Source organism: Nitrobacter vulgaris, from assembly GCF_002028545.1.
Taxonomy (GTDB): Bacteria; Pseudomonadota; Alphaproteobacteria; order Rhizobiales; family Xanthobacteraceae; genus Nitrobacter; species Nitrobacter vulgaris.
Genome location: NZ_MWPQ01000044.1, coordinates 111,600 through 161,601, shown reverse-complemented (window position 1 = coordinate 161,601; position 50,002 = coordinate 111,600). Strand labels below are relative to the sequence as shown.

Genomic DNA, 50,002 nt, shown 5'->3' with positions numbered 1-50,002 from the left:
GCTGGGCGAGGATTAATCGGAATGCTGGGCGACAATTAATCGGAACAGGTGGGCGGCATCATCCTGGAATAGGTGGGCGGCTTGCTCCGGAATCAGCAGGTAGTCACCATGACGGGATGCACTTCTTCGCAATCGATGGCCATACCGATGACGGGCTGCTTGTTATCAACCACGAATACGTCGAACCGCGGTTAATGCACATCTCCGCCTCCGGTCTCAAGCTCTGCGCCGAAGATGCTTATCTCATCGATGGCGGCCGACCGGCTGACGACGTGCTCAAGGAAATGAATGCGCATGGCGTCAGTGTCGTTCGAATCCGCCGCGAGGCCGGTGGCCGATGGGTGGCCGTCGCCGACCCTCGCAATCGGCGAGTCACCGCGCTGACGCCGATGGAGCTGGCTGGACCCGTGCGCGGGAGCGACTTCGTCAAAACGAAATACAGCCCAGACGGCACCTGCGTACGCGGTACGCTGGGCAATTGTGCGTCGAGCGCGACACCATGGAACACCTATCTTGCCGCAGAGGAGAACTGGGCGCTGTATTTTCGCAACGACGACAGCAAGGAAGGCAAGCCGGATCAGCCGCGGGAGCACAGCCAGTATCGGGTGCCGCGCGGCAAGACGCGCTATCATTGGGAACTGGCCGACAACGGCGACGATGCTTTCGTTCGCTTCGATGCCTCGCGTAAAACGCAAAGTCCGGCCGAGGACTATCGCAACGAGCCAAACGCCTTCGGCTGGATGGTGGAGATCGATCCGTCGCGACCCGGTGCGGTACCGGTCAAGCGCACCGCGCTGGGGCGCTTCGCACATGAGGGTGTTGTCTTCGCGCCGGCGACCGAAGGCAAGCCGCTGGTCTGCTATTCTGGCGACGATGCCATGTTCCAGTTCATTTACAAATTCGTCAGCGCGCAGCCCTATGACAACGCCAGCGCCGGTGGCCATCTGCTCGATGACGGAACGCTATATGTCGCGCGGTTCAATGATGACGGGAGCGGCGACTGGCTGGCGCTTGCGGCTGGTCAGAACGGCCTGACGTCTGAAAACGGATTCGGCAGTCAGGCCGAGGTGCTGGTCAACACCCGCGCCGCGGCGAAACATGTCGGCGCCACCCGTATGGACCGGCCGGAATCGGGTGCGATTGAGCCAACGACCGGCGCGGTCTACTTCAGTCTCACGAGCAATGTTAAGCGCAAGCCGGATGAGGTCGACAAGGCAAATCCACGCGCTGAGAATTATTTCGGGCATATCGTGCGTTGGACCGAAGAAGGCGCTGACCACGCAGCGACAAGCTTCCGCTGGGATCTGTTTGTCATCGGTGGCGACCAGGCTTCTGGCCGCGACCTGACCGGGCGTCCGCTGGACGATAACAACCTGTTCGCTTGTCCTGATGGGCTGTGGTTCGACGCCAACGGCCGATTGTGGATCCAGACCGACATCGGCGACTGCGCACTGAACAAGGGCCGCTTTGAGCCGTTCGGAAACAACGCAATGCTATGCGCAGATCCAATGACAGGAGAGATTCGTCGATTTCTGACAGGACCGCTGGGGCAGGAGATCACTGGCGTGACGACGACGCCGGACGGCCGCACCATGTTCGTCAACGTCCAGCACCCAGGTGCGCATACGAGCGCCGATGAGTTTGCGCAAGGACGTCTTGGTAGCCACTGGCCAGCCGGCGGTTCAGCGGTGCCGCGGTCGGCGACGCTTGTGATTACCCGCGAGGATGGTGGTATCGTCTGAGCTTGATCGGTCTGCTCATACCACTGCGTGGCGATGCCCGAATGATGACGAGATGGGGAAGATCCATCACGAGGACGCCTTTTCCACCCTGGATTATCGATAGAGGTTAATCCGGCCTCTGCAGATTTGGCATGGAGTTCGGTTCCAGTTCCTTCAGAGTTTGCTCAACTAAACGGTTAATGTGCGGGACGTCAGTGTGATCGCTGATCACACCCAAGCCGTTATCGCCGTTGCCGTAAGCCAGAGTGATGATACCGACACGCCGTTTTTCGACATTCAGTGTGAGCGTGTCCATATCGGTGCTGAACATCGCCTTGGTGATTTCGGCGAAGTTCCGTGATCGGTCGACAACCCTTTGCGTCCCCGTGACCGAAATTAGAAAGCCATCGTTGATCGCATTCTCAACGAGCGCTTTTGCAATCCGCTCGTGGCATAATTTCTTTTGCATGGGAGCTTCCCGCGGCATCGATAGCGATCGTAGTAACCAGCCAAGTCAAGGAGATGACGTTTCTGCATCGTCGGGAAATCCGCTCGCGGCCTTGTAATCAGCGAAGCATAGGCTCGCTTTCGTCGGCCAGAGCACCAGCTTCGGGGATGGCCAAGTAGTCAGCACCGCGGCTCTAGACGGCGTCATGACGCGGTTGTCTTCGAGGTTTACCAACCTGGCGAACCTTATCACCCGCAGACGCACGCGCGGCCGAACAAATCTGGCGCTTAAGAGTTGTATCCGATTGATCAGGGACTTGCCGATGACTCGTTACTATTTCGATGTGCGCGATGGAGATGACCTTATGCCGGATGATGAAGGGCTTGAGCTCGCTTCGTCCCATTCTGCACAGGAAGAAGCCGCGCTGTCGTTAGCTGACCTTGCAAAGGATGCCATCCGTAGCCGCCGTATCGACGGTCAGGGCGGCCTTTTAGCAGTTGAGGTTCGTGACGATAAAGGTCCTGTCTTGCAAGCACGCTTTACAGTTCATGTGAAATCATAGCCCGACCGGCCATGTTTTCGATCAACCGATTCGAAGGCAGGGTTACTGTCGGAGGGCAGCGATGCGCCCACTACGCCTGAACGAGAGGTGGGCCGACTTACAACGAAGCCACCGGACCGGAGTATGACAGACCGGCGGCTTCCGGATTTAGCCAAGCGACCGGTTCGTTCGCTGCAGAGAAGTCATGCCGTCTTCCGCAAGCGCTTCCCCGCCGCAATCACCTCCGCAAGTACGTCGTTTGCAGTAGCCTCCTCGTGGCCGATGAGGCAGCCAATCGCGAAAGCCTTTTGAGCCGCGGGGCTGGATCGCGCGAAGTCGTGTGCTTGCTGCTGATGCATCCGCATGTCGTTAAGCTCGCCGAGCCCACTCAGTAGCTTTTTCAGGGCGCGATCGAGCTTACGTCCGGATTTTCGGCCACCGATACGGAGAGCTTTAAAGAATTCGCGACCATACCGTACCTTCTTCGCTGCAATCCGCAGTTTGTGACGTCTACGCCCATCAAGCTGCTTAAACTTGCGTAACCGCTTGTTGATCTTGCGGATACGGCGCGCCAGCTCGTTCTGCGCGAACGTCCGCGCCGGGCATCCACCTAAAGCCCGCGCTAGAGCATCACTGTCGTTGTGATACCCGCTATCGAGCAGCCTTAACGCGACGTCCAGCAAAAGGCGACGGAAACGTTCGCTGTCAACGGCCGCTCTCGCGGTTGCGAAACCAGCGTTGCGGGTTCTTTCGAGCTCATTCTGCAGTATTTCGAGCTCGCGCCGATCCCTGTGCTCAGCGCGATACGAGACCAGGGCTTTCCTGACGAAAACATCATAGTCGCGCGCCTGACCGAGCTGCCCAGTGAGCCATTTCAGCTCTCGTTTTAGTTTGGTGACCTTGCCATCGTGCAATATCTTCTTGAACAGCGATAGCGACGCGCGCAGCCGTCTCAAGCCGACCCGCATTTGGTGAATGCCTTCGGGATCGCCGTGCCGCACAGCGCCATAGTTCCCCGCGATCTGGCGCAGACAGGCGAAGCTCACCGCGACAAAAGCTTCGGTGACCTTGGCCTTTTTCGCAATCACGACAGGCTCGGAAAAGACAGGGGCATCCAGCGTGCCCTCGAGCAACGCATAGCCTCGCTCTGCCTTGGAACCCACGGACAGCGTGATGGGAACGCTGCGCGCTAGCTTTTCTGCAAGTCGTGCCGCGTCACGCCGATCACCATATTTCAATTCGATCTCGATTTCCGCCAGGTCGAGCTTCGCATCCATGGTGGCCACGCGACCTTGATCGAAGGCAAGTTCAATATCGCTGTTGCCAAAATGCAAGGGAATGACCACGCGCTCCACCTGCGTCTCGAAGACGGGACTCAGCCGCTCTGTAAGCTCGGCAGTCAGTAGGGGCGCGAGTGCAGTGCCGCGAGCGAACTCCAGATTTGGCTGATCGCGGTCAATCGCTGTTTCCCACTCGTCGCGCGTTATAAGCGCACTGGAATTGGCTTTGATGGTTTGAAGTCGATGTCCGTCAACCTTGCGTACCCGCAAGCTGACGCCGTGTTCGCGCAAAACGAAATCGTCGGTGTCGAAATAGACCGATGTGAGTGCTTGCTTGCGGCCGCTTTCGCTGGCCTGCTTTTTTAGCCAAGGCAGCATCATTGCCCGGTGCAGACCGTTTTTCGACGTGGCGAGCTTGAGTTCGATCTCCGTGCCCACGGGTTGTTTATCCTCTGACAAATCCAAACTCAACGTTCTGATGGCGAGGCGTTTTAATGCTAGTTATGTGGGGTGGCTGTCTCCGTCGGTCGGTAGATCTGTCCGCTTTTCAGGCCCTCGACACTGACCAAATGAGCCATTTCCTTACGAAGAGAGATAGGGTAACGGCGCAGCAACGGTTTCGTCTGGATTATTGAACTCTGGCATACGATCGACAAGCGTGGCCCGCGCAGCCAGAACCCAAGCACAGAAGGAGAATATCAGATGCCGACCCTCTACACGATGCCTGGCACTTGTTCGCTTTCTCCGAACATCGCCGTCGCGTGGCTCGATGCCCCGGTCGCAATCCACAACATTCCCTATGGCGACCAGAAAAAGGAATATTATCTCGCTATCAATCCTCGGGGGCAGGTGCCGGCGCTACGCTTCGAAGACGGGGACGTGCTGACCGAGGTGACGGCGATCCTCGCCTGGCTCGGCGCCACCTATGGTAAGGAGGGCTATGCGCCCAGTAGCCGGCTCGGCCGCAAGGAAGCCGAAGCGCTGGCCTACATGAGTTCGGAAGTCCATGCGACTTATGGAGGCCATTTCAACACTCCAAAGTTTGCGGAGAGCGCGGCGGCGCAGGATGAGGTTAAGCGCAAGACCTATGAGAAACTCGCCGATCAATACGGGCGGTTAAATGGCATTCTGAGCGAGAATGGCGGCGAATGGTATCTCGGCCAGCGTTCCTTCGCCGACACCTTCCTCTATGTGCTGACGCGCTGGATAGAGAAGACGCCGCTGTCAATCGGCAACTATCCGGCGCTGAAAGCGTACCGCGCGCATATGGAAGCGGACGAGGGGGTGAAGCAAGCGCTCGCGCGGCAAGCCATGGAGCCGATCGGATGAGCGAGGAAAAAACGGGCTGACATTGTGAGACATTCGGGCGTGCCCCACAAAGCTGCTAGTGCCGTCGAACCGACGATCTGGCGAACGACCTCGCCTGGCTTACTGAGGTCTCCAAAAGGCCGGCTGCACTGTTCGCGGCTCCTTTGCTGGCGAGCTTCCGAACCGATCGGGATGGTGCGGCCTCGGGAAGCGGAGTTAACAGCAGATCAATGGCCTCCAGCAGCATAAATTTGATAAAAGGTGACGATAATCTCGACCGCAATCAACACGACGATAATAAGTTCAAGGTGCAGCGATCGGCGTGTATCGATGATGTCAGCGAGAGTGTTGGCCGTTTCGGCCACTACGGCGAGCTTCCGATTGAGCGCATCAACGCGCTCTTTTAGTTCGTATTCGTCTTCGAGCCGTGCATAAAGCCGCTCCAGATCTGGACGGTCCCACAAAACATCCGGCTTTTCCGCTACCGCAACGCGGCCTGATACACGGTGCTGTACCAGCAGAGCATTTCCGAGCAGTTTCAGCATCCCTTTTCGGTTACGCCGAGTACGTCCGCGATCTGCCAACTCTTTTGCAAAAGGCTCGATGATCTCGAACACTTTTGCCACTTCGCGTTCGTCATGGGCAAGCACAACGCTCTTCGCAAGGGCATCGGCAACGACTAAAAGCCTGTCGGGCGACATGTCCCGCAACTGAAGCGGACCTCCCGCCTGAACCTGATCCTCGGTTTCACTAGTGATCGTGACAATCGCTGCTTCTTCCTCAAAACGCGCGAGCTGGCCACCGATCCGGGGCTTCAACGCTTCCAAAAAGTTGACTTCTTCTTCGGGTGAAAGGCCGATCAGCACCGCGACGCCGTAGCGAAACAAAACAGCGACACGAGCCTCACCAATCCGGATCGCGAGGGGAAGAGCCGAAAGCACTTCGCCTTCGAACCCCACCGTGTTGATCCGGTCTCCAATATACAGGGCATGCGCGGTGACCCGCGTACCCATTTCCGCAGAGAAATCCGCTGGTGTGCTCACCACGTATCGTCTCCGCGCGTCATGCTTTTTCTTTCACCTTATGAAGGGCGATAGCATATCATCAGAAGTGACAGCGATTGTGACGATCATAAAACACAGGGGCGCCATGAGACAAACCGATGTCGCTTGCACGAAGTGCGGAGCCGGGTTCCGGCGACTAGAGTTGGTGTCGTTGCCCAATCAAGGCGGCGAATTCCGATGCCCGCTCTGTGGTGAGGTTTTGGAAGCCTTCAATGGAGACGAAGCGTTCGTCACCCATCGCCTCACGGTTCCGCCTCAAAAGAAAAGGCCCGGCGCAGCCGCTGCACCGGGCAAGTCGGGAGCGGCTGGCCCAAAGGGGTCGGAGGACCTAGCGTCCAAGAAGTGATCTACTGATGATTCGTGACAGCCAGATTTCATGCAGGCATAGATCTTTGCTTATCTCGGAACCGTCTCTGCGGCCTTGGATGACCGGTCAAGGTCGCAGGCTCGTCTAAGTTGCAGACCATTAGCGAAAGCTCCGCAAAGCTAATGGCCGTGATGTTCGATAGAATGTCGCATTGGAAGATGGACCGTCCATTGTCGATGCGTCATACGCTTGAAACATCGTTGGGCGAACGTCGTGGAATTGAGAATCACAAAACTCGAGACCTCGATGCGAATTCTGGTGGCGACCGATGCCTGGCATCCGCAGGTTAACGGCGTAGTCCGCACATTAACGTCGCTGGCCCGCAGCGCGTCGGCGCTTGGAGCTGACATCAAATTTTTGACCCCGGAAGGCTTTCCGTCAGTGCCTCTTCCAACCTATCCGGGGTTGAGAGTAGCCTTACCAAGCCGCGGCGAAATTGCCCGTAGGATAGAAGCGGCGTCACCGGATGCCATTCACATCGCGACCGAGGGACCGGTCGGTTGGATGGTGCGAGATTATTGTTGTCGTCGGAAGCTGGCCTTCACAACCTCATATACAACGCGCTTCCCGGAATACATCGCCGCACGCTCGATCATCCCGTTGTCGATGAGCTATGCGGTACTCCGGCATTTTCATGCGGCTGCGGCCATGACGATGGTTGCCACTTCCTCGCTCAGGCAGCAATTGACCGCGAGAGGCTTCAAAAAGCTCGGAACCTGGACGCGAGGGGTCGATACCGAGCTATTCACGCCCGATGGTGCGTCCGAGCTCGATTTGCCGAGACCTATTTTTATGAGCGTAGGTCGTGTAGCGGTCGAAAAGAACCTTGACGCGTTTCTTTCGCTGAACTTACCGGGATCCAAGGTAGTGGTCGGCGACGGGCCACAGAAGCCGGAGCTGGAAATCCGGTTTCCGAAAGTCAAGTTCCTGGGCGAGAAGACTGGTCGTGAACTCAGCGCGCACTTGGCCGCGGCTGACGTCTTTGTTTTTCCAAGCCTGACGGACACATTCGGCATTGTGCAACTCGAGGCGCTGGCATGTGGCACGCCTGTTGCTGCATTTCCGGTTACCGGTCCGCTCGATGTGATTGCCGATTTTCCGGTTGGTGCATTGGATATGAACTTAAGAAGCGCCTGCATCCGCGCACTCAGGATTTCACGCGAGGCTTGTAGGGATTTTGCCTTGCAACGCTCCTGGGAAAATAGCGCAAGGCAGTTCATCGGCAATCTTAGTGCATTGCAGCCGAGCCGTTCATTGCGACCTCGCGGCCGCCTGATGGCGCCCAGTGCTGCGCAGGGCTAACCAGGCGAGAAAGAGGAAATCGAAATTATCATGGCAGAAATCTTTAAGCTGGATGACGTCGAGAAGTTGGACTTCGACCGTGCGACGGTTGAGCAGGCTTACGATCGTTGGGCTCCGGTTTACGACTTCGTGTTTGGCGGCGTGTTCAGCAAGGGTCGCAAGGCGGCTATTCAGGCAACCAACAGGGTCGGCGGGCGCGTGCTTGAGGTTGGCGTCGGCACGGGAATCTCGCTGCCGCAATATGCATCCCACCTTCGCATCTTCGGTACCGACATTTCGGAAGCGATGTTGCAAAAGGCGAAACGCAGGGTCAATGATCTCGGTCTAAAGAACGTCGAAGAACTCGCGGTCATGGATGCGGAGAAGCTCGAATTTCCGGACAATTCATTCGACGTGGTGATGGCGCAATATGTTGTGACGGCGGTACCGAACCCGGAAGCAGCCCTTGATGAGTTCGCTCGCGTGCTACGGCCGGGCGGCGAACTGATAATCCTGACTCGGATCAGCGCCGATGCCGGGGTGCGCCGCTTCATCGAGCGTCGATTGCAGCCCGTGGTACGTCCTCTCGGCTTTCGGACAGCCGAATTCACCTGGTCGCGCTATGCGCAATGGTTGGCAGGTGCAGCCGAAATGGAATTGGTGGAGAACCGGCCGATACCGCCGCTCGGCCACTTCTCGCTGCTCCGTATTCGAAAAACCACGACGACAGTCACGCCTGATTAGACGATAGAGGTCCGCGCGAGCGCATCCTCGCGACGCGTCTTGTGACATTTGCATAATGTCATCTTGCGTACATCGAATCCTTGTAAACCGAATAAACCGTATTCTGGACAGAGAATGAATATGAGCTTTCGAGAGCAGTTGCGCACTCAACGGTGGGATGACCATCGCTTTTACCATCACAGCCGCATCAACCAGAGCCTGCACTTTGTCAGCGCCTTCAGCTTTCTCGTTGCATATGCATTGCTATTCGTCGATCCGGTTGCCGCCGCATTGGTCGGCTGGCTGTTCTCTATGACCACAAGGCAGGCGGGTCATTTCTTCTTCGAGCCGAAAGGTTATGACCACGTCAATCAGACGACTCACGACCACAAGGAGGATATCAAGGTCGGATATAATTTGAATCGGAAGATCGTTCTGATGGCCATCTGGGCGCTTTCGCCGCTGGTTCTCTTCTTCGACCCGACACTGTTTGGTGTCTTTACGCCATGGGCCTCGCCGGCTGATTTCATGCGGCAAGTCGCCAAGATATGGCTCGCAATTGGAATTGGCGGCGTGCTGTTTCGAACCGTTCATTTGTTCTTCATTCGCGATGTCGAGACCGGTCTTGTGTGGATGACCAAGATCCTGACTGACCCGTTTAACGATCTCAAACTATACTACAAAGCACCGCTGTATTTGATGAAGGGCGAGTTGATCGATCCAGGCCTTGGACAAGTACAAGTGCGTAAAGCGCGCTCGAACTGAAAATGATCCGCACGACGACGGTCGCTGGCTTACCGCGGCCGTCGTCGCGTGATCATCTCCCTCAGGATTTGCCGGCGTACGCTCTTGTTGGTGAGCGAAGGACTGTGCCACCACCAGCCATCCCGCTTCATGTTTTCGGCCGCCGTCACGAAGCGATCGGCGACTACGGAAAAGTCAGCGTCGTTGTAATTCAGGCTGAAGATCAGACGACCGGTACCAACCCAACTCAAGGCGAGCCCTTCGGCCCGCAGATAATATTGAAACATCCAGTTGTAGCGGGACGGCTCAGTATAGTGCACCGTCCAGATCGACGACAGGTTGCTAACCCGCACCGCAAGGTTTCGCGCGCTCAGCAGGTCATTCAGCTGCTTGGCGCGTCCGTTCCAGGTCTCATCGAGGCCGTCATAAATCGACAGGAAGTTCGGATCGGCGAGTCGACTCAGGAACTCGTTCATCGCCGTCATGACGTAGGGATGCGAATTGAAAGTACCGCGGGCGAAGCAGACGTCGGCGGGACGATCGTCGCGGAAGCGTCGCATCAGATCCTTACGACCGCAGACCGCACCTACGGGAAGACCGCCGGCGAGGCTCTTGCCATAGGTCACCATGTCGGCGCGGACGCCGAAATATTCCTGCGCGCCCCCGGCGGCAAGACGGAAGCCAACGAAGATTTCGTCGAAGATCAGTACGATGCTCCGCTCGGTGCAGACCTCGCGCAGCCGCTTCAGCCATTCTCCGTAGGCGGCGCGGTCGAGTTGGCTTTTGCGAGAGCTGTCGACCAGGGCGGAATCAGCCGGTGCATTGCCGTTGGGATGAAGTGCCTGCAAGGGGTTCACGAGAACGCAGGCGATATCGCGCCGCGTCCTCAGGACATGGAGCGTCCGCTCCGACATGTCGGCAAGAGTATAGGTTTCGTGCGGAGAAATTGGATTGCCCACGCCAGGCTGAACGTCGCCCCACCACCCATGATAAGCTCCGGCGAAGCGAACCAGATGCGATCGGCGCGTATGATAGCGGGCGAGCCGCACCGCCTGCATCACGGCTTCGGTGCCGGACATGTGAAACGAGACTTCGTCAAGACCGGAAATCTCGCAGAGCCGGCGCACATTGTCCGTAATCACGGGATGGTAGGGGCCGAGCACCGGCCCCAACGCATGGGCGCGCTTTTCCGCGGCGGCGATGCAATCCTTGTAGAAATCGTTGCCGAAGATATTGACGCCGTAGGAGCCGGCAAGGTCGTAGAAGACATTGCCATCGACGTCGGTGACAGTGACGCCGCACGAGGACTGCATGAAGGCGCTGGTCGAAAGATGCTCCCGCACCATCCGGCTGTACTGAAAGGGCACCCGATAGGTCTCGGTGAATCGCAGGTCGGAGATTCGGCTCGACGCGTCTGCGGTCAGTTGTCGACCCTTGGCGTAGCGTTCTTCATAAAGGCGGGCGAGCCGAAAGAAGGCTTCCCGCCTTTGTTTGACGACTTCGCGCGGCGCGCCGTCGGAACCGAAGAAGTCATTGTTATCGAACTCGTAGAACGGCAGCAGCCGGGCAACGGTCCTGGACAACTTGGAATGACCGGTCAGCGAGCGGTGTTTGGCCCGCGAAAGCGCCAACCGGGCGTTCAGTTTGGGAAAGGCAACTGCTGCGCCGGCAACCGCGGCGGCAGACAAGGCCAGAATCGGAAGAGGCAAATCCATGCCGCCAGCGCTATCCAACGCCTCTGACAGGTTCATGACAATGAGAAAACTGATCTCGGGCCTGACCCAGCAGAAGGATTTGAATTTCCTGCTGACCAACCGGATTCCGCGGGCAACCCTAACCTGGTTCATCGGATGGTTTAGCAAGATCGAACAGCCCCTGATCCGGGATCTCTCGATGGCTTGCTGGCGTCTGTTTTCCGACCTCGACCTTAGCGAAGCGCGTAAAACTAGCTTCAATAGCCTGCATGATTGTTTTACGCGGGAGTTGCGTCCGGGCTTGCGCCCGCCGGATGCCGACCCCGCGACTGTGGTCAGCCCGTGCGATGCCATCATCGGGGCGTTTGGAAATATCGTCGACACGCAGCTTTTTCAGATCAAGGGCGCGCCATATTCGCTACTGGACCTGCTCGGCGATCCGGCGCTGGTCGATGCGCACCGAAATGGCCGCTTCATCACTCTGCGGCTGACGTCAAGCATGTATCATCGCTTTCATGCGCCGCATGACTGCCGGATCGATCGCGTGAGCTTCATTCATGGCGACGTATGGAACGTGAACCCGATTGCACTGAAACGGGTCGAGCGGCTGTTCTGCAAGAATGAACGGGCGGTGCTTCAGATGCGGCTGACAACCGGGGAGGCGCTGACCCTGGTGCCGGTGGCAGCGATTCTGGTCGCGAGCATTCGGCTGCATTTCATCGATGCCACCCTCAACGCTCAAACCAGAGGGCCGATGGGTTTTTCCTGCGATGCAAGCGTGCGAAAGGGCGAGGAGCTCGGCTGGTTCGAGCACGGATCAACGATCATTGTGCTGGCGCCAGAGGACTTCGAGTTCTGCGGCAACGTGGTGGAATCGGCGCGGATAAAGGCCGGTCAGCCCCTCATGCGAAAGGTTAGGGCAGGTGATCCTTGCCTGCGCGCTGAGCCGCAGGCGTAAGCCATGTCCTCACCGCTTCGCTGATCCCTCGGGAAGCGTCAGTACGGCGTACTGGGTATAATCGCGGAAAAGGCGATCAAAGCGCAAATGGGCTCCGGTATGTTGCGCCATCGCAGTGAGCATTTTCTGCAGTTCGTTGCGCGGCGTCACATCGAACAGCGAAAGCCATCTCAGTAGCAGCGCGCGGGCTAGCGTCGGCATCTGTTCCTGGCTGCCGAAATCGACAATGTGTAAACGGCCGCCGGGCTTTAGGCGGCTCACAGCTCTCTCAAGCACTCGACGCCAGTTTGGTATCATCGACAGGCTGTAGCAGATAAGCACGTGGTCGAACCGCTCGGTACCCAACAAGGGATGCGGCTCCAACGCGGTTGCATCGCCGTGCGCGACTCGAATTCGATCTTCCAGACCGTGTCGCGAAATACTCGAGATTGCCGATGTCAGCATCTCCGTTGAAACATCGATTCCGAAAAATCTTGCCTGAGGGTACATGCCTGCGGCTAAAACTAGATTCCTGCCGGTCCCGCATCCGATCTCCAGAACGGCCGCGCCTGCCTCAGGCCGCAGATCGGCGATCAGCTGGTCACGTCCAAGAAAGTAGTACCGCCGCGTTGCATCGTAAAAGTGCCTTTGCCTCCGATACATTCGGTTCATGCGGCGTGTTGCTTCGACAGGCCACGAGGCATCTGCGACCATATCGGGGGAATGTGCGAACATCCGTGCGCCCTCTCTCTGGTTAGCAGCTGACTCATGGAATATGTGCGCGACAGGGATATGACGAGGCGCCCGCGCAGATCCACGAGGGACAGCGTCTCGCGCTGATCTGGGTACCGGGATAAATTCCGGAAAGACTCACGATCATTTTGTGAAGGAAAAAGGTGAGTGGGCGATCCTGCCACTCGCATCTCATTATTGAGCTTGGTGTTCTTGGCGGAGATATCGGCATGCAGGTCCGCTCGCATAGACCGACATGATTGCCGAGCTCGAATTTCAAGTGGTGCCGCTATCACCTACGTATACATAACGCATTGAAAATAAACAGGTTATCGTCTTTAGTCGGGTTGACATCTGTTCCGCGACATACCACTGTTTTCGACGGACGGAGGCTGCCGGATCATCCTTGGGGTATCGCTGAGGGCAGACCTGCGTTCCGAATGACGGCTTCGATCAGATGGTCGTCGCAAACGAAAGGAAGCCCCAATGGCCACCACTGCGGAACTTGAGCAGCTGCTCACGCAGCGCTCGCTGACCGACGCGCAACTTCTAACGGCTGCGGATGCATCGGCGGATTTTCGGATTTTGCCTGACGCGACGGTTCTCAAGATCGGCGGACAGAGCGTGATCGATCGCGGTCGCGCGGCGGTCTATCCGCTCGTGGACGAGATCGTCGCCGCCCGCAAGAAACACAAGTTGCTGATCGGTACGGGTGCAGGAACCCGGGCCCGGCATCTTTACTCGATCGCGGCAGGGCTCGGCTTGCCGGCGGGTGTGCTCACGCAACTCGGGGCCTCGGTTGCCGATCAGAACGCTGTGATGCTGGGACAGCTGCTCGCGAAGCACGGGATCTCGGCGGTCGATGGCGCAGGGCTTTCGGCTGTGCCGCTTTACCTTGCAGAGGTGAACGGCGTCGTCTTCAGCGGCATGCCGCCTTATGGCCTGTGGACGCGTCCCGCCGCCGAGGGCGTCATTCCTCCCTACCGAACCGACGCTGGATGCTTCCTCCTCGCTGAACAGTTCGGGTGCAAGGCGATGATCTTCGTGAAGGACGAAGACGGCCTCTACACTGCAAACCCGAAAACCTCGAAAGGCGCCACCTTGATTTCAAAGATCTCGGTCGCCGAAATGAAGGCCAAGGGGCTGCAGGACTCGATCCTCGAATTCCGCATGCTCGATCTGCTCGCCTCGGCACGCCACGTTCGTCAGGTGCAGGTTGTGAATGGCCTTGTCCCCGGCAACCTGACCCGCGCGCTTGCTGGCGAGCACGTCGGCACCATCATCACCGCGAGCTGAAAGAGACACGTCATGGCCAACACAACTGACACCATCAAGCACGTCGCCTCGCCGCTCGCGCGCCAGACCCTGCTCGACGGCGAACTTACCACTCCCGTCGCCGGCAAGCGGCCGATCCGGCTGCTGCCGTGGCTGCAAGTGGTGAAGATCGGAGGCCGCTCCATCATGGATCGCGGCCGCGATGCGATCCTTCCGATCGTGGACGAGATCCGAAAACTTTTGCCCGAACACCGTCTACTGATCCTGACCGGTGCCGGAATCCGCGCGCGCCATGTCTACGGCGTTGGCCTCGATCTCGGCCTTCCGGTCGGGTCGCTGGCCCCGCTTGCCGCGAGCGAAGCCGGCCAGAACGGCCACATTCTCGCCTCGCTCCTCGCTCCGGAAGGCGTCTCCTATATCGAGCACCCGACCATCGCGAGCCAGTTGGCGATTCACCTCACCGCGGCCCGCGCCGTTGTCGGAAGCGCCTTTCCTCCGTATCACCATCACGAGTTTCCAGGCTCTCGTATTCCGCAGCACCGGGCGGATACCGGCGCGTTTCTGTTAGCCGACGCGCTGGGCGCAGCCGGCCTCACGATTGTGGAGGATGTAGACGGTGTGTCTACTGCGGACCCCAACGGCTCCGAGGGAAAGACGGCGAAATTGCTTCGCGAGATGAGCGTCGCCGATCTTGCAAAGTTCAAAGGCACGTTGCCGGTCGATACGGCTTTGGCCGAGGTCATGGCGACTGCGCGTCATATCGAGCGCGTGCAGGTTGTAAATGGCCTTGTTCCGGGACGGCTCACCGCCGCCTTGCGTGGCGAGCACGTTGGCACGATCATTCATACTGGCGCGCATCAGGTCTGAGCTTCGTTCCAGATTATCGATCTGGTATCGGAAAAACGGGTCGGAGCAAGTGCTCCGGCCCGTTTTGCATTTGCAAATTCGGCTTCGTTCCCGGCGCAATATCCGTTATATATTGTCGAATATATAACGGCGGGGCGGGGCGTGATGGCGATTGAAGCGCTGGTCACCTTGAAGGGCGAGAACGTTCCAGCCGTCGGGCGGGAACGGTTGAGGTTACTCGAGGCGGTTGCGCGCGAGGGCAGCATTTCAGCTGGGGCACGGGCGGTCGGCATCACCTACAAAGCCGCATGGGACGGCCTCGATGCGATGGCCAACCTTTTTGGCAAGCCGTTGCTCGTCGGGCGCGCTGGCGGTCGCGCCGGCGGCGGAGCGACGCTGACGGCGACCGGCTACTCTGTCATCGAGGCGTTCAGAAGAATGGAAGCGGAGATGGCCCGCGTCTTGCGAACGATCGAACCTGAGCTCGCCGAGGCCGGCGTTTCTCCATTGGATCTTGTCTCGGGATTTCTTATGAAGACCAGCGCACGCAACGCGATCCGCGGCAGCATCATCAACATCGTGTCCGATACGCTGAGTGCCGAAGTCGAAATTTCGGTCTCGCCCCAAACGACGATCCATTCGCTTGTCACGCACGCCAGCATGGAAGAGTTGGGACTATGCGCGGGCCGACCGGTGACCCTGCTGATCAAGGCACCATTCGTTGCTATTGCTACAGGTAAAACAGCGCCGAAGACCTCCGCTCGCAATTGCATCAATGGGATCGTCAGCCGATGCGAGGCATCCACCGTGAGCGCCGAGATCGTCCTCGACATCGGTGCAGGCAAGACGCTTGCGGCCAGCGTCACTGCGCAAAGTGCCAAATCGCTTCGGCTCTCTCCAGGAAAACCCGCATTCGCCCTTTTCGATGCCGCGCACGTTATCATTGCCATCAACTGACAAGAGTCGTTTTGCATTTGGGCTGATCGCGAACAGTCCGTCGGCTTCTGGATCAAAAATATATCGAGGTGTGCGCCGCTAAGGGAAAAAGCGAGTCGACAAAGTCGGGAAGTTTGACATCGCTGCTTCGTCTTGCTGCCGTTGCAGAAATGCAACGACACTGACCTTTTGTCCTGAATTCGACTGCTTATTCCATAATATTAGAAGTAATCCAAAATATATGAGATTGCGGGGAAATTTCCGCCCTCATAGAGAACGGCGCAGCGGTTGCAAGCAGGAAGGCGCCCCCGCGCATCCTTGCGGCCGAGGGGCTGACCCGTGGCCTTTGATATTCAAGATCTGTTTCGGCGGCATAATGAGGAGCTAAGGCGCTTCCTGCGGCGACGGGGTGCGACTGCCGATACCGCCGCCGATCTCACTCAGGAGACTTTCCTGAGGCTCCTCACCGCGACGCCGGTCGCGCCAATCGACAACGTGCAGGCCTATATTTTCCGGACCGCGAACAATCTCTCGATTGATCTAGCACGCAGGCAGCGGCTCATGCCGCTCGTCGATAGCAGTGACGATGTCCTCAAGCATATTGTCGACGAATCGCCATCCCCGGAGCGCGTGCTGCTGTCGCGTCAGGAGTTGGCGCTCTTGCAGGCAACTCTCAATCAAATCCCGGAGCGGCCGCGCGAGGTGTTCCTGGCACGCCTCGAAGGCAAGACATTCGCCGAGATTGGCCGAACCATGGGCATCTCGCCGCAATCGGCGTTCAGCCAGATGCTCAAGGTCATGATGCACCTCAAGGCGGCGCTTGATCGGACGCACGAATAATTTTCTGCGTGCGTGAGATATCTCGCTCTCCAAATCGTCTCCAGATAATAAGAGCGCTATAGTTCAGCCGGTCCTGGGTCGTGTCCCAGGCCTGCCAAAGGAGCGTGTCTGATGGGGCCGGATCCCAATTGGACCGACGACAACGACTTCGGCGGAAATCTCGATCCGATATCGCAGGAGGCCGTGACGTGGTTCGCGACCATTCATGCTGACGAGGTGGCCAAGGCTGATCAGGTCGCTTTCCGCGCCTGGCTGCGACGGGACGAGCGCCATCGCGCCGCCTATGCGGAGGTCGAACGTCTATGGTCGGGAGCCGCAGAACTTCCGATCGTCCAGGCGCGCCGTCGCGCAAGACAGATGGCCATCACGCGCCGGACCCTCGGCAAAGGCGTGCTCGCTGCCATGGTCGGTGGGGGCGGCTGGGTCGCCTACCGACAGCATCCATTCGCGGACTACCGCACCGGCACCGGCGAACGCCGGACGGTAACCCTCGCCGACAATTCGACCGTGGAAATGGCCGGCGCGACAGCCTTGTCTGCCGATTTCAGTTCGCACCTTCGCCTGGTCACCTTGCATCAAGGCGAGGCTTTCTTCTCGGTTGCGCCCGAGACATCGCGTCCTTTCGTGGTCGAGGCGGCTGCAGGCCGCACGATGGCTGTCGGAACCTCATTCAATGTGGACTATATCTCCGACGACGACGTGCGCGTTACTGTCGCCCGGCATGCCGTAAACATCCGCGTCGGCGCGGCAGACGCGCGGTTGGACGCAGGATCGCAGCTCACCTACAATCGCGAGAGCATCGGCGTTCCTCAGAGTATCGACCCGGCCTCGGAGCTTGGCTGGCGCGACGGCCGCTTGATATTTCTTTCGCAGCCGTTCGGACGGGTCATCGCCTCACTCAATCGCTGGCGGCGGGGCAGGCTGATGGTAATGGGAGCGGCCTTGGCCGCTCGTCCAGTCACGCTGATCATCGACCTCGAGAAATCAGGGAATATTCTCGCCACCCTTGAGGAGGCCCTTCCGATCCAGGTCGTCAATGTGACCCCCTATCTGACCCTTGTATTCGATGCCTGACGCCGCTCAGAAAAGAAGTTCGCGCCCAATCGGATAATCGCAAGTCTGCTTCGTCTAACCCAGTGGGGACGTCGGCATCATGCCGGCGTTAATCTGATGACGGAGCGCGACGATGGCGGGGCGGACTATTTCGAGGGTCAAGGCGACCAGGCTGATGACTTTGCTTGGGTCGTCGTCGATCGCCGTCCTGCTGCTGTCAGTTCCATCCGCATTTGCGCAGACTGCGCCTGCACCCGCTGTGGGCACCATGCAACGGTCGATCACTTTCGCCATCCCGTCGCAGTCCTTGGCGACCGGCATCGTGGCCTTCTCGCGCGCCGCCGGCGTCGATCTCGTATTCGATGGCGCGGTGCCGAGCGGAGCGCGCACGCCGGGCGTCTCGGGCACACTCACCGTGCGCGAGGGCGTCAACCGATTGCTGGCCGGCACCGGACTGACCGCGCGGCTCACCGGCGCCCGCACGGTCCAGATCGTCAATCCTTCATCGGCTGGCGCTAGCGTTGGCGCGATGCCGGCCGGTGCGGTTGCGCTCGATACGATCGACGTGCAGGGCGAGAACCCATTGGGCCCCGTTAACGGGTATGTTGCCAATCAGAGCATGACCGGCACCAAGACCAACACCCCGATCATCGAGACGCCGCAGTCCATATCGGTGATCGGTAGGGAGCAGATTCGGGATCAGAACATCAACGCCAAGTTCGACGAAACGCTGCGCTACACGGCCGGTGTTTTCGGGGGCACGGCCGGTGCCGACCCGCGCAACGACTGGTTTCAAATTCGCGGATTCCAGGTGCAGGAACAAAGCTTGTTTCTGGACGGCTTGCAGCTGACGTCCATGTCTTTCGCTACCTGGAAAATCCAGCCGTTCGGTCTGGATCGCGTTGAGGTTCTGCGCGGCCCCTCAGCCATCCTTTACGGCGGGTCCGGCCCTGGCGGCATCGTGAACGCCGTCAGCAGGTTCGCTGGTGAAGAGCCCACTCACTATATCGAGGCCGGCGTCAACAATTTCGGCAATGCCTACACCCAGTTCGATGTCGGTGGTCCTCTAAATGCAGGAAACGACGGAAAACTCTTTTATCGGATCGTCGGTCAGATCCGCGGCGGAGGCACGCAGGTCAACTTCATCAACGACGATAATTATTTCCTCCAGCCGTCGCTGACATGGATGCCGGATATCGATACGCGACTGACGATCTACGCTCAGGCGTCACACAACGTGACGCGCGGTCTGAACTTCCTTCCCTATGAAGGTACGGTGGTGAACGCTCCATTCGGTCGGATACCTACCAATCTCTTCGCCAGCGAACCAAGCATGGATACGCAACGCCGCGATCAGGCGATGGTCGGCTATCAGTTTGAGAAGCATCTGTCGGAAAACGTGACGTTCCGTCAGAATGCCCGTTATGGGTATGTGGACCTTTATAACGCGACGATGTTCGGAGGTGGATACTTAACCACGCCCGCCGCCGCAGATCTCTATCGAGATAGTTTTCTGGTGCGCAGCAAAGCGAGCCAGGCCAATATGGACAGTCAGCTCGAATCTCGATTCGAAACCGGCCCGGTGTCTCATAAGGTTCTCGGCGGGTTCAACGTGAAGCGCTTCACCCTTGATGATATGCAGGGTATTGAAGAGGGCTTGCCCATAAATCTGGTCAATCCTGTCTACACTCCGACCGCACCATTTAGCGGTGCGCCATATCGCGATGCGCATGTAACTCAGAACCAGGTCGCACTCTATCTTCAGGATCAGATCAAGTTCGATCGCTTGACGCTCGTCCTGTCGGGCCGCAACGATTGGGTTGGCACAATCGATAACGATCTTGCCAGGTCGTATCAGACCCGAGAGGACAGCAAGTTTTCCGGTCGCGGTGGCATTATTTATAATTTTGACTTCGGCCTGGCTCCTTACGCTTCGTATGCAACCAGTTACAATCCGATCATCGGCATCAATGGCGCCACCGGAAATATCCTCCTGCCGCAAACGGCCGTGCAATCTGAAGTTGGATTGAAATATCAACCGACGGGGCTTAACGCACGTTTTGGTGTGGCGCTATTCGATCTGAAACGCCAAAACGCGCTGACGACCGATCCGAACAACCCGCAACTGCAGATTCAAAACGGCGAGGTCACGTCCCGCGGCCTGGAACTGGAGGCCGTTGCCAACATCACGCGCGATTTCAAGATCACGGCCAGCTATACCAATTTCAATTTCTTTGTGAGCAGGGACCTGGACGCATCGCTGATTGGAACAGTGCCGGTCAGCACTCCACGTGAACTCGCGTCGCTGTGGACTGACTACACCTTCCGCGAAGGAGCGCTAAGCGGCTTTGGCTTGGGAGGCGGCGTCCGATACGTCGGATCGTCTTTTGCGAATACTGCGAATACCCTTACCGTGCCAGCCGTGGTCCTTGGTGATCTGGCGGTTCATTATGAATGGGGGGATAACTGGCGGGCCGCAGTTAACTTCATCAACGTCGCCGACACGATCTATGTCGCGACATGCTCGAGTTCGGATTCGTGCTTCTACGGCGACCGGCGCCGCATCACGGGAAGCCTCTCGTACAAGTGGTAGCAGGCAGACGACCACCAGAAGCTGGACCTTTTGTCCGAAAAACCGGCAGCAGGCCACGAGAGTCCTTCACCGCTTCACGGAAACGGTGAGGCTCCATCTTTTGATCTGAGGCGTTTTCATCACGCGAACCGGTATCTCGGGGTCAAGCCCGAGGACATGCTTCGCTCGAAACGCTATAACACCAGCCGAGAGTGAAGGTTTCCGATGATTACCGTTCCACAGCGGGCGACGGGTTGATCGCGCGTTTGACCCACTGGCCAAGGACATATGACACCACGAATATGGCCGTAGCGATCAACGCAATCGTTAAATCCGCGGCCTCGTCTTTAAGCGCCTTGGCCAGAATATAGACGCCGGCGAGCCCGACTCCAAAGACAGCTAGCGAGGCGACTTCGGCAATGAATTTCCGGGTCAATTTTGTTTCCATGGGGATAGACTCTGGATTTGTGAGAACAATGCGGAATTGCCATCGCGCAGGGTCATGAGCCGATCGGGCACCCCGATATAGAGCCTTTCCGCTCCTTACGGAATCAGAAGCAGAGCTCTATAAGTTGATTTGGCGCGTTTTCTTCATGCGAACCGGTAACCACTTCGCTCGAAAACGCTATAGAACATCACCGATGAAATATCGACGCCATTCTGGTTCGCAATCTCAATAGCAATAAGATGAGTTGAGCCTGGCATGGCAGGTTCGCCTGCATCTATCCGTTTGATCGACGACGTAATTCTTGATCGCCGGTCCGCTTACCTCTCGTCCCCGGTGAAGCCATAAGCCCGACTCATTGCAGCCGATGGTAGCGGATGGCAAACTCCAGGCCAGCAGCAATGTTGATTCCGCTTGGTCGCGCGTTCAAATCCGATGGCGGGAGAGGAGAGCTGAATGGCCGGACTGTATTTCGAGCAGTTTTCCGTCGGGCAGAGGTTCGTTCACGAAATTCGGCGAACCGTCACCGACATGGACAATGTTCTGTTTTCCTCGCTCACCTGCAATCCGGCTGCGGTGCACATTGATCACGAATATGCCAAATCGACTGAATTCGGTAAACCTCTGATCAATTCCATCTTTACGCTGGGTCTCATCATTGGCCTTTCAGTGCAGGACACAACTCTCGGAACCACGGTCGCAAATCTCGGTATGGAGGAAACCAGGTTTCCACGTCCGGTATTCGCGGGCGATACGTTGCGCGCGGAATCGAAAGTGGCGTCGGTTCGCGCCAGCAAGTCGCGTCCAACGCAGGGTATCGTCACGTTCGAGCATCGCGGATACAATCAGCGAGATGAGGAGGTGGTGTTTTGCCGCCGCAACGCGCTGATGATGCGGAGGCCGGCATGAAGTGGCGCTCGCTTCTTTTCGTCCCGGCCGACAGCGATCGCAAGTTGGCGCGGGCCAACACCTGCGGCGCGGATGCGCTTGTCCTTGATCTGGAAGACTCTGTCGCGCCCGGCCGCAAGGCGGTCGCGCGTGACGCAGTGAAGAGCTTTCTCTGCGCGACTGCTCGAGATTGGACGTTTCTGGTGCGGATCAACGCGCTCGGAACGGGCCTGACGCTGGCTGATCTTGCGGCTGTCGTCCGCCCCGGGCTGGACGGCATCCTGATTCCGAAGGTCAACGGCATTCAAGACGTCGAGCAGATCTCGCACTATGTCGATGTTCTGGAGGTGGCCGCGGGCATTCCGCCAGGGCATGTGAAGCTGCTGGCTATCGCCACCGAGACGCCGGCTGCGATGCTTGGCTTTGCCAGCTACGTCAGGCGGAATCCAGGTGCGAGCGCAAGGCTTGCGGCCATGACATGGGGCGCTGAAGATCTCAGCACCGCGCTTGGCGCGCTGACCAATAAAGAGCCGAACGGCGATTGGACATCTCCTTATCAGATTGCACGTGCCCAATGCCTTTTTGCGGCTAACGCGGCCGGCGTTCTTGCACTTGATACGCTGTACAGTGATTTCAAGGATCAGGCGGGCCTCGCCGAGAGTTGCCGTGTCGCCCGCCGTGACGGATTCGTCGGGCGACTCGCGATCCATCCGCGCCAGGTTGCCACGATCAACGCCTGCTTCACGCCGTCCGAAGCCGATCTGGCGCACGCCCGCCGCGTCGTCGCTGCCTTCGCCAGTCAACCTGATGCCGGCGCGGTGGGTATCGAGGGCAAGATGTATGACATTCCGCACCTGATCGCGGCGAAGCGGGCATTGGCCTCGGTCGGCGAGGCCATCAAGGAATGAGCGTCGAGGAAGGCGGGATGGCGCGGCTCAAAGATTGCTCTCAGTGATGGCCGCATAGATCATGGTGCGAAGCTCTCGGCGGATCGGATACGCGCTCGAGGGTATCACCTGCGTCATGAAGATAGTGATCAGGTCTTCCGCTGGGTCGATCCAGAACGAGGTCGTTGCAGCGCCGCCCCAGGCGTATTCACCGGGGCTGCCGGCTATTAGCGTCTTTGCCGGGTCCATGGTGACGGAGAAGCCGAGGCCGAAGCCGATGCCGGCGTAGGTCGCTTCCGCAAACATCGATCGTGACATGTCCGGCAGATCGCGGTTGCCGGGCAGGTGATTGGTCGTCATCAGCGCCAGCGTTTTCGGCCCGATCAGCCTGACGCCGCCGCGTTCGCCGCCGTTGAGCAGCGCCTGGCAGAACGTGAGATAGTCGGCAGCCGTCGAGCACAGGCCGCCGCCTCCCGAGATGAAGCTGGGCAGCGAGAGAAAAGGGCTCTTGGCGGGATCATCCTGCAACGTCAGTCCGCTCTTCGCATCCGGCGAACGAGCCGACATCATGCCGCCGACCGTCGCATTGTAGCAGGCCGCGAGCCGTTGCGCCTTGTCGGCCGGCACGAGGAAGTCGGTATCGGCCATTCCCAACGGATTAAAAATGCGCTCTTTCAAGAATTGTTCGAAGGAAATGCCGCTGATCTTGCCCACGAGGTAGCCGATCACGTCCGTGGAGACCGAGTAATTCCAGGCTTCGCCCGGCGAGAATTCCAGCGGAATGTCGGCAAGGCTTGCGATCATCGAATCAAGCGTGCCCGCAGGGTCGAGCGTGCCGATCTGCTTGTCGCGATACGCCGCGTCGACGTTGGTTCGCTGCTGGAAACCGTAAGTCAGCCCGGATGTATGACGGAGCAAGTCAATGATCTGCATGGGCCGCGTCGGCGGTTTGGTCATGAAGGCAGGCGCGGTGCCCGCCTGAAACACGCCAAGGTTCTTCCACTCGGGAATATACTTGTGAACCGGCTCGTCGAGCGCAACGAGGCCTTGCTCCACCAGAATCATGAAGGCGACCGACGTGATCGGCTTGGTCATGGAATAGATGCGGAAGATGGTGTCGTCCTTCAGCGCCACCCGGCGTTCGAGATCGGCAAAGCCCTGCACAGAATTGTGCACGAGGTTGCCGCGGCGATACACCATCAGCTGTGTGCCCGGAAACCGGCCGGCATCGATATATCGCCGCTTCAGATGGTCATCGATGCGCTGGAGCGCGGCGCCGGACATCCCTGAACCTTCGGGAGAGCCGGGATTGAGGGCTGTCATCTGGGATTACTCCGGGGCAGGGGGCAAATTGGATAGCTCACGGCGTTCTGCGGACGCAATGTGTCGCATTAGCCGATCGTTTGCGAACCGCGGATCCGTGAGGAGTGGCAATCTGCGGCAGGTTCGTGCAAGAAAACGACGCGGAGCGAAGCTCGCGGCAGAAAGATAACACTTTGGAGGCGATATGACGGACGTTCAGATCATTCCAAGCTGGTCGGTTTGACGAATGGTAGAAGCACCGATTCTGATCGTCGGCGCCGGCCATGCCGGCTTTCAATTAGCGGCGTCGTTGCGTCAGGCCGGGTACGAGGGACCCGTCAGCCTCATCAATGACGAGCCGCATCTGCCCTATCAGCGGCCTCCGCTCTCGAAAGCCTATCTGAAAGGCGGCGGCGGTCCTGATACGGTGATGTTCAGGCCGGAGAAATTCTATCACGATCAGCGCATTGAGCTGATTTCCGATCGCGTCGTCGCCATCGACCGCAGCGCACTTCAACTCGTCTGCGCCTCCGGTGCTTCCCGCGCTTACAAGCACCTTGTACTGGCAACGGGCGCGCGCAACCGCCTGCTCGACATCCCCAACGCCGGTCTGAAGGATGTCCTCTATCTCCGATCGCTCGACGAAAGCGAGATGCTGCGGCAGCTCTTTCCCACCAGGCGGCGAGTGGTGGTTGTCGGGGCGGGCTTTATCGGTCTCGAATTCGCGGCGACCGCGCGGGCGAAGGGCCTCGAAGTCGATGTCGTGGAGCTTGCGCCTCGCGTGATGGCGCGTGCGGTCACGTCGGAGATTTCGGAGTTCTTTCAGCGCCGCCACAGCGAGGCAGGGATTCGGATTCATTTCGGAGTGCAGGCGACGAGCATCACCAGCAACGAAGGTCGTGTGACAGGCGTTACCCTGAGCGACGGCAGGCCGATCGCAGCCGATCTCGTGGTCGTCGGCGTCGGCGTTTTGCCCAACGTTGAACTGGCGGCAGAGGCTGATCTTCCGGTGGCCTCCGGCATCATTGTCGATGAGCACCTGCTCACGGCCGATCCTAATATTTCAGCGATCGGCGATTGTGCGTTGTTTAAGAGCGTGCGCTTTGGTGCGCCGCTGCGGCTCGAATCCGTGCAGAATGCGGCCGATCAGGCTCGCTGCGTTGCGGCTCGGCTGACGGGTGATATGAAAAGCTATGACGGATTCCCGTGGTTCTGGAGCGATCAGGGGCCTGACAAGCTGCAGATCGCGGGCCTGACGACCGGCTACGATCAAGTCGTCGTGCGTGGCGACGCCGGGCAGGGGTCGTTCTCCGCCTTCTGTTACAAGAACGGTCGCCTGATCGGAATCGAATCGGTCAATCGCGCCTCGGATCACGTCTTCGGCCGCCGCTTTCTGGCTGTGAACGGTTCGATCCCGCCGGAGCAGGCTGCCGATCCTGCTTTCGATCTGAAGCGGGCGCTTGCGTGAAATTCTGCCGACAATGGGGACATCGCCTGTCCCATGACAGGCTCGATAACCGGAGTGTCTATTGAACCATCGCACCATTCATCGAGCGGCAGTGATACTTTTATACGGCCTATATCTGGGTGGCGGATGTTATCGTTTGGTGGCGTGGCTATACTGTTCACAATCATGAAGTCATAGCAGACGGCAACTCGTCTCTCGGCGAGGCATATCCCGCAAATCAAAGGCCTGGGCACAGTCGCGAACCAGGATCACGAAGGAGAGAACGATGACGGTTTACGCCGGCCCGGTCTTCGACATGGCGGTTCAGCAGTTCGGAGTCATCGCCAATCATCTCTCCATCCCGATGGACGAGCGAGAGCGTATCCTGATGCCGAAGCGGGCCATCACGATTTCCTGCCCGGTTCATCGCGATGACGGATCGATTGCGGTCTTCGAGGGATACCGCGTGCAGCATCATCTCACGCTAGGTCCGACAAAGGGCGGAACGCGCTTTGCGCCGTGCGTGGATATCGGCGAGGTAGCGGCACTCGCCATCTGGATGAGCTGGAAATGCGCGCTGGTCGGATTGCCCTATGGCGGAGCCAAAGGCGGCGTCAGAGTCGATCCCCAATCGATCTCAATCCGCGAATTGGAAGGGCTATCGCGCCGTTACATGCAGGAGATGATTCCGTTCGTCGGGCCGCATACCGATGTAATGGCCCCGGACATGGGCACTAACGAGCAGGTGATGGCTTGGTTCATGGATACCTACTCCATGTATCAGGGCCGCACCGTCACGGAGATCGTCACCGGAAAGCCCGTAAGCTCGGGCGGCACGCTGGGGCGTCGCGAGGCTACGGGCCGCGGCGTCGCTCATCTCACCCGCCGCGTCATGAACGAACTCGGCATCGCGTTCGGTAGTGCGACCGCCGTCGTTCAGGGCTTTGGCAACGTCGGATCCCATGCGGCTCTCGAGCTTTACAACTCTGGCGTCAAAATCATCGCGGTGAGCGATCACACCGGTGCGCTTTATGACAGGAAGGGTCTGGATATTCCCGCGCTACTGCGCCACGCCGGGACGCATGGAAGTATCGCAGGATATTCCAATCAGCTTCAGTACGATCCCGCGGCGATCCTGACGCTACCGTGTGATGTGCTCGTTCCCGCCGCGGTGGAACGCGTGATTGATGCACATATCGCCGAGAACCTGAAATGCCGCGTTTTGGCCGAGGGCGCCAACGGGCCAACGACGCCTGAAGCGGATCTGATCCTGGAGACGCGTCAGCATGAGATTTTTCTGATTCCCGACATCCTCTGCAATTCCGGTGGCGTGGTGGTGAGCTATTTCGAATGGGTTCAGGATCTACAGCAACTGTTTTGGGAAGAAGACGAGGTGACGCGCCGCGAATATCAGATCCTGGATCGCGCCTTCGGGCAGATGGTCGATCGTGCGAAAAAGGACAATATCTCGCATCGCACCGCGGCAATGGCGCTCGGCGTAGAGAAAGTGCGGGCTGCGAAGGCAACGCGGGGACTTTTTCCGTAAACCTCTGACCGGACAGCCGCATCTACAGTCCGGTATCGGGGGACCAAGCCCCTCGATCATTTTCATTTTCGTTTTAATTGAAATGATGCGATGCAACATTTCTCTTGACTAAGATAGAGTGAGTGCTTACTCACGTCCCATGAGCAATCTGCGGATGACCAGCGATGTACGGCGGGAGTTGATCCTGAGCGCTGCGAAACGGTGTTTCGCGCACAACGGGTTCGCCGGTACGACGACCAAGAGCGTTGCGGCCGCCGCCTCGATTTCCGAGGCGTTACTGTTCAAACACTTTCCCACCAAGGCCGCGCTCTATGCCGAAATTCTGGCTGAAGCCTGCCAGGCCGATCCGGCGCTGCATCGCTTGCTTGATCGCGAGCCTTCAACCGAGACGCTCGTCATTCTTATCCGCGGCATGGTCAAGCACTTCCTGAATGCCTCGGCTTCGCCGGATCAACAGGAGGCGCAGCGTCTGCGTCTCATGGTTTCAAGTCAGCTTGACGATGGTGAATTTGCCCGATTGCTATACGAAAAAATCCGAGACCTGATTAGCCAAGCTTTCACGGCCTCACTTGAGCGCGCGATTGCCGCCGGGGATGCGGTGCCGGTCGGGCGCGAGCCGCTCAATCTGTTTTGGTTTGCGCATCATACCGTTCTCATGATGGTTCTAACTAACCTTCCCTCCGTTCCAACCCTGTCATACGGCAGCGGACCCGATCTGGAGCGGCAGATTTGTGAGTTCATTCTTCGAGGGGTCGGTCTGAATGCAGCGGCAATTGCCTTGCATCTGGACCGGGAAGCTGTATTCAACGCCGCCCAAACGTCGGCCGCAGAAAGTGCATGACATGACGGTAAGAAGGGAAGGCAATACCGGCGACAAGACCATCGCACCGCCGCGTGAACTGGACGAGAAGCCTCGCACGCGCCCGGTGCGCATGATGCGCTGGTTTGTCATTGTAGGCGTACTGCTCGCGTTGCTCGTCGGCGGGTTGGTCGGATTCAACGCGTTCCGCGCGCACATGATCGCGCAGTTCTTCGCCAACAACAAGCCGCCGGCGGTGACGATCAGTGCGGTCGAGGCGAAGTCCGAGGTGCTGCCGAACCTGCAGCGTGCGGTCGGCAGTCTGGCCGCGGTGCATCAGGTCAACGTCACCTCCGACGTCAGCGGCCGTATCACCGACATTCTGTTCACCGCCGGCAGTCGCGTCACCAAGGGCACGCCGCTGGTGCAACTGTTCGACAAGCCGGAGCAAGGCGATCTGGCCAATTACAAGGCCCAGGCGACGGTGGCCAGGCTCGCGCTGGATCGGGCGAAGCAACTCGCTGCACGTCAGGTCGGCGCACAGGTAACGGTGGACACGACGCAGGCCGCGTTCGACCAGGCCAATGCCGGCATAGCCAAGACCGAGGCGATCATTTCGCAGAAGCTGGTGCGCGCGCCGTTCGATGGCGTGCTCGGCGTGCGTCAGGTGGAGGTAGGACAATTCCTCACCGCCGGCACACAGGTCGTGTCGCTGACCGATCTGTCGACGCTGTTTGCGAACTTCACCGTCACTGAAAAGGAAAGTGGACGGCTTTCCGTCGGCCAGACGGTGCGGGTGTCGGTCGATGCCTATCCGGGCAAAAAGTTCGAGGGCAGGATCACGACCATCGAGCCTCAGATAGCCACCGAAACCCGCAACATCCGCGTCCAGGCCACTATCGCCAACCCCGACGACATCCTTAAACCCGGCATGTTTGCCGATGTCATCGTGGTGCTGCCGGAGAAGCCGCCGGTTATCACGGTCGCGGAAACCGCAGTCGAATACACCCTGTATGGCGACTCCGTCTATCTCATCAAGGAGAAGAAGGAGGACGACGGCAAGACCAGCTTGACTGTCGAACGCACCTTCGTGCGCACCGGCGATCGGATCGATGGCCGCGCTGTCATTGAGAAAGGGCTGCAGCCGGGCGACAAGGTCGCTGCGGTCGGCCAGCTCAAGCTGCAGTCGGGCGCCGCGGTCGAGATTTCGAAGGATCCGCTGCCGCAGATTCCGGAGAAACCGCCGCTGAACTGATTTCAGAAACGGGTCCGCCAAGGCGGCCCCGCATCGATTGAACGTCTCGCGGTTGTGCTTCGATCCACGGAGCGGCCACGCGTCAACGGAGCGCCTGCATGGCATTCACGGACATCTTCATCAAGCGGCCGGTATTGTCGGTCGTCGTCAGCTTGCTGATCCTGCTGATCGGCATGGCGGCGGCCTACAATTTGCCGGTCCGGCAGTATCCGAAGCTGTCCAACACCGTGATCACCGTCACCACGGCGTATCCGGGCGCGTCGCCGGATTTGATGCAAGGTTTTATCACCACGCCGATCGAGCAGGCGGTCGCGTCGGCCGAGGGCGTCGACTACATCACCTCGTCCTCGACCCAGAGCCAGAGCCAAATCAAGGTCTACGTCAAACTGAACTTTGATCCGAATGCGGCGCTCACCGAGGTTTTGTCGAAGGTCAATTCGGTGAGATACCTGATCCCGAAGGAAGCCAACGACCCGGTGATTTTGAAGTCCACCGGTGAAACTACGGCGGTGATGTATATCGGCTTCTCGAGCGACGAACTCTCTGGTTCTGCTATCTCCGATTACTTGACGCGCGTGGTGCAGCCGATCCTTTCGACCGTGGACGGCGTCGCTTCGGCAGACATCCTCGGCGGCCAGACCTTCGCGATGCGGGTGTGGCTCGATCCGATAAAGATGGCCGGACGCAATGTGACCACCACGGAAGTCGCCCTCGCGATCGCCGCTAACAACTTCCAGGCGGCGGCGGGTCAGACCAAAGGCTACTATACGATCTCCAACGTTTCGACCAATACCGACCTGCAAAGCGTCGAGCAGTTCAAGCGCATGACGGTGAAGGCCAAGGACGGCGGCTTTGTGCGCATGGAAGACATCGCCCAGGTGGAGCTTGCGGCGCAAAGCACGAACGCCAGCGTTGCTTTCAGCGGACAGCGCGCGATCTTTATCGGCGTGCAGGCAACCCCGCAGGGCAACCCGCTGAATATCGTCTCCGGAGTGCGGGCGCTGTTTCCGGACATCGAGCGGAATCTTCCTCCCTCGATGAAGATGAAAGTGGCTTACGACTCGACCAAGTTCATTACCTCCTCGATCCATGAAGTGCAGAACACGCTGATCGAGGCGGTTCTCATCGTTATCGTCGTGATCTTCCTGTTTCTCGCCTCGCTGCGTTCGGTCATCATTCCGGTGGTAACGATCCCGCTGTCGCTGATCGGCGTCTGCGCACTGATGATGGTGGCGGGATTCAGCTTCAACCTGTTGACGCTGCTGGCGATGGTGCTTGCGATCGGCCTCGTGGTCGATGACGCCATCGTGGTGGTGGAAAACATCCACCGCCATCTCGAGGAGGGCAAGACGGCGGTTCAGGCGTCCTTGCAGGGCGCGCGCGAAATCGTCGGCCCGGTCATCTCGATGACGATCACGCTGGCCGCGGTGTATGCGCCGATCGGCTTCCTCGGCGGTCTCACCGGCGCGCTGTTTCGCGAATTCGCTTTCACCCTGGCGGGGGCGGTGATCGTCTCCGGCGTCATCGCGCTAACACTGTCGCCGATGATGTGCTCGGTGCTGCTCAAGCACGGCGGGCAGGGGTGGTTCGCCACCAAGGTCGACAGGATATTCAGCTCGGTTACCGATTGGTACGGCCGGAAGCTGGATCGCGCGCTCGACTACCGGCCGGTGACGGCGCTATTCGCGGTGACGATCCTCGGGCTGGTCGGCTTTCTCTACATGAACACCTCGACGGAGCTGGCGCCCGAAGAGGATCAGGGCATCGTGTTCGCGGTCATCAAGGCGCCGAAATACGCCAACATCGACTACATGGATTTTTACGGTAACAAGCTCGATAAGGCATATGCGGAGTTTCCCGAGACCGACCTGCGCTTCGTGATCAACGGCACCAACGGCATCAACGATGGCATCGCCGGCATGTTGTTGAAACCGTGGGACGAACGCAAGCGCTCCGCAATGACCATCAAGCCGCTGGTGCAGGCTGAAATCAGCAAGGTTGAGGGCGTGAACGCTTTCGCCTTCAACCGGCCGCCGCTGCCAGGCGGTCCGGGCGGTCTGCCGGTCCAGATGGTGCTCTACAGCACATCCAGCTTCCAGACGGTCTATGAGGAGATGATTAAACTCAAGGAGGCGGCGAAGAAGAGTGGCCTCTTCATCGTCAGCGATAGCGACCTCGACTACAACCAGCCGGTAGTGCGCGTCGCTATCGATCGGACCAAGGCGAACGACCTCGGCGTCACCATGCAGCAGCTCGGCGGGACGCTGGCGACGTTGCTCGGCGGCAACTACGTGAACCGGTTCAACCTCCAGGGGCGCTCCTATCAGGTGATCCCGCAGGTGCCGCGCGGCGAGCGCCTGTCGCCGCAATCCCTCGATGGGTATTACGTGCCGGGAGCCGGCGGCCAGCAGATTCCGCTGTCCACGCTGGTCTCGATCAAGACTGAAACCGATCCCAATGCGCTGACCCACTACAACCAGCTGAATGCGGCGACCTTCCAGGCCGTGCCGATGCCGGGCGTGACGGTGGGCAAGGCCGTGGAGTTCCTCGAACAGCAGGCGAAAAACCTGCCGAAGGGATTCAGTCACGATTATCTCGCCGACGCACGGCAATACGTCACGGAAGGCAATCAGCTCGCGATTGCCTTCGGCTTCGCACTCATCATCATCTTCCTGGTGCTGGCGGCGCAGTTCGAAAGCCTGCGTGATCCGCTCGTCATCATGATTAGCGTGCCGATGGCGATTTTGGGTGCGCTGATTCCGTTGTTCTTCGGTATCGCGACGATCAACATCTATACTCAGGTAGGCCTGCTGACGCTGATCGGCCTAATCAGCAAGCACGGCATCCTGATGGTCGAATTCGCCAACGAGCTTCAGCTCAACGAGAAGCTCAGCAAACGGTTGGCCATCGAGAAAGCGGCGCGGGTCAGGCTGCGTCCGATTTTGATGACGACCGCGGCGATGGTTACAGGTCTGCTGCCGCTGCTGACGGCGTCGGGAGCGGGCGCGGCGAGCCGGTTCTCGATTGGCCTTGTCGTCGTGGCCGGCATGATGATCGGAACGCTGTTCACCCTGTTCGTGCTTCCGGCTGTCTATGTCGCGATCGCGACCGATCATCTTAGCGGCACCAAGTCTGAACGTCGCAGGCAGATCGCTGAATTCGACATGGAGTCGAACGCCCTGCGACCGACGTGAGGATCGAAAATGTATCAGCGGTCATGATTTGCCGCGTTCACCGTGTCGATCCCATCATCCCCGGCTCTTTGCATGTTCGCGAGGTCGGAGAACCACTGGCCACAACCGGGCGGTTTGCGCACCTGAACTTCAATACTTAAGTCTGAAGGACAACGTTCGGCAAAGCCGTGCGATTTTTGCGTTCGGAGAGCCGCGTGGCGCTAATCAAATCCGATGTTCTGGTCTTGGGTGCGGGAATTGTCGGCGTTTCCGCGGCGCTGCATCTTCAGAAGCGCGGGCGCGATGTCATCCTTGTCGACCGGCATGAAAGGGCCGGCGAGGAGACGAGCTACGGAAACGCTGGCTTGATCGAATGCGCGTCGGTTTTCCCGTACGTGTTTCCTTACGATCTGCGGCAGGTTCTGCGCTACGCGCTGAACCGGTTTCCCGAGGCGCATTATCGGTTTCGCGATCTGCCTGCTTTTTTGCCGTGGTTGATCCGCTATATTTTTGCATCCTCGCCTGAACGCGCGTTCCGCAGCGCAATGGCGGCGTTACCGCTGATTCAGCGCAGCCTTGTCGAGCATGAAACTCTGATCGCAGAAGCAGGCGTGCCCCAGCTTCTGCGCCGGACCGGCTGGATCAAGCTGTTCCGCTCGAACGCGACGCTGGACAAGGGCATCGCGGACCTCGAGCGCGTTCGTCGGTATGGCGTCGAAGGAGATGTTCTCGATGCCAAGGGGATCGCCGCACGCGAGCCGAATTTGTCGGGAACGTTCGCCGGTGCGATTCACTGGCCGGCGCCGGGCTTTATCCCGGATCCGGGCGCGCTGACGAAAGCCTATGCGGCGTTGTTCATGCGCCGAGGCGGCCGTTTTGTTGCGGCCGACGCGCGTACGCTGACGCAAAGTCAGGCGGCATGGCGCATCGAGGGTCCGAACGGAGGGCTGATGGGGCGCGAGGCCGTGATTGCCCTGGGGCCGTGGTCGGATGATGTCTTCCGCGGATTCGGCTACAATATGCCGCTCGGCATCAAGCGCGGTTATCACCTGCATCTGGCGCCGCGCGGCAATGCGGTGCTCAATCGTCCTGTTCTCGATTCGGATCTCGGCTATCTGTTGGCGCCGATGAATCAGGGCATCCGCCTGACGACCGGTGCGGAGTTCGCGCGGCGCGACGCTCCTCCGACCCCAGTGCAGATTGAACGGGCGCTGCCTCTGGCGCGCGAGTTGTTTCCCCTGGGTGAGGCGATCGATGCGACGCCCTGGATGGGGAGACGTCCGTGTATGCCTGATATGCTGCCGGTGATTGGAAAGGCGGCCCGCCATGCCGGATTGTGGTTCAATTTTGGACACCAGCATCACGGTCTGACCCTTGGTCCGGCAACAGGCCGGCTGCTGGCCGAAATGATGACGGGCACCGCGCCGTTTGCAGACCCGAGACCGTTTGCCGCGGAACGCTTTCGCTGAATATTGTTTGCGCCGCCGCACCGTTGCCGTGATGACTTGCGCCACAGGCGTCTCCATAGCGATACTGCGCCGCGTCGGCACATCTAAGGAGCGCTCCATGAAGGTGAATATAGAGTTCGAGTGTACACCCCTTGAGGCCCGTCAGTTTTTGGGGCTTCCGGACGTCCAGCCGATGCAGAATGCCGTGATGGACCAGCTTCAGCAGAAGATGGCGGAAAACATCGACAAGTTCTCGCCCGAAGCAATCATGCAAAACTGGTTTGATCCCAAGATGGCGGAGCGCTTCCAGGATATGTTCGTTAATATGTCGGGACTCGGGGCCGTACGGACAAAAGATAAAAAGTAGAGAAGCTATCGTATTGGTTTCATTATAATATCGACTGTTGCGACTTCTGCACGCGCCACCATGTTGGGTGAGCATCCTCTCAGTTCGCCGGTCGGACTTAAGATCTGGCCGCTCATCTTTTGTGCATCGAACGGCCAGCATTTCTTGCATCGCAGCACGAAAATTGCGACTGAAGAACCGACTTTTCAGGAGCAGCGCGATGTCCAGTCTGATGCCGTTACCTCGTGCAGGTCAGCCGGAGTCTGACGCCGCTGTCCTTGATGCAAGGCTGCGCGACGATATCCGGCTGCTCGGGCGCATTCTCGGCGATACCGTGCGCGATCAGGAAGGACCGGATGTGTTCGATCTTGTCGAACACATCCGGCAGACTTCGATTCGTTTTCACCGCGATGACGATAAGCCCGCGCGGCGCGAACTGGAAGCCATCCTCGACGGCATGTCGACGGAGGAGACAGTCCTCGTCGTCCGCGCCTTCAGCTATTTTTCGCATCTTGCCAACATCGCCGAAGATCAGAACAATATTCGCCAGATGCGCAGTCAGACCCTTGCAGGCGGGGAGCCGCACCAAGGTCGGCTGTCGCACACGCTTGCTTGCGCCCGTGAGGCCGGGTTCAGCGGGGAGGAATTGCGAGCCTTTTTCGACAGCGCTGTGGTCAGTCCGGTGCTAACCGCTCATCCGACCGAGGTTCGTCGTAAGAGCACCATCGATCGCGAGATGGAGGTCGCGGCGCTGCTCGACCGGCGCGAACGGATGCAGCTCACTCCAGACGAATACGAGGCTAGTGAGGAACAGCTGCGCCGCGCGGTGCTGACGCTGTGGCACACCAATCTTTTGCGGCGAACCAAACTGACGGTGCTCGACGAAGTTGCTAACGGCCTGTCGTTCTACGACTATACGTTCCTGCGCGAGGTGCCGCGGCTGCACTGCATCCTGGAAGATCGTTTGCAGGATCCCTCCGACGGCAGCGCCACGAACGAGATTGCGTCGTTCCTGCGGATTGGAAGCTGGATCGGCGGTGATCGCGACGGCAATCCCTTCGTGACGGCGGACGTTATGCGCGGCACTCTCCAACGGCAGGCCTCGCGGATATTGCGTTATTATCTTGATGAACTGCACGAACTTGGCCGCGAGCTGTCGCTGGCCGCAGATCTCACGGATGTCTCGCCGGAACTACGCGTGCTGGCCGAACGAACGGCCGACACGTCGCCGCATCGCCGCGGCGAACCCTACCGCCTCGCGGTGTCCGGCATCTACGCGCGGCTTTCGGCCACGGCCATAAAACTGAAAGCGGACACGCTGCGCCCGCCGTATGGCGCGGCTCCGCCCTATGCGAGCGCCGCCGAATTTAGTGCTGATCTTGACGTTCTCCACCGCTCACTGACCGAAAATAACTCGGAGGTGATCGCGCGCGGGCGGCTGCGTTATTTGCGCCGTGCAGCCGACTGTTTCGGTTTCCATCTCGCCTGTCTCGACTTGCGGCAGAATTCCACCGTTCATGAACGAACGATTGCCGAACTACTCGATGCCGCCACGCCGGGCACGTCCTATCTGACCCTGGACGAGGAGGCCCGCATCGTCGTGCTTCTGCGAGAACTGCGCAGCGCGCGCCCGTTGACGTCCCCGTTCATCACATACAGCGACGAGACGCTGGGCGAGCTCGCGGTGTTTCATGCCGCCGCAGAGGCGCACAAGACGCTCGGCCCCGATGCGATCCCTCAATGCATCGTCTCGATGACCAAGGGCGTTTCCGACCTGCTCGAAGTCGCGCTGCTGCTTAAGGAATCCGACCTCGTCGACCCCGCGGGACATAGCGCCATCAACATCGTGCCATTGTTCGAGACCATCGAGGATTTGCAGGCCTGTGCCGGCATCATGGACCGGTTGCTATCGCTGCCGGTGTATCGCGCGCTGGTCGACAGCCGGGGTGGCTTGCAGGAGGTGATGCTCGGCTATTCCGACAGCAACAAGGACGGCGGCTTCGTCACGTCGGGTTGGGAGCTTTACAAGGCAGAGATCGGCCTGGTCGATGTGTTCGAGCGCCACGATGTGCGGCTTCGCCTGTTTCACGGCCGCGGTGGATCGGTCGGACGCGGTGGCGGGCCGAGCTACGACGCCATCCTCGCGCAACCCGGTGGTGCAGTGAACGGCCAGATCAGGATCACTGAACAAGGCGAAATTATCTCCAGCAAGTATTCCAATGCCGAGGTGGGCCGCAACAATCTGGAGATCCTCGCCGCTGCAACGCTGGAGGCCAGCCTGTTGCAGCCGCGGCAGAGCGCACCGAGCCTTGAATACCTCGACGCGATGGAGTCACTTTCATCGCGTGCCTACACGGCTTACCGCAACCTCGTCTACGAGACGCCGGGTTTCGAGGACTATTTCTGGGCCTCCACCGTCATCAACGAGATCTCCACGCTGAACATCGGCAGCCGGCCGGCGTCGCGCAAGAAGACGCGCAAGATCGAGGACCTTAGGGCGATTCCGTGGGTATTCAGTTGGGCGCAATGCCGTGTGATGCTGCCGGGCTGGTACGGGTTCGGCAGCGCGATGGAGTCGTGGATAGCGGATCATCCCGACAAGGGCATGGCGTTTCTGCAAGAGCTTTACGGAGAGTGGCCGTTCTTCCGCATGTTGCTCTCCAACATGGACATGGTGCTCGCGAAAAGCTCGATCGCGATCGCGTCGCGTTATGCCGATCTGGTGCCAGACGTGGAACTTCGCGAGGCCATCTTCGGACGCATCCGGCGCGAGTGGCATCTCACCATCGACATGCTGCTCGCCATCACGGGGCAGGAGCGGTTGCTCGCCGGTAATCCGTTGCTCGAGCGCTCGATCCGCAACCGCTTCCCGTATCTCGATCCGCTCAATCATGTGCAGGTCGAACTCTTGAAGGACCACCGCGCGCAGTGTGGGGATGAGCAGGTGCTGCGAGGTATCCAGATCACCATCAACGGACTTTCCGCGGGCCTGCGCAATAGCGGCTAAGACACCATACCATCTGTCCGTCTGCGAGTTTCGCATGTCAAATCACCCGACTCTGGCGACGCTCGCCGCCGATCTCGCGATGGGCCGCACCACGGCACGCAAGCTGGTCGACGATTGCCTTGCGAAGATCGCCGACGAAGCGGGCGAGGGCGCGCGCGTGTTCATCCACGTTGATGCGGACGGTGCAGTAGCTTCCGCCGAGGCCATGGACAGACTACGCAGGGTCAATGCCGAGCCGTCGCCGTTCGCCGGCATTCCGGTATCGATAAAGGACTTGTTCGATATCAAGGGACAGGTGTCGCGTGCCGGCTCGCGCGCGCTCGACGATGCGCCGCCAGCGGCGAACGATGCGCCGGTGGTGGCGCGTCTGCGCCGCGCCGGCTTCGTGGTGATCGGGCGCACCAACATGACCGAGTTCGCCTATTCGGGTCTGGGCATCAATCCGCACTACGGCACACCGAAAAACTGCTGGCGGCGCGACGTCGGCTATGTGCCGGGCGGATCGTCGTCAGGTGCGGCGGTATCGATCACTGATGGCATGGCGCATGGCGCGCTCGGCACCGATACCGGCGGCTCTTGCCGGATCCCGGCGGCTTATGGCGGCATCGTCGGCTACAAGCCGACCGCGCGCCGGATTTCGCTCGATGGCGGTATCCCACTGTCGGTCACGCTGGACAGCTACGGCCCGATCGCGCGCTCGGTCGGCTGCTGCGCCGTATTGGACGCGGTGCTGGCGGCCGAACCCATCGCGCCGGTCGAGCCTCGCCCGATCAAGGGGATGCGGCTCGGGGTGCCGACCACGGTGATGCTGGATGATCTTGATTCCGCGGTTGCGCGGGCTTTCGAGCGTGCTCTGGACCGACTGGCCGGGGCCGGCGCCGCGATTGAACGCATTGCCGTTCCCGAATTCGCCGAGATCGCGGCGCTGAACGTCGGGGGCGGGTTCTCGGCGGCGGAAAGCTGGGCCTGGCACCGCGCTCTGATCGCGGAAAAGGCCGAGCTCTACGATCCACGCGTCCTCAGCCGCATCCTTCGCGGCGAAAGCCTCAGCGCCGCGGATTATGTCGATCTGCTCCGTATCCGCCGCGCGATCATCGCAGGCTTCGAGCGCCGCGTCACACCCTACGACGCGCTGATCGCGCCGACGGTAGCGATCACGCCGCCGACGATCGCCGATCTCACCCACGACGCGGCTTACACGAAAGCTAACATGCTATCGCTGCGCAATTGCGCGCTGATCAATACCCTCGATGGCTGCGCGATCTCGCTGCCCTGTCATCGCGAGGGTGATGCGCCGGTGGGGTTGATGCTAGCCGCGGCCGGCGGCTCGGATCGCCGGATTTTCGAACTTGCTGCGGTTATCGAGAAGATCGTTCGCGCCTAAACCACTCTGTCTCGTTCCCGCAAAATGCGGAACGCATTTTCGCGGATATCGCAGACCCTGGCTGGCATGGTCGGTAAGCCAGTCTTGGCCTTTTCAGCTTCGTCATATTGTTGAAGAAATTGTCGCTCACGTTTCGTGCCGCGCATTCCATTAGCTCCACCTGGAACCATTGCGAGCGCCAAGAGTTGGTAGGGGTTCTCGCTTGATGCACATTTGCACGGGGAGATGCACGGGGAAGGTGCGATGAGGGGCGTGGGTCAGTATGGCAATCGGCGCATTCTTTGCGTTTTCCCCCGCTACACGTCCTCGTTTGGGACATTTGAACACGCCTATCCGCTGACCGGTGGTGTCCAGGCCTTTATGCCGCCGCAGGGGCTTCTGCTGATCGCCGCCTATCTCCCCGCCGACTGGAATGTCCGGTTCATCGACGAGAATATCCGCTTTGCCACGAATGAGGATTTCGAGTGGGCCGAAGCGGTGTTCGTCAGCGGCATGCACATCCAGCGCCAGCAGATGAACGATATTTGCCGCCGGGCCCACGCCTTCAATCTGCCGGTCGCGCTCGGTGGCCCGTCGGTCAGCGCCTGTCCCGACTACTATCCAACCTTCGACTACCTTCACGTCGGTGAACTTGGCGATGCGACGGACGATCTGATTGAACGACTGGCGCGAGATCCGTCACGGCCCCGGAGTCAGGTCGTCCTCAAAACCGCCGATCGGCTGGACATGGATAAATTTCCCATTCCCGCTTACGAACTGGCGGACATCAAGCGTTACTTCCTGGGAAGCATCCAGTATTCCAGCGGCTGCCCGTATCAGTGCGAATTCTGCGACATTCCCGGCCTGTATGGTCGCAATCCGCGTCTCAAACGTCCCGAGCAGATCACGCGTGAGCTCGACAAGCTGCTGGAATGCGGCATCACCGGGTCAGTCTATTTCGTCGACGACAATTTTATCGGTAACCGGAAGGCCGCGCTGGATCTTTTGCCGCACCTGATCGAATGGCAAAAGAAGACCGGTTTCGTGCTGCGTTTCTCCTGCGAGGCGACGCTGAACATCGCCAAACGCCCGGAGATACTTTCGCAAATGCGTGAAGCATTCTTCGCTACGATCTTCTGCGGCATCGAGACACCGGATCCCGTCGCGCTAAAGGCGATGCACAAGGATCACAACATGATGGTCCCCATCATGGAGGCCATCCAGACGCTGAACGACTACGGCATGGAGGTAGTGTCCGGAATTATCCTCGGACTCGATACCGACAAGCCCGAAACCGGACAGCATTTGCTGGATTTCATCGATCACTCCCAGATACCGCTGTTGACCATCAATCTCCTGCAGGCGCTGCCGAAGACGCCGCTGTGGGACCGTCTGAAACGCGAGAATCGCCTGATCGAGGACGAGGGCCGCGATTCCAACATCGATTTCCGGTTGCCTTACGACCATGTCGTGGCGACATGGCGTGATTGCATGGGGCGCGCGTACGAACCTGAAAAGCTTCTGGAGCGCTACGAGTACCAGATCCGCGAAACCTATCCGAAGCGAATCCAGCCGCGCACGCCGCAGCAGAGGTCATGGCGGAATATCAAGCTCGGCCTGACCATGCTTCGCAACATTTTCTGGAAGGTCGGCGTGCGCGGCGATTACAGGCGCGTGTTCTGGAAATTCGCGCTACGCAGGCTGGCTCGCGGCGAGATCGAATATCTCATCAGCTCGGTACTGGTTGCTCATCACCTCATCATGTTCGCGCGGTCGGCCTCTCGCGGCAAAACCAATGCCTCCTATTATTCTTTGAAACTGCGGGAAGCCGCGGTTCCCGCGGAATAAGCGACAGCGATCGCGCCGACCCCGCAGGCTGACAGCTCGAGCGTTCAGCGGGCCACCGAACGCTTCCCCGGTCTAAGGCGATGCCTGCGATGGCCACAGCGCTCGCTTGGAAGGCCCGCCCTTTCGACATCATTTCGCCGTGAGCGGCGTGGATGGGAGCATAATCGGCCCTTGCTTGTAGTCTATCCGGGAAACGGCTAAACGTTGCGCCCGAAAACCGGTGCATGCTGTCAAGATCGAGCGGATTGCCCGTGGTTTCCGTCAGCTCCAAAGTCTTTCTGGAAATTTGCTAGACGATGGTTTTCACGACAGGACGGACAGCGCATGCATGAGCGAAATCCCGATGCTGCCGATCTGACCAAACCGGCCAAGCGGACGCTCAGCATCGCTTTCGGATTCGAGCGGATCGGGCTGCTTGCCATGCGCGCGCCGATCCTGTCCTGCATCGTTCTGCTGGCCATGGTCGTCGGCGCGGTGTTCGGAATCCAGCGGATCAAAATTGACGATTCGCTTAGCCAGTTGTTCCGTTCCGATACCAGGGAGTATCGTCAGTACGAGGAAGTCACCAAGCGTTTTCCGTCGACCGAGTTCGATGTGCTGGTGGTGGTCGAGGGCAAGACGCTGCTCGAGCGGGACAACCTCGAAAAGCTGCGGGATCTGGTCACCGATCTGCAACTGGTTGATGGCGTGCGCGGCCTGATCTCGTTGTTCTCGGCGCGTCAGGCGCCGGAGCCTGGCAAATTGCCTGCGGCGCTGTTTCCATCTGAATTGCCGGAAGGTGCCGATTACGACAAGTTCATCGAGACGGTGAAGTCCAACGAGATCATTCGCGGCAAGCTGCTGTCCGAGGATGGCACGCTGGCGCTGGTCGTGCTGTCGCTGCAACCGTCGATCGTCGGCGATAGCAAGTTGAAAACGACCGTTGGCCAGATCCGCAAGGTTATGGACGACGATCTCGCCGGCACCGGACTCACCAAAGAGCTGTCCGGCGTGCCGGTGATGCAGCTCGAAATCCGCAACGCGGTGGAGCGCGACGGGATTATCTATAATGTCGCCGGCATTCTGGCTGGCTGCCTGATCGCGATCGTGTTTTTCCGCAAAGTATCCTTCATGGTGATTGCGGCCTTCCCGCCGCTCCTTGCCATCCTGCTGTCATTGGGCGTTCTGGGTTGGGCGAATTTCAGCCTCAACATGTTCCTCAATGTGATGACCCCACTCATCATGGTCATCAGTTTTTCCGATTCGATGCAGTTGACGTTCGCGGCGCGCGACCGCTTGATTGCCGGCGAGGACAAGTATTCCGCCTTCCGCAATGCTGTCCTCGTGGTCGGTCCGGCCTGCGTCCTGACCCATGCGACCGCCGGAATTTCCTTCCTCGCGCTACAGTTTTCCAACTCGGATTTGATCCGCAGCTTCGGCGAGGCCGGCCTGATGGCAACGATCATCGCGCTCCTCGCGGTGCTGCTGCTGGTGCCGGTGTTCGGAGTTTTGCTTGTTCGTGACGAGCGGCGTTTCGCGGAGAAATTCAAAACGGCGGACTGGGGCGTGCAGGCGCTGCGCCGATTCTGTGCCTGGATCGCGGTGCGGATGGTGGGGCGCCCCGGTTTCTTCAGCCTGCTGGCCCTGCTGGTGGTCGGCGGTCTTGCGGTGGTTTACGCCAACCTCGAACCGCGCTATCGGCTCGCGGATCAGGTGCCCGACAAGCAGCAGGCGGTGGCGGCCAGCGGCCGTCTCGATGCAAAGCTCACCGGCGCCAACCCGATCGATATCCTCATCGAATTCCCCAAGGGCGAGACGCTGTATTCGCCGCAGACGCTTGCCACCATCGCCGAAGTCCATAGGCTGGTGGAAGAACAGGCCGGTGTCGGCAACGTCTGGTCGCTTGAAACGTTGCGGCGCTGGCTCGCCGAAAAGGCCGGCAGCCACGACGTCGCGACGCTCAAGGAATATGTCAGCGTCATTCCCAAGCATCTGGTGCGCCGCTTCATCTCGGAAGACCAGACTGCAGTCGTGGTCTCAGGCCGTGTGCCCGACAAGGATTCCAGCCAGATACTGCCGGTGGTGGAAAAGCTCGACCATGCTATGGATGCGGTCAGGACAGCGCATCCTGGTTATGAAATCGCTGTCACTGGCCTGTCGGCCATCGCCGCTCGTAACAGCGCTAGCATGATCGAGAAACTCAACCACGGTCTGACGATCGAGTTTGCGCTGGTCGCGGTGTTCATTGGACTCGCATTCCGTTCGGTTGTCGTGATGTTTGCCTGTGTTCTGCCCGGGATTTTCCCGGTCGTGCTGTCCGGCACGGTGCTGTGGGCACTCGGGGAGGGGCTGCAATTCGCCAGCGTGGTGGCTCTCACGGTGTCGTTCGGCCTGGGGCTTAGCGCAACAATCCATTTCCTCAACCGCCTGCGATCGGAGAGCCAGCCGGGTATCGGCGCTGGTAAAGCGGTTGAGCGCGCGACCGTGCTGATGGGACCGGCGCTGATCCTCACCACCGTGGTGTTGGCCTGCGGTCTGGTCGTGACAGTTTTTTCGGATCTGCCGTCGCTGCGCCTGTTCGGTTGGCTCAGCGCCTTCGCCATGGTTGCCGCTCTTGTGGCGGACTTCCTGATCCTTCGCCCGACGGCGATGTGGTTGATTACCTTTGCTGAGCGTTTCCGCCGCGACAGCCAGGCGAAGCCGGCGAAATAAGTTTATGGTGGCGGATCCAGACACTCTATCAGGTTACGGCCTCAGCTACGTACCATGGTGATGGAAACGTTTCTGATTTCACCTTTAGAGGTGATCCAGACCGATTGCCTTTTGCCCTGGGTGCGTATCGTCAGGTTTGCGGCATAGCCGGCGGCTTGCGCGAACACTTCGATCTCGCCGCCTCCCGCGCGGCCGCGCATGGAGCCGAACAGATTGCGGCTGGCTTCGCTCCATTGTCCGGTAATCTCACTGCCATGGCTGACAACATTGCTGGAGAGATCGAACCTGTAGCTGTCGCTGGCGCAATGCAGGTTCTGGTTCATGGTCGTGCCTGTGCGGTCCACTCTGTAAGACGCTTTGCAGCGAATGTTCTCTTTCGATCCGTCTGACAGCGTGACCGTGCCTTTTCCAGACCAGTTTCCCCCGAAGCCTGTAAACGGAGCAGACTGGCCGAAGCTAGCCGGGGCGGACAATGCAAGGCCCGCGACAAGGCTCGCTGCACTCGCCGATCTCCGAATCAGCTTGATGGAAAACAGCTTCATGCCCGGTTTCCTATCAAAAGGTGCTTGGCAATGATTTCGTACTGTATCTTTAGTCTTACCGCGCCTCACGAGGTTCAATCTTCAAAGCCGAAGTTGCCGCAGTGTAGCCGCTATGAGCAGATTTGAACCGTCACCAAACTGAGCGGATGGCACTTGACTGACCATCGGCAAACCTGCCACGTGATTTTAGTCGATTATTTCAGGCGTGTTAGAAATTATCATTGGGAAAACTGTTGGGCTGCAGCGGTATCCGGCGGTCGCCGCAATTTTAGCCGCATTCGCAGCGCTTTTGGCATGAGGATGTGCTCAGGAATGGCTCAGGTTGATCGTGATGTGTGCCGCAGCAGACAGACGTTGGCAGCGTCGACACCGTTGGCAGCGTCGACACGTTCGTATCCTCTTGCGAACTCTTTCGATATGGTATCGATAAAGGGTTTGTGACGTGATTGCCCTCCAAGATTTGAAATGCCTGTCATCCGGTATGCGCCGCGTTGTGCAGGATCGAACTCTCCCTCGTTGCAGTGAAGGATTATGATGTCCAAGATTTTATTCTCGTTCGCCCTCCTTTTATCATTCGGCTCGACCGTGGCGATGGCGCAGGTCCGAGGGCAACCGTATGGCGGGCAGTTCCAAGGACAACCGTACGGTGGGCAGTTCCAAGGGCTACCGCCCGGCGGGCAGGTCCAAGGGCAACCGCACAGCGGGACTGAAGCGGAACACCGCGCCTGCGCGCGGGACGTCAGCCGTTTCTGCCGTCCAGTGATGGATCAGGGCGATTTCGCGGTTCTCGCGTGCTTGCAGCAGAATCGCCCGAAAATCTCAAAGACGTGTAACCAGGTTCTGGCGAACCACGGCCAGTAAAGCATATCATCTCGCTTTATCCGTTCCCTTTTGTCGCAGCGCCGGACACTGGGGCTAAAAAGCGAAAGATAGCATTGGTTTAGCCCGCAATTTCCCCTATATGGAGCGCGGGCGACTCTCTGCCCGCCGGTTTCCGAACCGGCGGGAGGCCCGATTGCGATTCAGTCAACGTAACCGGTCCTGATGCCTGCCGCGAACCAACTGCGATCCGGAAAGACCCATCGCGACGAGAATTTTCCCGTCGCGTCATGGGTTATTCATCCGCGTCACCGCGGACTGATCCTCGCGTTCTATAATTTCGTCCGGACAGCGGATGACATCGCCGATCACGCTGAGCTTGGCGAAAAGGACAAGCTTGCCTGGCTCGATTTGTTCGAGAGTGAGCTTCTGGGGCAGGGGGATAGTCAGCCCGAAGCCGTGAACCTTCGCAAGGCGCTGGCGCAACGGTCGATGCCTCCGCGCCATGCCGTCGACGTGCTAAAGGCGTTCCGGATGGACGTCACCAAGCTGCGCTACGAGACCTGGGACGACGTGATCGACTATTGCCGCTATTCGGCGATGCCAGTCGGACGATTCATGCTCGACGTGCACGGCGAGAGCGAAGAGACCTGGGTCGCGTCGGATGCGCTGTGCGCGGGCCTGCAGATCAACAACCATCTTCAGGATTGCGCCAAGGATTACAGAAACCTCAACCGCGTTTATCTGCCGCGCGATGCGCTTGCTGCATCGGGCGCCTCCGCGGAGATGCTCGGGGACGACAAAGCCCCGCCGGTGCTCCTGCGATGCTTGCAAGCGCTTGCCGGACGAACCGAAGCATTGCTCAACCAGGGCCGGCCGCTCGCGAGTGAGATCAGGGATATGCGGCTAGGACTTGAAGTCGCCGTGATCCAGATGTTCGCCGACAGGATCGTCGCGCTGCTGAAGGTGCGCGATCCCTTGAGCGAGACGGTTCATCTGAAGCCCCTGCAATTGCTCGGCTACAGCGTCGCCGGCATCACCACGGAAATGCTCCGCCGTTCGGTTCGGCGGCGGCCGATGTCGAGCCCGGCTGCCGGCGCATGACAATCGAGACGACAGATGCCAGTTCGGGAGCGACTGCCTCCAGCAGTTCGTTCTACGCGGCGATGCGTATCCTGCCGCGCACGCAACGCGAGGCGATGTTCCAGATCTACACGTTTTGCCGTTACGTGGATGACATTGCCGATTCGGATCATCCGCGGCCCGAACGGCAGGCCGCGCTTCAGCAGTGGCGTGACGACATCGATGCGCTCTATCAGGGGCAGGCCCCAGCGCGGTTGCGCGATTACGCCGCCTCCGTTCGCGCCTTTGGCCTGCGCCGCGAGGATTTCCTCGCCGTCATCGACGGCATGGAAATGGACGTGCTGGCGGATATCCTTGCACCCGACGATGCCACGCTCGATCTGTATTGTGATCGCGTCGCAAGCGCCGTCGGGCGGCTATCGGTCCGGGTGTTCGGATTGCCAGAGCAGGACGGCATTCTGCTTAGTCACCATCTTGGCCGTGCACTGCAGTTGACAAACATCCTGCGTGACCTCGACGAGGACGCGGCGCTTGGACGGTTGTATCTTCCGCGCGAAGGCTTGCTTCAGGCCGGTATCAGCAGCTTCAATCCGGCCGCCGTGATATCGAACCCGGCGCTCCCGCAGGTCTGTGCCGAGCTCGTGGAGCGGGCGCGGGGACATTTCGCCAAATCGGACGAAATCATGAATCGCAACCCGCGTCGTGCCGTGCGCGCGCCGCGCATCATGTCGAGATACTATCACGCCATATTGGATCTGCTGGAGGAGCGCGGCTTTCAGTCGCCGCGGTTACCCGTCCGCGTAAGCCCCGCGGCGAAGATCGCCATTGTTCTCCGATACGCGTTGATCTGATGCAAAGAACCGTTCATATCGCCGGTGGCGGCATTTCCGGTCTTTCAGCGGGTGTGCGTCTGGCCGATGCCGGCTATCGGGTTCGCGTGTACGAGGCTGCGCAACAGGTGGGCGGCCGTTGCCGTTCCTACTTCGACGGCGCGACCAATCTCACGATCGATAACGGCAACCATCTGGTGCTTTCCGGCAACCACAGTGTGCTGGCCTATGCACGCAAGATTGGTTCCGAAGCTGGCTTGCAGGGGCCGCCGAAGGCCGAATTTCAGTTTATCGATATTGCCGCCAATAAACGCTGGACCTTGCAGATCAACGACGGGCGGGTTCCGTTCTGGGTTTTCGACCGCAACCGCCGGGTGCCGGATACATCGCTCGCAGACTATTTTGCCCTCGCGCCGCTGATTTGGGCCAATGCCCGTACGCGAGTCGGCAATGCCATCAAGTGCGAAGGCGTGCTTTACAAACGGTTGGTGCTGCCGCTCCTGCTTGCGGCGCTGAACATCGACCCGCCCGACGGATCGGCGGGTCTCGCCGGTACGATCATTCGCGAAACGCTGCTGGCGGGTGGTCAGGCGTGCCGTCCGCTGATCGCGCGCGACGGACTGAGCTCGGTACTGATCGAGCCGGCGATCGACTACATTCGTGCCAGGGGTGGCAGCGTCGATATCGGCCACGAAGTACGGCAGATCACCATGGCGAACGATCGGGTTACGGCGCTCTCGCTGGGCGATCAGACCATCGCGCTCGACCCGGACGATGCTGTCGTGATGGCGGTGCCGCCGCGATCGGCAGCCACGCTGGTGCCCGGCCTGACGGTGCCGACGAAATTCCGCGCCATCGTCAATGCACACTTCCGCTTCGTTCCACCGCCACATCACCCCCCGATGATCGGTGTCGTGAATGGCCTGATCGAATGGCTGTTCGCGTTTCAAGACCGCTTTTCCATCACCATCAGCGGCGGCGACCGGCTGGTGGACATGCCGCGCGAGGAACTGGCGCGGGCAATCTGGAAGGACATCTGCGTGGTCGCGGGTATCGAAGCCGAGATGCCGGCCTGGCAGATCGTGCGCGAGCGCCGCGCCACATTCGAGGCCTCGCCCGAACAGGCAGCCCTGCGTCCGGGAGCGTTGACGGCGTGGAAAAACCTGTTCCTTGCCGGCGACTGGACTGATACGGGGTTGCCGGCAACCATCGAGGGATCGGTTCGCTCCGGAAACCGGGCTGCCGATCACGTTCTGAAAGCCCGTTCAATCTGAGACATCAGTCGCCATGAGTTCCATGAACGCAACGGCCGCGCCGATTGATGACGCCGTCCTCGGGGGCCGCATCGGCGCTGCCACCCGCGGACTGCTGAATTTCGAGCAGCCGGACGGTCATTTTGTGTTCGAGCTCGAGGCCGACGCGACCATCCCGTCCGAATACATCCTGATGCGACACTACCTCGGCGAGCCGGTCGACACAGTGCTCGAAGCCAAGATCGCGGCTTACCTCCGCCGCATCCAGGGCGCGCATGGTGGCTGGCCACTGGTGCATGATGGCCCATTCGACATGAGCGCCAGCGTGAAGGCCTACTTCGCACTGAAGATGGTCGGCGATTCCGTCGACGCGCCACACATGGCGCGCGCGCGCGAGGCGATCCTGTCCCGCGGCGGCGCGGCCAACGTGAATGTCTTCACGCGCTTTCTGCTCGCGTTCTTCGAAGTTCTGACATGGCGCAGCGTTCCGGTTCTGCCGGTCGAGATCATGCTGTTGCCGATGTGGTCGCCGTTTCATCTCAACAAGATTTCCTATTGGGCGCGCACCACCATGGTGCCGCTGATGGTTCTGGCCGTGCTGAAGCCCCGCGCGCGCAATCCGCGCGGCGTCGGCATTCGCGAACTTTTTCTTCAGGATCCGGCCACCGTCCGCACGCCGAAGAGAGCTCCGCATCAGAGCCCGGCCTGGTTTGCGTTGTTCAGCGGTCTTGACTGGATCTTGCGAAAGATCGAGCCGCTGTTTCCCAAGTGGCTGCGTGCGCGCGCTATGAAGAAGGCAATTGGGTTCGTCGAGGAGCGACTCAACGGCGAGGACGGCCTCGGCGCGATCTTTCCGCCGATGGTCAATACGGTGATGATGTACGATGCGCTGGGGTTTCCGCCGGAACATCCACCGCGTGCGGTGACGCGACGCGGCATCGACAAGCTTCTGGTGATCGGCAAGGATGAGGCCTATTGCCAGCCTTGTGTATCGCCGATCTGGGACACCGCGCTGAGTTGCCACGCGCTGCTCGAATCCGGCGGACCCGAGGCCCTGAACAGCGCCGGCAAAAGCCTCGACTGGCTGCTCCCTAAGCAGGAGCTCGTTCTTAAGGGCGACTGGGCGGTGAAACGCCCGGACGTGCGACCGGGTGGCTGGGCATTTCAATATGCCAACGGCCATTATCCCGATCTCGATGACACCGCTGTCGTGGTCATGGCGATGGACCGGGTACGCCGTCACGACGGGAGCGATAAATATGACGAGGCGATCGCACGCGGCCGCGAGTGGATCGAGGGGATGCAGAGCCGGGACGGCGGCTTTGCCGCGTTCGATGCCGACAATCTTGAATACTATCTCAACAACATCCCGTTCTCCGACCATGCGGCGCTGCTCGATCCGCCGACCGAGGATGTCACCGCGCGATGCGTTTCGATGCTGGCGCAACTCGGCGAGACGACTGAAAGCAGCCCGTCCTTGGCGGCCGGAGTTGAGTACCTGCGCCGGACCCAGCTCGCCGAGGGATCCTGGTATGGCCGCTGGGGCCTGAACTACATCTATGGCACCTGGTCGGTTCTCTGCGCCCTCAACGCCGCCGGGGTGGATCGCCAGGATCCGGCGATTCGCAAGGCGGTGGACTGGCTGGTCTCGATCCAGAATGCGGATGGCGGCTGGGGCGAGGATGCGGTCAGTTACCGACTCGATTATAAGGGATTCGAGGGGGCGCCCACCACTGCTTCGCAAACCGCGTGGGCGTTGCTTGCCTTGATGGCTGCGGGCGAGGTCGAAAATCCTGCAGTAGCCCGGGGAATCGAGTACCTGATAGACACACAAGCAAAAAAAGGCCTGTGGGATGAGCAGCGCTACACGGCCACGGGGTTCCCACGGGTATTTTATCTGAGGTACCATGGTTACTCAAAATTCTTCCCGCTCTGGGCGCTGGCGCGGTATCGGAATTTGAGAAGCACCAACAGCAAGGCGGTAGGGGTCGGGATGTGAATTTGGGGGCGGCGATTGACGTATCCGCGGGCAATGCCTTTGACCCGCGGCCGGTATTGATTGTGACCGGTCTGGTTCAGGAAGCCCGCATCGCCGCGGGCCCCGGCATGACTGTCATTTGCAGCAGCAGCAATCCCCGGCAGTTGCGGGCGCTTCTCGCGGGGTTCGATCCGTCGACGGTACGCGGCGTGATCAGCTTCGGCGTCGCCGGTGGGCTTGATCCGTCTCTGAAATCGGGAGACGTCGTGGTTGCCACGGAAGTTGTGAACGGTACTTCGCGGTGGCGGGCAGGCCTTGCGCTCAGCGAGGAATTGATCAACGGCTCCGGTTTAGGCGGCCAGAAAGTGGTCCGCGCCGGGCTTGCCGGCGCCGAGCAGGTCGTCCTGGAGCAGGCCGGCAAGGCAGTGCTCCACGCTACGACCGGCGCTTCGGCGGTCGACATGGAAAGCCACATCGCGGCCGCCTATGCTACCGCGGCGGGTCTCCCCTTTGCCGCCTTGCGCGTGATCAGTGATCCCGCAACGCGGGCGCTGCCGGCGATCGCCCGCAACGCCATTAAGCCAAACGGCAACATCGACTTGAAGAAGGTGCTTCGTGGCCTTGCTCGAAATCCGTTCACCCTGGGCGCACTGGTATCTACCGGAGTCGATTTCAATCGGGCGCTCCGCT

At 59.6% G+C, this 50,002-nt stretch carries 40 protein-coding genes (1 of these 40 running past the window's edge); 32 read left to right on the top strand and 8 right to left on the bottom strand.

Annotated features, from left to right (window positions below; translation table 11 throughout):
* The first annotated feature begins 11 nt into the window (after positions 1–11).
* Positions 12–1,742, top strand: a complete 1,731-nt coding sequence (locus tag B2M20_RS12340) for a PhoX family protein (protein ID WP_079447334.1) — start codon at positions 12–14, stop codon at positions 1,740–1,742.
* Between the two features lie 106 nt (positions 1,743–1,848).
* Here B2M20_RS12340 and B2M20_RS12335 read toward each other — a convergent pair whose 3' ends face one another.
* The gene (locus B2M20_RS12335; protein WP_201789022.1) at positions 1,849–2,190 is read right to left on the bottom strand and encodes a hypothetical protein; all 342 of its coding nucleotides are present in this window, start codon (positions 2,188–2,190) and stop codon (positions 1,849–1,851) included.
* A 301-nt stretch (positions 2,191–2,491) separates the two neighbouring features.
* Here B2M20_RS12335 and B2M20_RS12330 point away from each other — a divergent pair, with 301 nt between their 5' ends.
* Entirely contained in the window at positions 2,492–2,731 is a 240-nt protein-coding gene (locus B2M20_RS12330) for a DUF6894 family protein (protein ID WP_079447332.1), read from the top strand.
* Positions 2,732–2,913: 182 nt separating this feature from the next.
* Here B2M20_RS12330 and B2M20_RS12325 read toward each other — a convergent pair whose 3' ends face one another.
* Positions 2,914–4,428 carry a CYTH and CHAD domain-containing protein gene (locus B2M20_RS12325; RefSeq protein WP_139372899.1) on the bottom strand — a complete coding sequence of 505 codons (1,515 nt, stop codon included), beginning with the start codon at positions 4,426–4,428 and terminating at the stop codon, positions 2,914–2,916.
* A 264-nt stretch (positions 4,429–4,692) separates the two neighbouring features.
* Between B2M20_RS12325 and B2M20_RS12320 the strand changes: the two genes are divergently transcribed.
* The gene (locus B2M20_RS12320; RefSeq protein ID WP_079447330.1) at positions 4,693–5,319 is read left to right on the top strand and encodes a glutathione S-transferase family protein; all 627 of its coding nucleotides are present in this window, start codon (positions 4,693–4,695) and stop codon (positions 5,317–5,319) included.
* Positions 5,320–5,525: 206 nt separating this feature from the next.
* Here B2M20_RS12320 and B2M20_RS12315 read toward each other — a convergent pair whose 3' ends face one another.
* Entirely contained in the window at positions 5,526–6,311 is a 786-nt protein-coding gene (locus tag B2M20_RS12315; protein WP_079447329.1) for an RMD1 family protein, read from the bottom strand.
* Positions 6,312–6,975: 664 nt separating this feature from the next.
* On the opposite strand from B2M20_RS12315, the gene B2M20_RS12305 reads away from it, so the two are divergent.
* The 3 genes from B2M20_RS12305 (at position 6,976) to B2M20_RS12295 (ending at position 9,498) form a co-directional block, all read left to right on the top strand.
* Positions 6,976–8,031, top strand: a complete 1,056-nt coding sequence (locus tag B2M20_RS12305) for a glycosyltransferase family 4 protein (protein WP_079447352.1) — start codon at positions 6,976–6,978, stop codon at positions 8,029–8,031.
* A gap of 30 nt (positions 8,032–8,061) precedes the next feature.
* Positions 8,062–8,754 carry a class I SAM-dependent methyltransferase gene (locus tag B2M20_RS12300; RefSeq protein WP_079447327.1) on the top strand — a complete coding sequence of 231 codons (693 nt, stop codon included), beginning with the start codon at positions 8,062–8,064 and terminating at the stop codon, positions 8,752–8,754.
* 114 nt (positions 8,755–8,868) lie between these two features.
* Entirely contained in the window at positions 8,869–9,498 is a 630-nt protein-coding gene (locus B2M20_RS12295; RefSeq protein WP_079447326.1) for a hypothetical protein, read from the top strand.
* 29 nt (positions 9,499–9,527) lie between these two features.
* Here the strand turns inward: B2M20_RS12295 and B2M20_RS12290 are convergent, their stop codons facing one another.
* Positions 9,528–11,192, bottom strand: a complete 1,665-nt coding sequence (locus tag B2M20_RS12290; RefSeq protein WP_079447351.1) for an aminotransferase class III-fold pyridoxal phosphate-dependent enzyme — start codon at positions 11,190–11,192, stop codon at positions 9,528–9,530.
* Between the two features lie 34 nt (positions 11,193–11,226).
* Between B2M20_RS12290 and asd the strand changes: the two genes are divergently transcribed.
* Complete coding sequence (asd, locus tag B2M20_RS12285; protein ID WP_079447325.1) at positions 11,227–12,129, top strand: archaetidylserine decarboxylase; 903 nt, start codon at positions 11,227–11,229, stop codon at positions 12,127–12,129.
* A 9-nt stretch (positions 12,130–12,138) separates the two neighbouring features.
* Here asd and B2M20_RS12280 read toward each other — a convergent pair whose 3' ends face one another.
* Positions 12,139–12,843 (bottom strand): class I SAM-dependent methyltransferase, encoded by a 705-nt coding sequence (locus B2M20_RS12280; RefSeq protein WP_079447324.1) that lies wholly within the window; start codon positions 12,841–12,843, stop codon positions 12,139–12,141.
* Between the two features lie 483 nt (positions 12,844–13,326).
* On the opposite strand from B2M20_RS12280, the gene B2M20_RS12275 reads away from it, so the two are divergent.
* The 6 genes from B2M20_RS12275 (at position 13,327) to B2M20_RS12250 (ending at position 20,383) form a co-directional block, all read left to right on the top strand.
* Positions 13,327–14,136 (top strand): amino acid kinase family protein, encoded by an 810-nt coding sequence (locus B2M20_RS12275; protein WP_079447323.1) that lies wholly within the window; start codon positions 13,327–13,329, stop codon positions 14,134–14,136.
* 12 nt (positions 14,137–14,148) lie between these two features.
* Positions 14,149–14,982 (top strand): amino acid kinase family protein, encoded by an 834-nt coding sequence (locus B2M20_RS12270; RefSeq protein ID WP_079447322.1) that lies wholly within the window; start codon positions 14,149–14,151, stop codon positions 14,980–14,982.
* A gap of 144 nt (positions 14,983–15,126) precedes the next feature.
* A complete protein-coding gene (locus B2M20_RS12265) occupies positions 15,127–15,918 on the top strand; it encodes a TOBE domain-containing protein (RefSeq protein ID WP_079447321.1) in 792 nt (263 codons plus the stop codon).
* A 318-nt stretch (positions 15,919–16,236) separates the two neighbouring features.
* Positions 16,237–16,737, top strand: coding sequence for an RNA polymerase sigma factor (locus B2M20_RS12260; RefSeq protein ID WP_079447320.1), 501 nt, complete (start codon positions 16,237–16,239; stop codon positions 16,735–16,737).
* Positions 16,738–16,848: 111 nt separating this feature from the next.
* The gene (locus B2M20_RS12255; RefSeq protein ID WP_079447319.1) at positions 16,849–17,811 is read left to right on the top strand and encodes a FecR family protein; all 963 of its coding nucleotides are present in this window, start codon (positions 16,849–16,851) and stop codon (positions 17,809–17,811) included.
* Positions 17,812–17,923: 112 nt separating this feature from the next.
* On the top strand, positions 17,924–20,383 hold the full coding sequence (locus B2M20_RS12250) for a TonB-dependent siderophore receptor (protein WP_079447318.1): 2,460 nt from the start codon (positions 17,924–17,926) through the stop codon (positions 20,381–20,383).
* Between the two features lie 208 nt (positions 20,384–20,591).
* Here the strand turns inward: B2M20_RS12250 and B2M20_RS12245 are convergent, their stop codons facing one another.
* Entirely contained in the window at positions 20,592–20,798 is a 207-nt protein-coding gene (locus tag B2M20_RS12245; protein WP_139372897.1) for a hypothetical protein, read from the bottom strand.
* A gap of 465 nt (positions 20,799–21,263) precedes the next feature.
* Between B2M20_RS12245 and B2M20_RS12240 the strand changes: the two genes are divergently transcribed.
* A complete protein-coding gene (locus tag B2M20_RS12240) occupies positions 21,264–21,716 on the top strand; it encodes a MaoC family dehydratase (protein WP_079447316.1) in 453 nt (150 codons plus the stop codon).
* Positions 21,713–22,603, top strand: a complete 891-nt coding sequence (locus tag B2M20_RS12235; protein WP_079447315.1) for an HpcH/HpaI aldolase/citrate lyase family protein — start codon at positions 21,713–21,715, stop codon at positions 22,601–22,603. The genes B2M20_RS12240 and B2M20_RS12235 overlap by 4 nt, the downstream gene beginning before the upstream one ends.
* Positions 22,604–22,630: 27 nt before the next feature.
* Here the strand turns inward: B2M20_RS12235 and B2M20_RS12230 are convergent, their stop codons facing one another.
* Entirely contained in the window at positions 22,631–23,905 is a 1,275-nt protein-coding gene (locus B2M20_RS12230) for a serine hydrolase domain-containing protein (RefSeq protein ID WP_079447314.1), read from the bottom strand.
* 226 nt (positions 23,906–24,131) lie between these two features.
* Here B2M20_RS12230 and B2M20_RS12225 point away from each other — a divergent pair, with 226 nt between their 5' ends.
* The 11 genes from B2M20_RS12225 (at position 24,132) to B2M20_RS12175 (ending at position 42,807) form a co-directional block, all read left to right on the top strand.
* Entirely contained in the window at positions 24,132–25,352 is a 1,221-nt protein-coding gene (locus B2M20_RS12225) for an NAD(P)/FAD-dependent oxidoreductase (RefSeq protein ID WP_079447313.1), read from the top strand.
* Positions 25,353–25,617: 265 nt separating this feature from the next.
* Positions 25,618–26,877: a Glu/Leu/Phe/Val family dehydrogenase gene (locus B2M20_RS12220; protein ID WP_079447312.1), complete on the top strand. Its 1,260-nt coding sequence runs from the start codon at positions 25,618–25,620 to the stop codon at positions 26,875–26,877.
* Between the two features lie 139 nt (positions 26,878–27,016).
* The gene (locus B2M20_RS12215) at positions 27,017–27,718 is read left to right on the top strand and encodes a TetR/AcrR family transcriptional regulator (protein ID WP_079447311.1); all 702 of its coding nucleotides are present in this window, start codon (positions 27,017–27,019) and stop codon (positions 27,716–27,718) included.
* 1 nt (position 27,719) lies between these two features.
* Positions 27,720–28,931: an efflux RND transporter periplasmic adaptor subunit gene (locus tag B2M20_RS12210; RefSeq protein ID WP_079447310.1), complete on the top strand. Its 1,212-nt coding sequence runs from the start codon at positions 27,720–27,722 to the stop codon at positions 28,929–28,931.
* Positions 28,932–29,029: 98 nt separating this feature from the next.
* A complete protein-coding gene (locus tag B2M20_RS12205) occupies positions 29,030–32,125 on the top strand; it encodes a multidrug efflux RND transporter permease subunit (RefSeq protein ID WP_079447309.1) in 3,096 nt (1,031 codons plus the stop codon).
* A 194-nt stretch (positions 32,126–32,319) separates the two neighbouring features.
* Positions 32,320–33,573: an NAD(P)/FAD-dependent oxidoreductase gene (locus tag B2M20_RS12200; protein ID WP_079447308.1), complete on the top strand. Its 1,254-nt coding sequence runs from the start codon at positions 32,320–32,322 to the stop codon at positions 33,571–33,573.
* A gap of 97 nt (positions 33,574–33,670) precedes the next feature.
* Positions 33,671–33,919: a DUF6489 family protein gene (locus B2M20_RS12195; RefSeq protein WP_079447350.1), complete on the top strand. Its 249-nt coding sequence runs from the start codon at positions 33,671–33,673 to the stop codon at positions 33,917–33,919.
* A 199-nt stretch (positions 33,920–34,118) separates the two neighbouring features.
* Complete coding sequence (gene ppc / locus B2M20_RS12190) at positions 34,119–36,905, top strand: phosphoenolpyruvate carboxylase (RefSeq protein WP_079447307.1); 2,787 nt, start codon at positions 34,119–34,121, stop codon at positions 36,903–36,905.
* Positions 36,906–36,939: 34 nt separating this feature from the next.
* Complete coding sequence (locus tag B2M20_RS12185; RefSeq protein WP_079447306.1) at positions 36,940–38,289, top strand: amidase; 1,350 nt, start codon at positions 36,940–36,942, stop codon at positions 38,287–38,289.
* 243 nt (positions 38,290–38,532) lie between these two features.
* Complete coding sequence (locus tag B2M20_RS12180) at positions 38,533–40,116, top strand: B12-binding domain-containing radical SAM protein (RefSeq protein WP_079447349.1); 1,584 nt, start codon at positions 38,533–38,535, stop codon at positions 40,114–40,116.
* Positions 40,117–40,440: 324 nt separating this feature from the next.
* Entirely contained in the window at positions 40,441–42,807 is a 2,367-nt protein-coding gene (locus tag B2M20_RS12175) for an efflux RND transporter permease subunit (RefSeq protein ID WP_079447305.1), read from the top strand.
* Positions 42,808–42,848: 41 nt separating this feature from the next.
* On the opposite strand, the gene B2M20_RS12170 is transcribed toward B2M20_RS12175, so the two are convergent.
* Positions 42,849–43,349, bottom strand: a complete 501-nt coding sequence (locus B2M20_RS12170; RefSeq protein ID WP_079447304.1) for a hypothetical protein — start codon at positions 43,347–43,349, stop codon at positions 42,849–42,851.
* Between the two features lie 591 nt (positions 43,350–43,940).
* On the opposite strand from B2M20_RS12170, the gene B2M20_RS20790 reads away from it, so the two are divergent.
* The 6 genes from B2M20_RS20790 to B2M20_RS12140 all read left to right on the top strand — a co-directional run.
* Entirely contained in the window at positions 43,941–44,210 is a 270-nt protein-coding gene (locus B2M20_RS20790; protein ID WP_374708853.1) for a hypothetical protein, read from the top strand.
* 183 nt (positions 44,211–44,393) lie between these two features.
* The gene (gene hpnC / locus B2M20_RS12160) at positions 44,394–45,272 is read left to right on the top strand and encodes a squalene synthase HpnC (protein WP_079447303.1); all 879 of its coding nucleotides are present in this window, start codon (positions 44,394–44,396) and stop codon (positions 45,270–45,272) included.
* A complete protein-coding gene (gene hpnD / locus B2M20_RS12155) occupies positions 45,269–46,102 on the top strand; it encodes a presqualene diphosphate synthase HpnD (protein WP_079447302.1) in 834 nt (277 codons plus the stop codon). Before hpnC ends, hpnD begins: the two co-directional genes overlap by 4 nt.
* Entirely contained in the window at positions 46,102–47,355 is a 1,254-nt protein-coding gene (gene hpnE / locus B2M20_RS12150; protein WP_079447301.1) for a hydroxysqualene dehydroxylase HpnE, read from the top strand. Before hpnD ends, hpnE begins: the two co-directional genes overlap by 1 nt.
* Before the next feature lie 13 nt (positions 47,356–47,368).
* Entirely contained in the window at positions 47,369–49,333 is a 1,965-nt protein-coding gene (gene shc / locus B2M20_RS12145; RefSeq protein ID WP_079447300.1) for a squalene--hopene cyclase, read from the top strand.
* On the top strand, positions 49,330–50,002 hold the 5' portion of the coding sequence (locus B2M20_RS12140; protein ID WP_079447299.1) for a phosphorylase. Its footprint extends 215 nt past the window's final position; the window shows 673 of its 888 coding nt (coding positions 1–673); its start codon is at positions 49,330–49,332; its stop codon lies beyond the right edge, outside the window. Before shc ends, B2M20_RS12140 begins: the two co-directional genes overlap by 4 nt.

What these genes read in the sequence shown, in the direction of transcription:
- B2M20_RS12335 (WP_201789022.1), bottom strand. Translation starts at nt 2,190, where the DNA reads ATGCAAAAGAAATTATGCCACGAGCGGATTGCAAAAGCGCTCGTTGAG.
- B2M20_RS12330 (WP_079447332.1), top strand. Translation starts at nt 2,492, where the DNA reads ATGACTCGTTACTATTTCGATGTGCGCGATGGAGATGACCTTATGCCG.
- B2M20_RS12320 (WP_079447330.1), top strand. Translation starts at nt 4,693, where the DNA reads ATGCCGACCCTCTACACGATGCCTGGCACTTGTTCGCTTTCTCCGAAC.
- B2M20_RS12315 (WP_079447329.1), bottom strand. Translation starts at nt 6,311, where the DNA reads ATGGGTACGCGGGTCACCGCGCATGCCCTGTATATTGGAGACCGGATC.
- B2M20_RS12305 (WP_079447352.1), top strand. Translation starts at nt 6,976, where the DNA reads ATGCGAATTCTGGTGGCGACCGATGCCTGGCATCCGCAGGTTAACGGC.
- B2M20_RS12300 (WP_079447327.1), top strand. Translation starts at nt 8,062, where the DNA reads ATGGCAGAAATCTTTAAGCTGGATGACGTCGAGAAGTTGGACTTCGAC.
- B2M20_RS12295 (WP_079447326.1), top strand. Translation starts at nt 8,869, where the DNA reads ATGAATATGAGCTTTCGAGAGCAGTTGCGCACTCAACGGTGGGATGAC.
- B2M20_RS12290 (WP_079447351.1), bottom strand. Translation starts at nt 11,192, where the DNA reads ATGGATTTGCCTCTTCCGATTCTGGCCTTGTCTGCCGCCGCGGTTGCC.
- asd (WP_079447325.1), top strand. Translation starts at nt 11,227, where the DNA reads ATGACAATGAGAAAACTGATCTCGGGCCTGACCCAGCAGAAGGATTTG.
- B2M20_RS12280 (WP_079447324.1), bottom strand. Translation starts at nt 12,843, where the DNA reads ATGTTCGCACATTCCCCCGATATGGTCGCAGATGCCTCGTGGCCTGTC.
- B2M20_RS12275 (WP_079447323.1), top strand. Translation starts at nt 13,327, where the DNA reads ATGGCCACCACTGCGGAACTTGAGCAGCTGCTCACGCAGCGCTCGCTG.
- B2M20_RS12270 (WP_079447322.1), top strand. Translation starts at nt 14,149, where the DNA reads ATGGCCAACACAACTGACACCATCAAGCACGTCGCCTCGCCGCTCGCG.
- B2M20_RS12265 (WP_079447321.1), top strand. Translation starts at nt 15,127, where the DNA reads ATGGCGATTGAAGCGCTGGTCACCTTGAAGGGCGAGAACGTTCCAGCC.
- B2M20_RS12255 (WP_079447319.1), top strand. Translation starts at nt 16,849, where the DNA reads ATGGGGCCGGATCCCAATTGGACCGACGACAACGACTTCGGCGGAAAT.
- B2M20_RS12250 (WP_079447318.1), top strand. Translation starts at nt 17,924, where the DNA reads ATGGCGGGGCGGACTATTTCGAGGGTCAAGGCGACCAGGCTGATGACT.
- B2M20_RS12240 (WP_079447316.1), top strand. Translation starts at nt 21,264, where the DNA reads ATGGCCGGACTGTATTTCGAGCAGTTTTCCGTCGGGCAGAGGTTCGTT.
- B2M20_RS12235 (WP_079447315.1), top strand. Translation starts at nt 21,713, where the DNA reads ATGAAGTGGCGCTCGCTTCTTTTCGTCCCGGCCGACAGCGATCGCAAG.
- B2M20_RS12230 (WP_079447314.1), bottom strand. Translation starts at nt 23,905, where the DNA reads ATGACAGCCCTCAATCCCGGCTCTCCCGAAGGTTCAGGGATGTCCGGC.
- B2M20_RS12225 (WP_079447313.1), top strand. Translation starts at nt 24,132, where the DNA reads ATGGTAGAAGCACCGATTCTGATCGTCGGCGCCGGCCATGCCGGCTTT.
- B2M20_RS12220 (WP_079447312.1), top strand. Translation starts at nt 25,618, where the DNA reads ATGACGGTTTACGCCGGCCCGGTCTTCGACATGGCGGTTCAGCAGTTC.
- B2M20_RS12215 (WP_079447311.1), top strand. Translation starts at nt 27,017, where the DNA reads ATGAGCAATCTGCGGATGACCAGCGATGTACGGCGGGAGTTGATCCTG.
- B2M20_RS12210 (WP_079447310.1), top strand. Translation starts at nt 27,720, where the DNA reads ATGACGGTAAGAAGGGAAGGCAATACCGGCGACAAGACCATCGCACCG.
- B2M20_RS12205 (WP_079447309.1), top strand. Translation starts at nt 29,030, where the DNA reads ATGGCATTCACGGACATCTTCATCAAGCGGCCGGTATTGTCGGTCGTC.
- B2M20_RS12195 (WP_079447350.1), top strand. Translation starts at nt 33,671, where the DNA reads ATGAAGGTGAATATAGAGTTCGAGTGTACACCCCTTGAGGCCCGTCAG.
- ppc (WP_079447307.1), top strand. Translation starts at nt 34,119, where the DNA reads ATGTCCAGTCTGATGCCGTTACCTCGTGCAGGTCAGCCGGAGTCTGAC.
- B2M20_RS12185 (WP_079447306.1), top strand. Translation starts at nt 36,940, where the DNA reads ATGTCAAATCACCCGACTCTGGCGACGCTCGCCGCCGATCTCGCGATG.
- B2M20_RS12180 (WP_079447349.1), top strand. Translation starts at nt 38,533, where the DNA reads ATGAGGGGCGTGGGTCAGTATGGCAATCGGCGCATTCTTTGCGTTTTC.
- B2M20_RS12175 (WP_079447305.1), top strand. Translation starts at nt 40,441, where the DNA reads ATGCATGAGCGAAATCCCGATGCTGCCGATCTGACCAAACCGGCCAAG.
- B2M20_RS12170 (WP_079447304.1), bottom strand. Translation starts at nt 43,349, where the DNA reads ATGAAGCTGTTTTCCATCAAGCTGATTCGGAGATCGGCGAGTGCAGCG.
- B2M20_RS20790 (WP_374708853.1), top strand. Translation starts at nt 43,941, where the DNA reads ATGGCGCAGGTCCGAGGGCAACCGTATGGCGGGCAGTTCCAAGGACAA.
- hpnC (WP_079447303.1), top strand. Translation starts at nt 44,394, where the DNA reads ATGCCTGCCGCGAACCAACTGCGATCCGGAAAGACCCATCGCGACGAG.
- hpnD (WP_079447302.1), top strand. Translation starts at nt 45,269, where the DNA reads ATGACAATCGAGACGACAGATGCCAGTTCGGGAGCGACTGCCTCCAGC.
- hpnE (WP_079447301.1), top strand. Translation starts at nt 46,102, where the DNA reads ATGCAAAGAACCGTTCATATCGCCGGTGGCGGCATTTCCGGTCTTTCA.
- shc (WP_079447300.1), top strand. Translation starts at nt 47,369, where the DNA reads ATGAGTTCCATGAACGCAACGGCCGCGCCGATTGATGACGCCGTCCTC.